Source organism: Ruegeria sp. BE10, from assembly GCF_056538905.1.
Map to the genome: position 1 here is coordinate 55,963 of NZ_JBQFTX010000001.1, position 56,200 is coordinate 112,162.

Here is a 56,200-nt window from a genome sequence, read left to right on the forward strand (position 1 = left end):
CTTGATGAGGATGTCTCCCTCAAAAAGCCCAAACCCCGCCTGCGGGTTTGAATGGCGCGCGTATACGGCAGGTTTTCAGCTAGTGCAAGGGCTTTTCGCCCTTATTTTTCAAGCCGTGCCAGTGCGTGCGCGTGGCGCACGGCCTCTTCACAATATGCGGCCAGCGCCTTGCGGCTTTCGAAATCGCTAACCTTGGCCGGTGCATGAAAAATCAATTCAACCGCACCCTGCTCGCGCGCACCCAGCGTTTTCAAAAGGTGTGGGGCGAAATCCATATCTCCCCACCAGCCATAAAACCGGTCGGGTTGCCCTTTGGGCGCGTGATACACAACCGAGACTGGCTGCACATACATGAAATCTCGCAATTCATCTGCGAAGAACGCGGCGAAAAGAGTTGTTTTAAAGGGTAAAACGCGCTGCCCGTCGGTCGAGGTCCCTTCGGGGAAAAACAGCAGCTTATGACCAGCTTTCAAGCGAGTTTCGAATATTCTTGTCTGTTCTCTTGCTTTCTTGCGGTCCCGCTCGATGAACACGGTTCCTGTTGCACGGGCAAGCCAGCCGATACCGGGCCATTTGGCCACCTCGGCCTTGGACACGAAATAGACGCGCTTGCGCGCATTCAAGGCGAAAATGTCCAGCCATGACGTGTGATTTGCAACCACAGCGCCGCGCTGTTGCATCAATTCGCCCGAGGTTCGAAACCGTATCCCGAGGATCCGAAACGCATTGCGGCAGACAAATTGCGAAATAAACGGCGTTACGGGGCGGCGCACGCCGTACAACGGACGCTCGATCAAGCGCACGACCAATAGAACTAGCAAACCTCCAAACACCAATACGGCCAGTGGTAATCCGCGGAGAAAAACCAACATCCACCCCACCAACCCCAGTTTGATGGGGTCTGGTTCATCCTCGCTGTTCCAAAGCGGTTCGTTCACCAATTTATGCCCCGCCATAGATGCGTTTCTGCCGCTCGTTCATGCGGGCCGTATCGAGGATCAGGCAAACATCAGTGGTGTTGAATGAATGGTCGATGAACGCGCCTTCTCCCACGAAACCTCCTAGGCGAAGATAGGCCTTGATCAATGCCGGAACCTGAACCATTGCAGCTCGGCGATCCAGATCGGCGGGCGCAACAAGATCCATGGATTCAAATACTTCTGGTTGTGCCCTCACCCTCAAATCAGGCGGCGCGAGATGGTTGTGATGCAGCATCGACAAGGGCTGCGCCAATTCCTGAACATCCGTTCCGTGAAAGCTGGCGACACCGAACAGAACTTCGATATCACGCTCGTTTACATAGGCCGCCAATCCGTTCCACAGGTGATACATGGCAGTGCCCCCGCGATAGTCACGGTGGACGCATGAACGGCCGAGTTCCAACAGCTTGCGACCGCTTTGCTTCAAAACAGTCAGATCGTATTCATCTTCGGAATAAAACTGCCCCAGTTCCGCAGCACGTTCGCCCGGTAATAGCCTGTAAACGCCAACAACTTCGCCTGTCAGGTCGTCTATCGCCAGCATGTGATCAAAATACGGATCGAACTTGTCGCGCTCCAGTCCGGCGTCATGATCTACCATCTCTCCGCCACCGCCCAGTTCGCGAACAAACACGTCATAGCGCAGCCGTTGGGCAGCGCGCAGTTCGTCCTCGGTCTGTGCAAGTTTGACGGTAAAGGAAGGGCCTGCGTCCGGCATTGATGGTTCCGTTCTTGTTTGCGCGCTGATACCGCAGTTTCCGTAGGGATGGCAACAAGAGCGGATACGCGGGGCCGTTAACCTTTCCTAAACCAGTTTCACAGATCAAAGACCGGCATCAGGGCGATGCGCGTTCCGTCAATCACCACTTTCCCCTGCTCGCGAAAGTTCACGGTGATCTTGCCCCCAATGTTGGACTGCACCTGTCCAACGCCCCAATCGGGATAATCGGGGTGGCGGACGTACATGCCCGGTGCAAGAATAGCATTAAGGTCTGTCATGCGAGGGCTCCGGTCCGGCGGCAGATGCAGCAGGAGGTACGCATGAGCGACACCACAGTCAACCTAGCCGAGTTGATCGGATCCCGGATCTGTCACGATTTGATCAGCCCCATCGGGGCGATCACCAACGGTCTGGAGCTGCTTGAGATGGTTGGCGCAGCCCAGGGGCCTGAGATGGAACTTATCTCGGGCAGTGTTGGCAGTGCCGGGGCGCGGATTCGGTTTTTCCGCGTGGCGTTTGGTTCAGCCAGCGATCAGCCCTTGGGCCGAACCGAGGTCTCGGAACTGTTAAAGGATGTCGAACGCGCAGGCCGCGTGCGCGTCAACTGGCACCTGACCGAGGCGGTGCCGCGTAATCAGGTCAAACTGGCATTTCTGGCGTTGATGTGCTGCGAAAACGCCATGCCTTTTGGGGGCGAAGTGACCATCGATCAAAATGTTGAAAGCTGGACGGTCACAGGATCAGCCGACAAGCTGAATGTGGATAATGACCTTTGGAAGAATCTGCCGACAGGGCGATACCCCAATAAAGTCACGCCCGCACAGGTGCAGTTTGCTCTTTTGCCAAAGACTGCCACGTCGGTGGGGCGGCGGGTTGCGGCGGAAACCACCTCAACCCGCGTTGTGATCCGGTTTTAAGACCGGGTCGTTCCATTCCCGCGCACAAGATACTGAAAGCTGGTCAGCTGCGCCGCACCCACCGGGCCACGCGCATGCATCTTACCGGTCGCAATGCCGATCTCGGCGCCCATACCAAACTCACCCCCATCGGCAAATTGGGTTGAGGCATTGTGCATCAGGATCGCACTGTCGAGCCGTTCAAAGAACCGTGCAGCGGCGGTCTCGTCCTCGGTCATGATGCAGTCGGTATGGTCCGAGCCATTGAGGCGGATATGTGCGATGGCTTCATCAATATCAGCGACCGGTCTCGCCGCGATGATACTGTCGAGGAATTCCTTTCCCCAATCATCGGCCGTCGCAGCCACGGTGCCATTCTGGGCCAGCGCGCCTTCGGCGTGAACCTCAACACCTGCGGCCATTAGCGCAGCGATGACGTCGCGTCCCAGTGTTTCCACCACATCCTGATGGATCAACAGGCATTCGGCTGCGCCGCAGATTCCGGTCCGCCGGGTTTTGGCGTTCATCACCACGTTTAGCGTTTTCTGCGGATCGGCGGCTTTGTCGATGTAGATATGCACGATGCCTTCAAGATGCGCGAAAACAGGCACGCGCGCCTCGCGCTGCACCAGCCCCACCAGGCCTTTACCCCCGCGCGGGACGATAACATCGACATAATCCGTCAGGGTAAGCAATTCCTGAACCGCAGCGCGGTCTCGCGTCGGCACCAGTTGGATGGAATCCTCGGGCAGGTTTGCGGCCTTTAGCCCTTGGACCAGGCAAGCGTGGATGGCTCCCGAAGAATGAAAGCTCTCGGACCCGCCACGAAGGATCACCGCGTTGCCCGATTTCAGGCACAGCGCGCCGGCATCTGCTGTCACATTGGGGCGGCTTTCATAGATAACACCGATCACACCCAAAGGCGTACGCACACGCTGGATATGCAAACCCGAGGGCATGTCCCATTCGGTCAGCACCTCGCCCACAGGATCAGCCTGATCCGCGACCGTGCGCAGCCCGTCAACCATGCCCTGAATGCGCGCCTCGTCCAGCATCAGGCGATCCATCATTGCCGGGCTCAGCCCTTTTTCACGACCGAATTCCAGGTCTTTCTTGTTGGCCTCGATGATTCTGGCACGGTTGGCCCAAACCGCATCAGCGGCGGCGATCAGGGCTGCATGTTTCCGTTCGGCGCTGGCAAAAGCCAATTCGGCCGAGGCTTTCTTGGCGCGTTTTCCAAGATCGGCCATCAGTGTGGGGATGCTGTCGAAATCCTTCATCTCAGATGCCTTTCAGTCGGTCTTTTGGTGTTCTAACATCGCTCGGCTACCGCGCCAAATCGTCTCGGTGGATCAGCACGGCCCTGCCCGGATAACCCAGAGTCGCCTCGATTTCCGAGGATTTTCGCCCCTTGATCGCGTCTGCTTCTTGCGCGGTATAGCGGCTGAGGCCCTGTGCCAAGCGTCGCGCTTCCGGGTCCAGAATGGCCACAGGATCGCCACGGCCAAAGTCTCCGGTCACCTCAACGATTCCTGCTGGCAACAGGCTTTTGCCATTGCCAAGCGCCTGTGCTGCGCCCGCGTCCACCACGATTTCACCACGTGGTTTCATCGCCGAAATCCACCGTTTCCGGGCCGCATGTGGGTCCAGGGTCGCGGTGAACCAAGTGCAATTCGCACCGTTTTCAAGTGATTTCAGAGGGTTCAGCGGCGATCCTTCAGTAATCGCCATATCACACCCGGCGGCTGTCGCCATCTTTGCAGCTAGCAGCTTTGTCTTCATTCCGCCTTTGGACAGGCCTGACCCAGCGTCACCCGCCATCTGTTCGATCTTAGGCGTAATTTCTTCGATCACGTCGTAACGCGTGGCCGAGGCGTCCTCATTCGGGTTGCCGGTATAGAAACCGTCCACGTCGGATAGCAGGATCAACTGATCCGCGCCCACCGTGACAGCGATCTGTGCGGCCAAGCGATCATTGTCGCCATAGCGGATTTCATCCGTTGCGACCGTATCGTTTTCGTTGACGATAGGCACGACACCCAAACCCAGCAAAGTTTCAAGTGTCGCGCGTGAGTTCAGATAGCGGCGGCGGTCGGCGCTGTCCTCCAACGTCACCAAGACCTGCGCGGTAGTGATCTTATGCGGCGTTAACGCCTCCTCGTACGCGCGAGCCAGCCGGATCTGACCTACAGCAGCGGCAGCCTGAGATTTCTCCAGCGGCAAAGCCTCCATCGGCAAGCCCAAGACCCCGCGACCCAACGCGATAGACCCGGATGACACCAAAATGACGTCCGTTCCCTGCCCCTTTAGCCAAGCTACGTCCTGCGCCAAGGAGTGCAGCCAGTCCGAGCGCAAAAGGCCCGTGTCCCGATCCACCAGCAAGGCGGACCCGATCTTGACCACCAGACGCTTGGCTGAGGTCAGGGTTGCCACGTCTTCGCCTCCTCAACGGGCTTTTGCCGCAGGCGGTTTTCGTCAATCTGGGTACGCAATGCGCGCAGAACCTCGGTCACGCCCAGATGCGCCACACCGGACATTGTCATGACGGGGCCGCCGACGGCCTCTTCCAGCTCGGCCTTAGCCGCTTCGCGTTCTTCGTCATCCAGTGCGTCGACCTTGTTCAGCACAGTAATACGAGGTTTCTCAGCCAGTTCGCCGCCATAAGCCTCAAGCTCGTGAATAATGGTCCGATAGTCATCAGCCACGGTCTCAGACGTTCCATCAACCAGATGCAGCAGAACGGCGCAGCGTTCCACGTGACCCAGAAAACGATCTCCGATCCCACGGCCTTCGTGGGCGCCTTCGATCAGGCCGGGAATGTCAGCCACGACAAACTCGACGTTATCAACGCCGACCACACCCAGGTTCGGGTGCAGCGTGGTAAAGGGATAATCCGCAATTTTCGGACGGGCGTTGGATGTTGCGGCCAGAAAGGTCGACTTTCCAGCATTGGGCATGCCCAGCAAGCCCACATCGGCGATCAGTTTCAGCCGCAGCCAGATGGTGCGGTCGATCCCCGCCTGCCCCGGATTGGCCCGGCGCGGGGCCTGGTTGGTGGCAGATTTGAAGTGCAGGTTGCCGAAGCCGCCATTGCCGCCTTTGGCCAGCAAAACCCGCTGACCGACCTCAGTCAGATCGCAGATGACGGTTTCTTCGTCTTCGTCCAGAATCTCGGTACCAACCGGCACCCGCAAGACAATGTCGTCGCCGTCCTTGCCGGTGCGCTGCTGACCCCGACCGGGTTGACCGTTCTTGGCAAAGAAATGCTGCTGATAGCGGAAGTCGATGAGGGTGTTCAATCCGTCAACGACCTCGGCCCAGACAGATCCGCCTTTACCGCCATCACCGCCATCGGGACCGCCGTATTCGATGTACTTTTCGCGCCGAAAGCTGACGCACCCGCCACCTCCGGCACCGGACCGGATGTAGACCTTTGCAAGATCGAGAAATTTCATGACTGTCCCCTACTGCAAAGGCCCCATCGGCCACAAGTCAGAGTTTCTTAGTATACGTCCAGGTGGGCACATTCGCATCACGCGCCACCGAATAGGTTTCGGCATCACCCAGATATTCAAACCCGCAATGGGTCAACACCCGCGCCGAGGCCGGATTGTCCTGAAAAACGCTGGCAAACATAGTGGCGTTTTCCAACGGGTTGGCATTGACCAGCGCTTCGACCGCCATCGAGGCAACGCCCGTGTTCCAATAGACCGGCGCGACCCAATAGCCCACCTCGGACTGGTTGCGATCCAGGCGCGTCAGCGAGATCAGGCCGATCAGCTCGGGACCGCCATCTTTGGTGGCATCCATTGCCCAGACGTCTTCATCGCGTTCTTCGGACATCGCGCGCGTCACAAAAGCTTCGGTCGAACCCGGTGGCAGCGGATGTGGAATTGCTGTGGTCATGCGCGCCACGCGCTCATCACCTGCATAATGTTCAATGAGACCCAAATCCGACCGGCGCAATGGTCGCAGATCGAACCGCTCGGTTTCAATGACCGGCTGGTTTATTATTGCCTCAAGCTTCATGAGTGCGTTCCTCCTCCGAACAACACGAATAATACGGACGCAACGGTGAGACTGGCTAACGTCCACATCAGATATTTTTCAATTGGCCGTCCTTCAACCGCGTGGGCAATTCTATCGCCCGCAAATGTCCAAATTGGATGAAGAATGACCTGACAAAACAACAAACAGAGAGCAATCGTTACTGTGGCCTCAATACTGGGCGTCCCTGCCGCTACAAACCCGGTAAACCCTGCAATGATCATCGCCCAAGCCTTTGGATTTAAGGGATGAACGATCAAACCAGCCAAGAACCCGGGTGCTTTGCCATCAGCCTGCTGACGCGACAGGCGCGTATTGGCGATCTTCCAGGCCAGCCACATGATATAGGCTGCTGACGCGTATTTCAGCGCCGTAAATACCCCGGGCGCCTGATCGGCCAGTTGCAGCAGGCCAAAGCCCACAGGCCAGATGATCAATTGCTTCCCTACAATGACGCCCCCGACAAACGGAAGTGCCGCCCGAAAACCATAGCGCGCACCAGTTCCCAACAGGACCATATTGGCGGGTCCTGGGGTGCCGACCTGACTGGCGGCGAAAATCAGGAAACTTGTGGTTGCGACGGGCATAGGTGCGTTCAATCAAAACTACGTTAAAACGAGAAAGGGGACCGGCATTTTCTGCCGGTCCCCCAAGAATTTTCAAACCTTATGGGTTTCGGCTTACTCTGCGGCCTCCGCCACTGGCAGGACCGAAATAAAGGTGCGGTTTTTGAGGCCTTTGTGGAACTTCACAGCGCCGTCGACAGTTGCAAAGATTGTATGATCTTTGCCCATGCCTACGCCTTCGCCCGGCCAGAACTTGGTGCCGCGCTGACGCACGATGATGTTACCTGCGATGGCGGCCTGGCCACCATACAGTTTCACGCCAAGGCGGCGACCAGCTGAGTCGCGACCGTTACGGGAGGAACCGCCAGCTTTTTTATGTGCCATTCTCTCTCTCCTTAGCCTTTAGCCAGTTCTTTGGCCTGCTCAACCCATTCGGGTTTCACTTTGATGGTGTCGATAGCAGCAATCTGCTCGTCCGACAAGGCGGCCAGAGCGGCAAAGCTCTCGATACCGGCGTCGGCCAGCTTTTTGGCGGCGGCGGGACCGACACCGTTCAGGGCTGTCAGATCATCAGCGGCAGCAGCAGCAGCGGCAGGTGCCTCTGCTTTGGCTTCAGCTTTCTTGGCAGGCTTTTTCGCCGCCGGAGCAGCTTCGCCAGCAGGTGCCGAACCAGTTGCAGCTTTGATGCCCGATTTGTCAGCGCCCGATGCCAGGATGTCAGTGATTTTGACCAGAGTCAGTTTCTGACGGTGGCCAACGGTACGCTTCGAGCTGTGCTTACGACGACGCTTGACGAAGTTGATGACCTTGTCACCTTTGATCTGTTCGATCACTTCGGCCTGAACGCCTGCGCCTTCAACGAAGGGTGCGCCAACAACCGGTGCGTCACCGCCCAGCATCAGAACATCGTTGAATTGAACTTTTTCACCTGCGTCGGCAGCCAGCTTTTCAACACGGAGCACATCGCCCGCCTGAACCTTGTACTGCTTGCCGCCAGTCTTGAGGACCGCAAACATGCGTCTTTCCTTTTCCAAACCGCGTTCTGTGGTCCCCGTTTGGGTGTTTTGGCTTTCGCCACCTCGAACAGCGCGCCCTTTTTCCGGGCTGTGTGACGACCCGTGGGAAAAGCCCTTTGGGTCAATAATAACGAGACCCGGCGCGGAAGAACCGGCCGGGATGCGCGCTTATCCAAAGATTGCAGGGGAAAGTCAACATCAAATGCGACGCTAAAGGTCCGATCCTTTCAGCACCTGAGCGACCGCCTGACCCAGCTGATAATAGATCGTGTCGAACATCCGGTTAAAGCTTTCAAACAGGGCCGTATTGATCGCTTTGCCCGTTTCAGTGCGTGAAAAGGCGATGTTCTCGCGCATTTGACTGTCGGTCAGTGGCTTGTATGCCAGCAGAAAAAAGGAATACAGCCACATTCGTGTGTCTTCGGTCATACTGTCTTTTTCCTCAAGCAGCTGTGCCAGAAGTTCCCCGTCGTCCCCACCAACCCCTAGGCTCATCCCACGGAAAAAATTGTAATCTGCACTGATGGAGTTATGCACATTCTCGTCAATCAGGTTGTTGACCTGAATATACTCGTCGACCAGACGATATAGTTCCGTGCTGCGATCACCGTTTTTGTAGGCGTCCTGTGCCATTTCTTCGATGGCTTCATCTGCCAAGGCGACACGGGCGGATAATTCCAGCGAGGTGATAGCCTGCCCTAAATCGCTTTCGAAAAACAGGATGGCGCGGTCCATCTGGCTTTCGGACAGGGTTTCCGCGAATACACTTTCGACCTGATCACGCATTCTGTCCGCGTCGTATATCCGGTCTACCTGATCCAGAAAGACCGGGCCGCCATTGTTGTTCAGAAAGGTTTGCTGAAGGTCCTGCCCAAGTGAACTGCCTTCGTCCCGCAGGATGTCGATGACCGCGTCCACTTGCAGGGCCTGCATAAGTTGTTCGACCTTTTCCTCGGCCTGCAAAGGCGTGGTCCAAACGAACAACGCCAGGAACGTCGCGATAAAACGCATCAGATATCCTGTGCCGGGTGCAAGTCCGCCATCCGAGTGGCAAGAATTTCGAATTTCATGGCCATGATTTCATATTGAACGGCATTCAGCAGTTCATAGACCTCTTGCATTAGCGGCTGCTCTAGCGCATCGGCATAAGCATTCACGTCAGCATCGGAAAAATTCTGATACGTATAGGCAGCCCCGGCCAAGGCCGATAACTGCAACGCCTGTCGCATGCTTGTTTCGTTCTGGCGCATCATGAGGCGCAGTTGATCAGCATCCAACTGAAGATCAATTACCCCCGAAGCACTGGCGGCCAGCAGAAACCGCAGTTGAATCTCTTGCAGGGCTCGCAATGCGGTCCCGCTTGAATCAATGGCCCTATTCATGCGTTTGAGGCTTTCAACACGGTGCGAGCCGTCTTTGATCAACTCAGCCACGATCTCTTGCCCCTGCTGCTGCTTGGCCTCGTCATCATCCAGCATATGCGAGGCGTTTTCCGCCTCGACCAGACGCTGCCCCAGGTCCGAGGCGTAAAATTCCACTGCATGAAGCAGCGCCTCGTCTCTGAGTGTCTGCTCCAGAATCGACACGGCGGTTTCATGCATGTCTTCAGTGTCGAATACTTCTTCGGTCAGTCGGGCCCAATCGGAGCCGAAACCATCCGGGTCTATGCCCAGCATCTGCGGCGCCGACGCAGAAGAGAGCGCGATACTTTCCAGCGCCACGTCAAAACCAGTTGTAGTCAGAAACGCTTCGATCCTGTCTCGCCCGGCGGCAAAGGACGACACAGGCGCCATGGCCAGTGTCAGAAGCAATAAGAATAGGGTCAGAGCGGAGCGGCGAAGAGAATAAGTCATACTTCAAAGCCTAGGCGTTTTGTGCCGTCTGGCAATGGAAAATCCCGTCATAGTGAATTTCGGGAATTTTCTGCTTGCACCCCCGCGCGTTCCTCACTAAATCCCCCCCTCACAGACCCCCGCGGAGAGGTGCCGGAGTGGTCGAACGGGGCGGTCTCGAAAACCGTTGTGGGTGCAAGCCCACCCAGGGTTCGAATCCCTGTCTCTCCGCCACTATCTTCTTGAAATTGAAAGCTAGTAATAGGAATTCAGGGTGTAGTGTGCTTTCTGCCCTAGTCGACAGGTACGGCCATTGGTGTCCTACTGCGCCCCATTTTAGGACTTCCGGCTATGCCAATTACGGCCCTTTGGCGCAGACTATGATACATTGACACCCTTCCAGACTGCAATCAGGCAAACGAAATAGGGATCCTGCGTCTGCGGGATCCCTTTTAAATGTTGCGGGGTTAAAGGCTTCAGCGAAAGCCGTTGTCGCTGTTCTGCCTTAACCTGAGCGACTTTTTCCTGTGTCAGGTATCTCAGGTAGTAACGGCTTGTGGTAATTTGTTTGTGACCGCTGCAGTAAGACATGCCTCGCGTAGAGCGGTCTGAGTTGTCTCTCTTTACGAAGGATCCGATATAGACACCAAAATCCTGTCAATCTCGCTGTGAACTGGCTCCCATCCCGTGGCTAGTTTAAGAGCGCTGACATCCGCACAGATCTTTGCGATGTCACCAATACGTCTGGGCGCGTAGACCGGTGTGATCGAAGGCGCATGGCGGGCGTTACTTATTGAACTCCCCTTCCCGACCAATATTAGTTAAGGGAACCTTGGCAACCACCTGAAATGTTCTGAAAGCTATTTTGCCAGACAGTTCATAAAACTACGTTTAGGTGCGTGAAACGCTCTGCCCCAAGCCGCAGGATACGCACCAATCAGACAAACTTCTTTCAGCCATCAGACGCGAAATTGAAGGTGGAGAACAAAAGTTCTGAAATTTAGGACACTGAAAATCTCTCGCGTTAAATAGCGGTTGCTCCCATTGTTGACGAGATCACCGCAGGGAAAAATGCGACACTTCACATATGTTCACTGGGCTTTTCTTTTTGCTGAAAAATCTGCTGAACCACGATAGCGCATTGATTTATAATCGATAATAGAAATGATTAGGCAAATCCTAATGTTTAGTGAGGAAGTCAATTCTTAGGACGGCAACGCAGCCCGTATATACCTGAATGGAATTTCGCGATGCTCAGGGGAGGCGCAATTGTCTGACAAGGAAAATATCGCGATTGACGTGCGGGACGCGGTAAAACGTTATGGCGATTTTACGGCGCTCAAGAAGATCTCGCTGTCGATCATGGACAATGAGTTCTTTACCCTTCTGGGTCCGTCTGGCTGCGGCAAGACAACTCTCCTTAGAATGATCGCCGGGTTCGAGGCCGTAACCGAAGGTGCGATCTACCTATACGGAGATGAAATCGAGAACCTGCCGCCCAACAAACGCCCGGTGAACACAGTTTTCCAAAACTATGCTTTGTTTCCGCATATGACCATTTTGGACAATGTTGCATTCGGGCTGGAAATGCGCGGGGCCTCGAAATCCGAAGCGCGTAAGAAAGCGGGTGAGATGCTGGAATTGGTACAGCTCTCTCAGTTCTCGGCCCGTAAGCCCAGCCAGTTGTCAGGTGGCCAGCAACAGCGTGTTGCGCTGGCACGTGCCCTGGCGCCTCAGCCCAAGGTTTTGTTGTTGGACGAACCCCTGTCTGCACTGGATTTGAAGCTCCGCAAAGCAATGCAGCTTGAGCTGAAGCATCTGCAACGTGAAACCGGGATCACCTTTATCTTCGTGACCCACGACCAAGAAGAAGCGTTGACCATGTCCGATCGCATCGCGGTTATGTCCGCTGGCGAGCTGCAGCAACTGGGGTCCCCGACGGACATTTACGAGCGTCCGCACAACATGTTTGTGGCTGATTTTATTGGCGAGACCAACCTATTGGAGGTTTCCGTTGACGATATCTCGAATGGCCGTGCGACCTGCCACCTTGGCGGTGGGCATGAGTTGACCTGCAACTCGGTTGAGGAGGTCGGCGTCGGCTCCAAGGTTCACATGTCAATCCGGCCAGAGCGGTTGTTTATGTCGGACAGCCCTGCCGAAACCGAAAGCCTGAAAGGGCGGATCAAGGAAAACATCTTTGTCGGCACAGATATCACAACCATCGTGGATTTGCAGGATGGCCCAGATTTTGTCGTACGCACCTCAAACTCAGACCGCGGCAACAAGCGGATTTTTGAGCCGGGCACCGAAATGTATGTCAACATGGAGCTGGGGGCTGGTCGCCTCCTGGTCGACTAATGGCGGCGGGTGCGGCAAGCGGCGGTAGTGCAACGACAGATACCTATAAAGAGGCGCGAACATGGCTTCTGCTGCCCGCATGGGTGACACTGGCCATTCTGGTTCTGGCGCCGGTCATCATGATGCTGATCTACTCTTTCCTGACAAAAGAGTTCCGGGGCGGCGTCATTTGGGAATTCTCGCTGGCGGCTTATGATCAGTTCTTCTTTGATCGAGGATTGTTCGGTGACGACCCCCCTAAGATAGAATGGACCTATATCACGATTTTCTGGCGCTCGATCTGGCAGGCAGGTGCTGCTACATTGCTCAGCCTCGTTATTGGCTTTCCAACGGCCTATTTCATCGCCACCCGATCCGAAAGCATGCGTCCGGTTTGGGTGTTCCTGATTACCATCCCCTATTGGGTGAACCTGTTGATCAGGACCGTGTCGATGAAATTCCTTCTGCGCGATCAGGGGCCGTTGAACGACTTTCTGATGAATATCGGCCTGATCGACAGCCCCCTACATATCGTTAACACCAATTTTGCGGTGCAGCTCGGCCTGTTCTATTCATACCTGCCCTTCATGGTGTTGCCGATCTATGCTGCAGTCGAGCGGTACAACTTTGCCCTATCCGAAGCCGCGGCCGACCTCTACGCGTCGAAATGGACCACACTGCGCCGCGTGCTGCTTCCCGCGGTCAAACCCGGAGTATTTGCGGGTTGTATTTTGGTGTTTGTTCCGTCGATGGGGTCGTTTCTTGCACCCGACCTTCTGGGTGGCGCTAAAAACTTTATGATCGGCTCGCTGATTGAGGAGCAGTTCAAAGGCAACGCCGGCAACTGGCCGTTTGGCGCGGCCGCGTCGATGATCCTGCTGACAATGGTTTTGATCATCCTGATGTTCTCGGCCCGCCAGCAGGCCAAAGCCGACAAGGCGGGGGGCTGATCCATGGCAAGCAAGCAATTCGACATCAAGTCTTACACTGGCTTCAAGGGGATCACCCTGCTGTGTCTAGTCATTCTCTATGCGCCGCTGGTTGTGGTCACGATCTACAGCTTCAACGCGTCCCAATCACTGACCAACTGGGAAGGCGTTTCGCTCCGTTGGTATGCGGATGTTTTCACCGGGCCTGAAAGCGGTAAGTTCAAGACGGCTGCCAGGAACAGCTTTATCATTGCGATCATTGCCTCAACCACTGCAACCGCAATTGCAACGTTGGCCGCAACTGGCATGGTTCGAGGTGGCAAGTTCCGCTTTCGCACATTGTCCTTTGGGTTGATCAGCCTGCCGCTGATGGTGCCCGAGATCGTTCTGGCCGTCGCGACCCTGATCTTCTTCAATTCGATCGGATTCGAACGCGGGCTACTTACCATCCTACTTGCCCATATCGCCTTTTGTATTCCGTTTGCCTATCTGCCGATCTCGGCCCGTATGCAGGGGATCGAGGACAGTTATGAGCAGGCCGCACTGGATCTCTATGCTACTAAACGGCAAGCATTCACTAAGATCCTCCTCCCGCTGATGATGCCCGGCATCATATCAGGTTTTCTGCTGGCCTTCATCGTCAGCCTGGATGACTTCATCATCACCAACTTTGTGAAAGGTGCCGGGGTCGAGACTTTGCCAACAGCGATCTTTGGCTCGGTCAAACAAGGGATCAAACCGAATATCATGGCGATTTCGACCATGTTGCTGAGTGTGTCCATCCTCATGGTCACGATCAGCTATTTCGTCAGCAAGTCTGACAACACAAAATAACCAACAGATGGAGAGACACATGAAACATATGATGAGAAGCGGCGTTGCTGCCATTGCTTTGGCTATTGGCGCGAACGCTGCCGCCGCCGATGGTGAACTGGTTCTGTACCATTGGTTTGAGTACATCCCGCAAGAGCTGCTGGACAAGTTCACCGAAGAAACCGGCATCAATGTCACCATGGACACCTACGACTCGAACGAGGCGATGCTGGCCTCGCTCAAGGCCGGTGGTATCGGGACCTATGACGTATCGGTTCCGGGCGATTACATGGTGTCGATCATGGCCGGCGAAGGCATGTTGGACACAATCGCTGACGGTGAATTGAAGAACAAGGGCAACATCGCCGAGGAATGGGCCGATCCCGGTTTTGATCCCGGTCGGCAGTCCTCGATCCCGTATCAGTGGGGCTCGACCAGTTTTGCAGTCAGCCGTGATGCGTTTGACGGCGATATTCAAACCACCGATATTCTGTTCAATCCGCCAGCTGAACTGCAAGGTCGTATCAACATGTTGGACAGCCAGGGCGAAGTGATGGCCATGGCCGCGTTGCATATGGGTATCCCGCAATGTTCCACTGACCGCGAGCAGTTGAAGGCGCTGAATGCCATGCTGCAAGAAGCTAAACAGCATTGGGCGTCGTTCAATTCGGACACCGCGAAAGAGGTTCTGGTTTCCGGTGACGCAGCCGTAGGCCAGATCTATGACGGGTTCTCTGCCAAGGCGCGCGAGGAAGGCGCCAATGTGGAATACGCCTTTCCGACACAAGGTTACATCGCCTGGATGGACAATGTCGTTCTGCTAAAAGACGCCCCCAACCGCGAGAACGCGCTGATATTCATGGATTTTCTGCTGGAGCCCGAGAATATCGCAGCTGTGTCCAACTTTGCGCAGTACAACGCCGGTGTGAACGGTGTGGGTGAATTCCTAGACCCGAAGCTGGCTGAACAACCCGAAAAGAACCCTCATGCCAATGCAGGCTCGGGCGTGTTCATCGAAGTATGTGATGAGGAAACCCAGGCGGTCTATGACCAGATCTGGACCAACTTGAAGAAATAATTCAGGCCTTATTCCTGACGCCAAAGCCCCCGGTTTTTCCGGGGGCATTTTCGGTTTCAATAAGTGTCTGTTTTTTAGCGGCTGATGTCTTCGAGGATGCGATCCATCATCGCGTCGCACGCGTTCAGCTGTTCGATTTCAAGGTATTCATCCGGCTTGTGTCCCTGACGTTCCATGGAACCCGGCCCGCAGACAACAGTTGGAATCCCCAACTCGCTGAAAAACCCGGCCTCGGTGCCAAAGGCGACTTTGGTGGTGGCGTTACTTTGCGCAAGTTTCTGGGCGTAAGCGATGACACCCTCGGTCTCGACAACATCCAGTCCGGGATAGGCGTTATACTGTTCGACCTCAATGCGCGCCTCCGAGCATAGGGCCTGATACCGGGCCCCTACCCTGACCGCTGCGTCTTGTATCTGTGACAGAATATCCTTGCCATGATCCAAAGCAAGATGACGGTATTCAAAGGTCAACTCAGCGCGGTCGGGCACAATATTCAGGGCTCTGCCGCCCGACAGTATACCCACGTGGAAGGTCGTATAGGGCACCGAGTAAGCCGGGTCGCTGTTACCACTCTTGGCGTAAACGTCCTGTAGCGCACGCAACTCGGCCACAAAATCGGTTGCAAGATGCAGTGCATTGACAAATTTAGGGGCCAGCGCGGAATGCCCGCTTTGACCGTGGCAAACAGCGCGCAGCGCAGCTTTGCCTTTGTGCCCGATAGCGACCTGCATTTCTGTCGGTTCGCCGACGAAACACGCGCGGGGCTGACCCAGCATTGGGGCGAGCCGATCCAGCATGTGTTGAATACCGACGCATCCCACCTCTTCGTCATAGGACAACGCGATCTTAAGGGGTTCTCGCAGGTCAACCCCAGCAGTCCGGTCTGCCAAAGCCATAACCGACGCCACATAACCCTTCATATCTGTGGTGCCACGACCGTAGACACGGTTACCTTCTTGCGTCAGGCAAAACGGGTCTTTGGTCCAGCTTTGGCCTTCGACTGGGACAACATCCGTATGCGCAGACAGCAGAACTCCGTCACCGTCAGGGCCTTTTTCCGCGTAGAGCCCAGTTTTGTCGCCGCCGGGATCGGTGATGCGATGAACCGCAAAGCCGCGCGCCTCTAGAAACTCTTCTACATAAGCGGCAAGTTCGAGGTTCGAGTTCTTGCTGACCGTATCGAAGCCAACCAGTTTATCGAGAATACCCAGTGTAGACGTCATGCGACTTGAACCTGCTTTTCGGATTGCCGACCGGTTTGACCCCCTCTGCGTTGGGGATTTTAGATTAGCCTATACGACAGGCAGAATACTTAAATCTGGGAATGACGAAGCAGAGGTTAGGAGATTTCTAAGGACCTGCGGTCACTCTTTCTCTGGAATGCACAAACCCGGGAGGGTTCCCGATTTTACGGCGTGCGCACAATGATCGACAAAGGTTTTCAGAGTGTTTGTTTCATTCTCGGCCCGGGCGCGCAGCAGACCAAGGCGCATGGGGCGCACCTCTCCAGCCAAAGGCACAAAAATCAGTTTCTTTCCGTCCGGTGACAAGCTGTTCAAGGGGCGAATATTTGCAATGGAAAAGCCGAATCCGTTGGCAACCAGTGAACGCATCACCGACATATCTGCGGTGCGTTCCGCGATATTGGGCTTTATATTGGCCTCGCGGAAAAACGACAAGAAGTACTCACCGCTGAATGGAAGGTCCAACAGAACCATCGGGCTGTCCTGCAGGTCTGGAATCGTTAATTCGACCTGCTTCGCCAAGGGATGGTCTTCTCCCAAAACCACATAGGGCGGGAGCGCGTGCAGAGGTTGGAATTCAAGATCAGTGGGAATGTCCAGGTCGTATGTCAGTGCAATGTCCAGCTCGGCCCGGCGCAATTGGCTAAAGATGTCAGCCTGATTCAATTCACGTTGTTCAATTTGTACATTAGGGTAGCTGTCCTCGAATTCGCGCCGCAAGCCCGGCAAGACGATCTGAGCGAAAGTCACAAGACACCCTACGGACAGAATGCCCTGAACCTTACCCGTGATTTCCCCAGCAAGCGTGGCCAGCAGTTCGGCTTCACGCAGAACGAATTCGGTTCGTTCCATGATCTTGTGTCCCGCCTTCGTCAGCGACAGACCGCGCGCATGTTCGCGCACAAACAACGTAACGCCGAATTCGACCTCAAGTTGAGTTATCGCCGCCGAAATCGACGGCGACGACACGTTCAGCTTGTCGCTGGCCGCAGCGATACTGCCTGCCTTCCCGACCGCAACAAAATACTCAAGCTGTCGCAGCGTGTATCTGAAAGGCAATGGTACATCTCCGCTTGGCCGTGGATTAAGCTTTGTACTTGATCCACGTGGTCTTCAAAGCAGTATACTTTTCAAGTGAGTGCAATGACAAATCGCGTCCAAAACCTGACTGTTTCATGCCTCCGAATGGTGTCATGGCTGACAATGCATCCACCGTGTTGACCGAGACGGTTCCCGCCATCAGCTTGTCAGACACCCGGCAAGCGCGAGACAGGTTGTCAGTCCAGACTGACGCGGCCAACCCATAGATCGAGTCATTTGCCATCGTGACCGCCTGCTCTTCTGTGTCAAACGGGATCACCGACAAGACGGGGCCGAAAATCTCATCCCGAGCCAATGGGTTGTCATGGGTCACGTCGTCAAAGATGGTCGGTTGAACAAAACAACCTTTACCGTCCACGGTGACACGTTCACCCCCTGTCACCAGATTGGCCGTGTTCTTACCTTCGTCCACAAAGCGCATGATGCCTTGTGTTTGCTTCTCATCGACGATCGCTCCCATCTTCGATGCCGGGTCTAGCGGGTCGCCAGGCTGCATTGCTTGCGCGCGGGCAATCAGCTTTTCAACAAACGCATCCTTGATCGAGCGCTCTACATAAAGCCGAGAGTTGGCCGAACACACTTCGCCCTGATTGAAAAAGATGCCAAAGGCCGCCATGTCCGCGGCGGCGTCCAGATCCTCGCAATCGGCGAAGACCAGATTGGGGCTTTTGCCGCCCGTTTCCGGCCAGACCTGTTTCAGGTTCGACTGGCCCGAATATTGCATGAACATTTTACCAATCGCGGTAGAACCAGTGAAGGCCAGGCAGTCGACATCCATATGCAGGCCAAGTGCCCTGCCCGCCGTCACCCCAAAACCGGGAACAACGTTGAAGACGCCATCCGGAACACCGGCTTCAGCCGCCAGCTCTGCCAGGCGAAGTGCTGACAGGGGCGATTGTTCTGCGGGTTTAAGCACAACCGAGTTTCCCGCAGCCAGTGCTGCAGCGGCTTTCCAAGTCGCCATGTCCAGCGGAAAGTTCCAAGGGGTCACGGCACCAACAACGCCCAGCGGCACGCGGCTGACCAACGCCAGATCGCCAGGGCCGGTTGGGGCCACTTCATCATAGACCTTGTCGATGGCCTCGGCGTACCACTGAAAGAAATGTGCCGAGCCCGGCGCGTCGATAGTCGCCGCATCAGTCACCAGCTTGCCCATATCAAGGCTGTCCAGCAGCGCCATCTCCTCCAGATTATCCCGGATCAAGTCAGCCAGTTTCAGCATCACTGCCTTACGGTCACCCGGAGCCATACGCGACCAGCGGCCATCCTCAAAGGCAACACGACCTGCGGCAACTGCGCGATTGACGTCTTCTTCGTCACATTCGGCGACCGGTGTCAGAACCGCACCTGTGGCCGGGTTTATACTGTCAAAGGTCTTGCCTGACGCAGCATCGGTGAATTTACCGTCGATAAAGGCTTGCCCCCGAAATGACAGACCGGCGGCACGGCTTTTCCAATCCGCGTGGGTATTGTCCAACATTTTGTTTCTCCCTGATTATTCGTCGCCGGGGACGCCATAAGACGGTGCCTCGCGCGGGTCGAGCGCACGCTGGATATAGGCGTCAAGTTGCGGCTTATAGATGTCCCAGGCGGTCGCGATGGCCTCAATGGGGCAATCCTCGGTCCAGTCACAGCGAAGATCGGCGACGGGCCAACTGACTTTGTCGACAATCTTCATGCCTGCGGAATGCACCGGGCCAGCCTCGCCCCCTGCGGCCAATCCGGCGCGCATGGCGGCGATCAGACGGTCGCCGATATGGCCCGAGGCCGACAGAAAGCCATCGACGATGGCCTGCGGGACCCCGTCATTGGCCAAAAGGTTGCCGCCCGAGGCGGCATTTTCAACCTGTGCTTGCGTCCAGATACCAAGGCTGTTGGGACCGGAATGGATCGCCGTACGCCCGGCGATATCCACCGCCAGAACCTGCCGGTATTCGATGAATTTTGCCTTTGCGGTCATGGCCTCGATTGCTTGAGGTGCTGTCTTGCCCTGCTCCATCAGGTCCAGCGTCAACGGACCGAGGCTCGGGTCTGTAACGTTCTGCGATGCAACCGCGCCAACACCTGCCCGCGCAAAAGAACAGCGCGCAGCCACGGCGGGTGACGATGACGAAATCGCCAGACCGAACATACCGGTTTCAGCGCAGCGGGCGACCAGTGAAAAAGTCATTCGGATCTCCTGAAAATAGAAAGTCCGGACCGCGCCTGTTTGGAGGAGAACAAGTGGCGCGGTCCGGCTAAGGTGGTTGATCTGGTGGATCAATCGGGAATAACGGCGGTTCCGTCGATTTCAACCAACCAGTCGGGACGCGCCAGTGCCTGAACGACCAGCCCTGTCGAAACAGGATGAACACCTTTGATGTACTCGCCCATAGTGCGGTAAACAGCCTCACGGTGGCGCACATCGGTAATGTAGACGACCACCTTGACCAGATGCTCCATCGAGCCGCCGGCTTCTTCGATCAACTGTTTGATGTTCTGCATCACTTTGTGGGTCTGTTCGACCGGATCATGACTGTCGATATTTACCGCATCATCCAGATTTTGCGGGCACTGACCGCGCAAGTATACCGTTTTGCCGCCCTGTGTCACAACGGCCTGACACAGATCGTTGTCCAGGTTTTGCTCAGGATAGGTTACTTTGGTGTTGAATTTGCGAATGCGTGTATGGGCCATTTCGAAGTCCTGACTACTTATTCCGCCGCGGCGGGGGCGATGATCGCAGCTTCGCCGTCGTATTCAGCATAAGCGCGTTGAATAGCGATCTGATCGGCGATGTATTTCGCGTCGTGCCAGACACCCCAAATGAAGGTTGAACCGCGTCGCGATTGCCAAGGCAGGCCCAGAAAATAGATGTCGGGCTCGACAGACACGCCTCGCTGATGGATCGGTGCGCCTTTGGCGTCAAAGGCGTCGGCCTTGATCCAACTGAAATCCTGACGGAAGCCTGTCGCCCAGATAATTGTCGTGATGCCTTCCTTAGCAAAATCGACTGAAGTCAGGGGATTGGTTAGGCTATCGGGATCAGCAAACCGCTCTCGTGCCTCTGGCTCTTCGGGCAAATCAATACCAGTACGAGCGATATAGGCGTCCGCCATGTCCAGCATTTCAAGGTAGTTGGCATCGCCCGCAGCGACGTTGCCTTGGAGATCATCGGCAAAGCTGAGAATACCGTTCTCGAAGCTTTTGGTCATCCCGGTAAGGGTCACCCCTTCATTTCCCAAGCGGCGGAAATCCATCGTGTGGCCGCCATGCGCGCCGCTGACCGAGATCGTGACGTGTTCAGTACCTGGTTTCTGTGCAGCCATATCCCAGAGTCCCAGAACGCCCAGCCACCAAACGTTATCGCGGCTACGATAGCGACGCGGGGGGCGGTCATGCGGACCAACAGACAGGAACACCTTGCGACCGGCGCGATTTAACTCATCCGCAATCTGAGCACCGGACGAGCCGGCGCCCACAACCATCACCGCCCCTTCGGGCAGTTGCTCGGGGTTTTTGTAGTAAAAGGAATGAAGTTGCTCGACGCCGGCCGTTTCCGGCACAATGGGCGGAATAACCGGGTGCTGGAAAGCGCCTGTTGCGGCGACAATGCGCTTGGCATGGATTTCACCGGCGGTCGTCTTAACACGGAACCCACCTTCGCCGGGCAACCGTTCGGCGTTCAGTGCCTCAACACCCTCGCGGATTGGGGCGTTCACCATTTCTGCGTATTCAACCAGGTATTCGGCGACACGGTCCTTTGGCACAAACGCATCCGGGTCATCCCCGTTAAACTGGAGGCTGGGAAAACGGTCATGCCAGCATGGTCCATTCGCAACCAATGCATCCCAACGGCCGGTGCGCCACGCCTCGGCAGTTCGGTTCTTTTCCAGAATGATATGGGGCACATCGTTGTTTCCAAGGTGCTCGCTTAGCGCGATACCCGCCTGCCCGCCGCCAACAACCAGCGTATCCGTTTTCTCAATGGACATGTGTCGGTTCCCTATTACTGCGTCTCGAATTGACCTGAAATGGTCGTTGTACGCGTGCATCTTGCGCTGCCTGGACGGACGAACGACCACAACGGGCCGAAGACCTTGCACTTTCAAAACAGAAGACATCAGAGCGGAGCCATCGCATCGACCAACACCGAACAAGGGTCGCTTTGGCGTTCCGTTTCCTGTGCCACTCCAGCACGTTTTGCACGTTTCCGGGTAAAGGTTTCACAAGTTGGGAACAGACGAAATTACTGTCTAACTTACTCTTAATTAGGCTTTGACTAACCCGCCGGGAATTGCCCTTGTTTCCCAGCCGGTTGTCCGCTTTCCGACAGATACGGCGCGATCAGATAGTATAGTTCACCCTGCGAAGAGATATGACATTTCCGGTAGAGTTGCTTACGCAAAACCTTGACGGTCTGAGGGCTGATACCCAGTGTCAGTCCAATAGAAATCGATGAATGACCCTGCAGGATTAACAACGCCACCTGCGCCTGCCTTGGACTTAATCCGATATCTTGTTCAACAGACAAACGCTGACGCAGTTGCGCGACGATATCTTCCGGCTTTTTTTCATTCGAGGGCTTCAGATCAGGCCAATTCCTTCTCACCAGCGCATTGACGATCGGCGCGACATTTTTTGCGATGGCAAAATCCCTGCTGGAAAAACGCGATGCGGTGGTTGCGTCCCTGCCGAGACAAACGGTGATCGAACTCATGGGGTTGAGACCGGCGTAAAAGGCCAGCTCGTCCGTCAACGTCGTGTTTGTGTAATAGGATTTAAAGTACTCGTTCCGTTGAAACTGATCCGGGGCAACATCGGTCAATCTGTAAAGACCGTCCGCCGCGCGGCTTTGATGCAGGCCATAAAACGGATCCAACAGATAAGCGCCTTTGACATAGTGGCTGTCGATCCGTTCAAAAACGCGGCTGTCGCGGGCATGGGTCATTAGTACCATCGGGCTGCTGCGCCAAAAAAATGCGATGATTGCGAAGTTGTCGAAGGAACAGGTTGCATCCAGCCACCTGTAGAGCGCATCGCCGAACCCTTCTGATCCTATTGCCATTATAGCGGCTGATAGAGCGTCTGGTGCTTCAACAGTTGACATTTCGAATACCCCCCTGGGGGTATATACCCCTCAAATCAGCCTAAGTAACCTTTGATATGAATATAGGTGGTATGCTGTCGCCAACACGTTGGTGGTTCCTAACAAGCCTCACCGGATCAGCGGAATTGCATCGCGAAAACAAAGGGGTTGATCATGGCCAAAGATACACTCGAAATTCTTGCACAGGACGAACACCTGATTCAGTCCTTCGCTGATCTAAACGCACTTAAGCAACAAGGCGCGCGCACCGTGATCTCGCGCGCAAAGGGCGCATATGTTTACGACAGCGATGGCAATGAACTGATCGACGGCATCGGCGGGTTGTGGTGTGTCAATATCGGCCACGGCAATGATGAAATGATTGAGGCGATTTCCAATCAGCTGAAAACGCTGGACTATTATTCCACCTTTTACAACTTCACGCACCCGGCAGCGGCAGCACTGGCTGATAAGATTGCGCAACTTGCACCGGGTCATTTGAACGCCGTGTATTTTGGCAATTCCGGTTCCGTCGCCAATGACAGTGCCGTTCGGATGCTGCATCACTACAATATCCGCAAAGGGAAGCCGGAAAAGAAACTGGTTCTGTCAAGACACGGGGCCTATCACGGCTCGACCCATCTGGCGATGGCGATGACCACGCCCGGTTATTCCGAAGGCTGGCACGCGGCCAGTGAATTGGTGCATCATCTGCGCTCGCCCCATTACTGGCGCGAAGGCGGTGATATAACCGAGGCCGAGTTCCTCGACGCGCTGATCGACGATATGACGCAAAGCATTGAGCGTATTGGTGCCGAGAACATCTGTGCCTTCATCGCCGAACCGATCCAGGGCGCGGGTGGTGTCGTGACCGCGCCAGCTGGTTACCACAAGCGCGCGTGGCAGGTCTGTCAAGCTAACGACATCAAATACGTTGCTGATGAGGTCGTTACCGCCTTTGGTCGCCTTGGGCATTTCTTTGCATCAGAAGACGTGTTTGACATGGTGCCCGACGTCATCACCACGGCCAAAGGTCTGACCTCAGGCTATCAGCCGCTGTCTGCTACGATCGTTTCCGAAGATATTCACGAGGTCATCTCAGGCCCCAACAGTATGTTCCTGCACGGCATGACCTATTCGGGCCACCCAGCAGCTGCGGCAGCGGGTCTGACCAATATCGCAATTATGGAGCGTGAAGAAATTCCTAAGCGTGTGCAGACAACCGGGAAGCAGTTTGAAAACAACCTGCGTGGCCTGACCGATATCGAAATGGTCGGCGAAGTGCGTGGCAGCCATTTCATGATGGGGGTCGAATTCGTCAAGGATCGCGACACAAAGGAAGGCCATCCGGCAGAGGCGCAAGTTGGTCTGAAAGTCGCACGCGCTTGTCAGAAACGCGGTCTGATTGCTCGTCAGCTCGGCAACGTTCTCATCTTGTCTCCGACGCTGATCATGGACGAGCCGATGATTGACCGTATCGAAGCCATCCTGCGCGACGCCATCACCGAAGTCGCCGCTGGTCTGTAATCCCGCTTTTGGGGCGACACGGCCCCTTTATCATCTTAGCCATCCATAAGGAGCCAGCTATGCGCGATCCACGCTATGACATCCTGTTTGAACCGACGAAAATCGGTCCCCTAACAGCCAAGAACCGGTTCTATCAGGTGCCTCACTGCAACGGTGGTGGATATCGCGACCCATCGGCGGCGGCTGCGATGCGAGGCATCAAGGCTGAGGGTGGCTGGGGCGTGATCTTCACCGAACAGTGCGAAATGCACCATACATCTGAAATCACCCCATTTATCGAGCTGCGCCTTTGGGAAGACAAAGACATCCCCCAATTGCGTAAGATGTCCGAGCGCATGAAAACCCATGGTGCTCTGGCTGGCATTCAGCTTGCCTATTCAGGCATCAACGGTCCCAACCTTTATACCAAAGAAGTGCCACTGGCCCCTTCTGCCATGCCGATCCGGACCTTTACCAATGATCCGGTGCAGGCGCGCGCCTTGGACAAGCAGGACATCAAGGATTTGCGCCGGTGGTTCGTGAATGCCGCAAAACGCTCGAAAGAAGCAGGTTTCGACCTGATCTGCCTGTATGGCGCGCATGGGTTTGGTATCTTCCAACACTTCCTCAGCAGGGCAACCAACCAGCGCAGCGACGAATATGGTGGCTCACTGGAAAACCGCGCCCGATTCAGCCAGGAGGTTATCGCCGATATGCGCGACGCCGTGGGCGATACGATGGCGATCACGCTTCGGGTGTCGTTGGACGAGACCATTGGCGATCTGGGCTTCTCGAATGCCGAAGTGCGTGACTACATCGAAATGAACAAAGATCTGCCCGACCTCTGGGATCTTGCGCAGGGTACTTGGGAGGATTGCTCCGGCCCTTCGCGGTTCAAAGAAGAGGCTGCCCAGGAACAACTGGTGCGTGGCATTCATGAATTGACCGAAAAACCGATCGTTGGGGTCGGACGGTTCACTTCGCCCGATGTTATGGCCAAGATGATCAAGTCTGGCACACTGGATTTCATCGGCTGCGCCCGACCGTCGATCGCTGACCCGTTTCTGCCGAAAAAGATCGAAGAGGGCCGGATCGAGGACATCCGAGAGTGTATCGGGTGTAACATCTGCATCACTGGCGATATGACCATGTCAATCAGCCGCTGCACCCAAAACCCGACCTTCATGGAAGAATGGCGCAAAGGCTGGCACCCAGAGAAGATGAACGACAAGGGGGATAGCTCGAACGTGCTGGTCGTAGGTTCTGGCCCCGCCGGGCTTGAGGCTGCCTGGGCTCTTTGTCGCCGGGGGTATGACGTCGCCGTCGCCGAGGCGCGTGATGTGATCGGCGGTCGCGTGGCCCGCGAACGTCTGCTTCCGGGGCTGTCGGCCTGGGGCCGTGTCGTGGACTATCGCGACTATCAACTTAGCCAACGTCCGAACGTGGAAATCTATCGCGAAAGCGAGTTGGATGCCGAGAGCATTCTGGAGTTCGGTTTTGAAAATGTCTGCATCGCCACGGGATCTACATGGCGCAACGACGGGGTCTCGCGTCAGCACGTCGTGCCAATGCCGATTGCCGAAGACGCCAAGGTCTATACACCGGACGATCTGATGGATGGCACAATCCCATCGGGCCGCGTGGTGGTGTATGACGATGACCACTATTACATGGGTGGCGTTCTTGCCGAACTTCTGGCCAAAAACGGTGCGCAGGTGACACTGATCACTCCGTCGGCTTATGTCAGTGACTGGACGAACAACACGCTCGAGCAAATCGCAATCCACCCGCGGCTGGTGGATGCAGGTGTCGAAATCGTCCTCAACCAGGGTGTCACCGAAATCCACCCAGATCACGTGGTCTCGAACTGCGTCTACACCGACCGAACCTGGAAGATCGAGGCGGATGCGGTTGTGGTGGTGGCGTCACGTCTTGAAAACAACACCGTTTTCAATGACCTGAAAGCCCGCGAGGTCGAATGGGCGGACGCAGGTATCAAGTCGGTCAAGTTGATTGGGGATGCCAACGCACCGGGCCCAATCGCTTGGGCAACCTATGCCGGCCACCGCTATGCGCGTGAGCTTGACGGTAAAGATATTGGTGACGACTTGCCATTCCGCCGCGAAATCACAGAGCTTGCGGTGGACTAAAGTCGTGACCGCGTAACGGGTGGTAGAGTGCTTACTCCGCCGCCCGTCACATTTGAACGCCAACTGCTATCTGCGATGCTTCAACGGATACAACCGTATTCTGTGCGCCCCAATGTTCGCCTTCACCGGTCAGCGGCAAATTACTCGCTGTTTTTCTCAAATTCGCAATAGCCTGTTTACCTGCTTTATCTTTAAAATTGAGAGCCGTTTGCAATGGCCGCGAATGACTGCCCTCAGCGCCGTGCTTGACTATTTTTGCCGTCACAAAGCCCTTGTTGTATTGATCCAAGGACTTCCGTTTGTTGTCTAAATCGGAACCGCAAACTGTTGTGAGTGCAAGCCCAACCAGGGTTCGAATCCCTGTCTCTCCGGCATTATGTCCCTTGGCTACGATACTTTCGGACCAATGATGCGAAACGGCCCTCCCTGCGCCCGGAAGAGACTGGTTTTTAACCGGCTGACATCAAATCTCTTTTCCTTTGCGCATCCCTGATAAGAGCTGCAAGCCGATAGAAACCGTGCGCCATCTTGGTATACGGCATCAAAACAAAGAACGTCAGGACCGATCCAAGATGGATGGCAAGCAGCACTGGCATCATGGCTGTTGAACCGAGGGCGTAAAGACCAAGTCCACTCAACCCAACAAATCCAAGCAAAAAGATAAAGGCGATATCCCCTCCCCACGCCATAGGGTCACCGAGATCGCGGTCGGATTTTTGTTTGAGATACACCATAGCGCCACACCCCACTGTCAGCAAAACACCACCGGAAATCCCAAACAGTTTAGGCAATGACCAGAACCCATAGGGCGCATGCATGCCAAAGCCGTAGTGCATCACTGTTGCGATTGAAGTTGACGCAAAGCACAACAGGAAGCCGTACATTATAGCTTGGTGAAGGTGTCGCCGCGCTTGGCTGAAGCGGTCTTCGTCCTCAAAATTGCAGCCCTCTGCGTGCCCAGCAGCAAGATCCTGCATCTTTCCTGCGCGCTTGAAAGAAGCTGTCACGTCCGCAATTTGAACAGGTTTGCCGCCGACTTCGACCCAATAGCGCCTTAGGCTTATGGCTAAACTAAAGAGCGGCAGCAGGAAGGCAGGTGCAAAGATCGCGACCATCGCATTATGCGACAAGACAGCATAGAACCCCTCGCCTCCGCTCGATCCAATGGCGCGAATGGCCAAGAACAGCATGGCAAATCCAATTACAAGCGCCAGGGCTATGGTGCCACCATGGGTGTGGAACCAACGCGCCAGAGGTTGCGGCCAGGCGAAGCATTCCCAGCTGTTCCGCCGCACCTCGGCCAAAGCTTTGGGGAGGTTCAGGTCGAACTCATGCGGAGCTGTGTACTGACAAGCGTAATAGCAACCCCGGCAGTTGTGGCACAGGTTAGCCAGCTGCGTGATATCCCCGTCGGAAAACGCGCGTTCAGCATGCAAAGACGGAAAAACCGAGCAATAGCCTTCGCAATACCGGCAGGCGTTGCAAATTTCGGCCTGACGACGGGCCTCATGAATCAGTTCAGTTTGCATAAGCGGCGGCCTCACGTCCTGCGATGCGTCCAAAAACGGTGCCTATGGTCATGCCAAAGCCCGCCAGATAACCCTGTCCAAGGATCGACCCGGCCATGGTTTCTCCGGCGGCCCAAAGGTTTTTGATCTTTCCGTCAGGGGTCGAACACTGAGCGGTATCGTCTACCTTGAACCCCAAATAGGTGAAGGTCACGCCGGTGCGTAGCGAATAACCATAGAACGGTGGCTCGGTGATCGGGCGGGCCCAGTTGGTCTTGGGCGGTGTCAGGCCAGAGGTTGTAACACCGTCCAATTCAGTTGGGTGAAAGCCAGTTGTGTCACCACAAGCTGCGTTAAATTTGCTGACAGTCCGGGTCAGCTTGTCGGCTGGCAGGTCCATCATCCCGGCCAATTCTTCCAACGTATCCGCCTTATACGGCGGGAACACTGACGGCATAAACAAATTCAGCGATTTGGCATCGATAATCACATAGCCCACCTGATCCGGTTGGGCTGCCACAAGTCGTCCCCAGATCGCATAGCGCTTTGGCCAGACGTCCTCACCCTCGTCATAAAACCGTTCGGCATCTTTGTTCACAACGATGGAAAACGGAACGCAATCAAGACGAGTGACAATCCCGCCATCGAATTTCGCCGCGCGTCCGTCGATGGCAACGGCGTGACATTGAGTCGGATCTCCAACGCTCTCGACGCCTTGATCCAGAAGGTCTGCCAACACCACACCCCGGTTATAGGGCGTTCCCCGGATCAAAAAGTTCTTTGCTGGCTCACCCCAGGCACGCGTAAGCCAATCGGTATCGGCCTGAAACCCGCCCGAGGCGACAATCACTGCTTTGGGTGTGATGCGATGCGACTGGCCTTCAAAGGTGTAATCGACCCACTCGATTTGGTCACCGCTCAGTTCCAGATGCGTAACCGCAGCCTCATAAAGCACATCAACGCCCAGACCAGCCGCCGTGCGGTAATAGGCATTCACCAACGACTTGCCACCCCCCATGAAGAATGCGTTGGTCCGTGCCAAAGACAGCGTTCCTGACAATGATGGCTGAAAGCGAACCCCATGTTCCTGCATCCACGTTAGGCACTCTTCTGAAGAACGGATTGCCAGCCGGGCCAGATGCTCATCGGTCTTTCCGCCGGTGACTTTCATCAAATCCGAGAGATATTCGTCTTCGCTGTATTCTTCTATAAGTGGACCAAGAGGAGATCTGTGCATGCAGCGGAAATTACGCGTGTGGCGAGAGTTTCCTCCGCGATACGGTTTTGGCGCCGTTTCAAGGATCAGAACTCGGGCGCCTGCCTCGGCAGCGGTCATCGCGGCACAGAGGGCAGCATTGCCGCCGCCAATCACAGCGATATCGTAAGCTTCACTTTTGGGGACCATGTCCTGACTACCTACTGGCTTTCGTCGATTGTGCGGTCGCGCTCCTGCAACGCACGTATCCGCATCCGTTGCGCGGCCTGAATATGCGCACGCATTTCCGTCTCGGCCGCAGCACCATCACGGGCTTTCAACGCGATCATGATGCGCCGATGTTCGGCCACTGCCGCCTCAGCCCTGTCACCATCCAACAGTTGCGATGGCCCAAGGATCAGCAGCGCCTTTTGAAGCGACAGCATGGATTTCGTCAAAAACCGGTTCTTGGCCGCGTCAAGCAAAGTGGCGTGAAAAACTCTGTTAATCCGTGCCGTATCTGTACCGGTGCCCGCTTCGGCCAGCCGGTCTGTCAGCACGTCCAACTCATCCAGTTCGACTTCTGACGCCGCGCGTGCTGCCAGCCGGGCTGCGGTACCTTCCAACACCGCGCGCATTTCATAGAGCTCCATGATCTCGGCGTAATCCAGACTTCGAACGGTTGCGCCCTGCCGGGGAACATGGGTGACAAGGCCATCGGCCTCAAGCTGCCGGATAGCCTCACGCACGGGGGTACGGCTGACGCCTAATCGTTCGGACAACTCGACCTCGCGCAGGCGTTCGCCGGGCAAAAGCGAGCCTTCGCGAATTTCTTCCAGCAAACGCTTATACGCGGAATTTCCTTGCGGACCGGGCTGGAAAGGGTCGTCCTGAATTGTCATTGCGGGCTCTCTTGTCATTGTGTGTCCTGATGTATACAAATGGATACATAGTGAGTCAACAACGCCGGAATTCTTCCCTTGTCCGACCAGTTAAAGACATCTTCTCTGTTGTTAAGACGGGCCGTAACACTCGGCCTTGCAGTATTGGGAACGGGAGTATTCTGGGCATTGAGCTTGCCGTTGCCCTTTCTATTCGGCCCAATGAGCGCTTGTCTGGTTGCGGCCTTGGCTCATGCCCCCATGGCGGGTTTCGATCAGGTCTCAGTCGCGGCTCGCACAATATTGGGTGTGGCGGTTGGGGCGTCTATTACACCGGCCCTGTTTGTTGAATTGCCAAAGATGGCAGCATCGATCGCGCTGATCCCGTTCTTCATCCTTTTGATCGCGCTGGTTGGGGTGCCATTCTTTCGAAAAGTCTGGGGCTTTGACACCACAACCGCTTTCTACGCGGCTATGCCCGGTGGATTGCAGGACATGATCATCTTCGGTTCCGAGGCCGGGGCAAACCCGCGCACCCTATCCCTGATCCATGGTACGCGTGTGCTGATCATCGTGACGCTGGCCCCTTTGTTTTTAACCGTGTTTTACGACGCACAACTCACCAACCCAATCGGAGAGCCCGCCCGCGACCTGCCCTTGCGTGAACTGGCGCTTATGGTGCTGGCGGCCTTTGTCGGCTGGAAAGGCGGCGAACGGATCGGCCTGTTCGGCGCGTCCATACTGGGACCAATGATACTGACTGCGGCGTTGTCTCTGGGGGACTTCATTCATACCCGCCCGCCGCGCGAGGCCATCCTTGCGGCGCAGTTCTTTATCGGCTGCGGGATCGGTGTAAAATTTATTGGCGTCACATGGGGTGAATTGCGCAGGGTTGTTGCAGCGGGCTTTGCCTATGTCGTCGTGCTAGCCATACTTGCGGCCGCCTTTACTGCTGTCGTCACTACACTGGGCTTCGGTCAGCCGGTTGAGGCATTTCTTGCTTTCGCACCCGGCGGACAGGCTGAAATGACGGTTCTAGCCATCGTTTCGGGGGCAGATCTTGGCTTTGTGATCACCCACCACCTGACGCGGATCGTTCTGGTGATCATCGGCGCGCCCATCGCGGCCAATCTTATCTTGCGTTGGTCCAAATCTCGGGATTGATCATGTGAATCGGAGCATTCTCGGCATAGGCGTTAACCTGATCGAAGATGTCGGCAAATTGCAGGTCGAACTCATCTTCGGTGACGAAACCGATATGCGGGGTTGCGATCAGGTTGGGATGCGACAGCAACGGATCATTCGGATCTGTAAGGGGCTCTGTATCAAAGACATCAATTGCGGCCTTACCAGGACGACCCGCGTTTAACGCGTCAAGCAACGCACCGGGAACAATTAGCCCTGCACGGGATGTATTCACAAACAGCGCGTCTGATTGCATCTGCGCGAAATCTGACGCCGTGACTATCCCATGCGTGTCTGGTTTCAGGCGCACATGGATCGAGACGACGTCACTGTTGGCAAAGAACGCGTCGCGGTCGGGCGCGACCTGTACTCCATCTGCTTGCGCCCGTGCCCGGCCTTCGTCCGAAGACCACCAGACGACATTCATACCGAACGCCTCGGCATAACCAGCGACGGCGCGGGCAATACGGCCATAGCCATAAAGGCCCAGCTGCCGCCCCCTCAGTGTTTTGCCTACTCCGGCCTGCCAATGCCCCGCCTTGGCAGAGGCTATCTGTGCAGGTAAATCGCGCATCCCAGCCATGATCAGAGCCCAGGTGAGTTCGGCAGCGGCATATGAGGGCGTCCCGCCATGCATGTTCGAACACAGCAGTACGCCGTGGTCCGAGCATGCCTGCACATCGACATGGGGGTACACGCTGCGCTGGCTGATAAGTTTCAGGTTGGGCAGTTTTTCAATCAAGGCGCGACTGATTTTGGTGCGTTCGCGAAACAGAACCAGCGCCTGAGCCTGATGCAAGCGCGCGGCCAGTTCGTCGGTGTCTTCGACATGATCGGTCCAGACCTTCACGTCATGTTTGGAAAGCTTCCCAAAACAGGGCAGACCCTTCAGCGTATCAAACCAATCATCCAGAATGTGAACCTTCATCGGCTTTCTATACCCTGCCCTGTTGTCAGCTTTCTTGGTGTCGGCACAAAATGCTGTGCGTCGAGTGCGGCAAGCGCATTTCGAACGCGTTCGCTTTGATCAAGTAAATGGTTGAACTGCTCATCGCATCCGGCGATCGGTGTTGGGTATTCCGACATGTCCCGCCTTAGGGCCGCCTGCGCCAACCTGAGTTCCTGACGCGCAATATCAAGGCATTCAGAATAGTCGTCCATCGTGGCACCCTTAAATTGTATACCAACGTATACCAAATTATGATCCCTTTTTCAACTCCCGTTCCATACAGATTCCGGCACATAGACATGTCCATCCGCCAACTTCCGCGCGGTCCGCACCAGACCTGCTGAGTTGACTTTGAACTCCCGGCCATTTGAAAAGTCCACCATCACGTCGATGTTGCCTGATGCATGTTCCAGCACAACATCAGCCGGGCTTACCTCGGGTCGATCCAACAGACTGTCGGCGACTGTTCCGGGTGTCAAAGCGCAAGACGCCATACATTGTGCGCCGGTAACGGCCATGGTCGGATGAGTCTTCCACGGCATGAAATACCGAATTGCTAGGGTTCCACCATTCTTTGCGGGCGCGACAAGGCCGAATTTGGGTGTCACTGATTTTGACACGTCCCCCATGCCCATCAATTTTCCAGCTTCGATCCGAACCGCCTCCATCCGGTCAAAGAAACCGCGGTTGGCATCCAACTCATCAACGCTTTCATACCCTGTCAGGCCGAAATCTGAGGCCCGCGCGATGGCCATCGGCATGGCGACATCCATACAGGTCACCTCGATCCCCTGCACTGTATCGCGCAGGTTTCCGGTGGGCAAAAATGCACCAGTGGCTGATCCTACAACCCCCATGAAACTAAGTTGTACCGGCGCTGATTGCCCGGGTACCCCGGCGATTTCTGCATCGCCTTCATAGACCAGCTCACCCCCCGGCGTCTGCACTTTGGCTACAACACGGGCACCCGTGTTGACTGCGCGAATGCGAACCTCCGTCACATCACCTTGTGGCTGGAACAAACCCATTTCGATCGCAGCCGGAGCGACGCCGGACAGGATGTTGCCGCAGGTGGGTTTGAAATCGACCAACTTCTCTTCAACTGAAACCTGCGCGAAGAAATAGTCGATGTCGGCCCAGTCATCGTCGCTGACAGACAGCATTGCAACCTTTGTGGTCACCGCTGTGCCACCACCGATCCCGTCGATGTTGATTGATTGCCCTGCCCCAAGGGCCGCGACCAGAACGTCAGCCAACCTGTCCCGATCTTCGGGCAGATCAGAGCGGCGGAAATAAGGCCCCCGCGAAGTGCCTCCACGCATGAAAATATACGGGATTGCTGTCTGGGTCATAGCGAGCCGTCCTTTACAAACCGTGTGAGATTTTTTGTGAATTCAGCCCCGTGCTGCGTGTTGTTCATCAGGTCGGGCATCATTGGACCGCTTACTTCAGTGGCCATGGCAAGCTGACCATGTCTTGCAGTAGACCCGGCGGGAAATCCCGGTTCAGAGCACCTGCCATGAAGCACATGAAGCCAATGCCGCAGGCGGTCAGGATCAGAGTTAACCGCCAGTCCGCCCTGGAACGAATGCGAAAGAAGGCGATCAGAAACCCAAGCAAGGCGAGGATGAAACCCACAACCCACGTGGCCGCGATCAGACTGGCGAACCATGCCAACGTAGACCAGAGGCCGTGAGGCGCGCTCGCGTCCTCGCCGGCGATCTCTTTGTCGGCAAAGATTGGATCACCCTCGGGCCGCCGCATCATCTGGATCAGCAATACAACGCAACAGAACAAAGACACGCTGCCGATCACCAGCGGGATGATCTTGTCGGTCATGTTGTAGTCGGGGATCATATTGGCGTTCACCAAAGCGATGATCAGATAGGCCATGATCACCAGCAGGAAGATAAGCGGCGCACGTTTGGTGCCTGCATGAACCTCACCCTCGGCCATGATCATCTTGGCTTGTCGAATACCTAGAATGATCGAAACAACCGTAACCACGATCAGCACGATGACGATTGGGCTGAACACGTACTCCATCCCCTCACCAAAGCTTTTGCGGAACCGGAAAGAGGCGATCTGGAACGCCTGATTGGTGAACTTCTCAACCGGGTTTGACAGAACAAAACCGATCAGGAAAGCCGGGCGCGACCAGTCGAAACGGCGCAGGAAGATGCCAATCAGACCGATGACAAACAAGGCCAGAAGATCTTCGAAATTCTGACCAGACTGAAAGGCCGCAAAGCTGATCAGCATGAACAGGAACGGCGCCAGATAGGTGAAGCGGATGGTTGTCAGTTTGGCGATACCGCCCGAAGCGGCGATACACAGAATGGTTCCAACGACGTTGGCCAACGCCAACAGCCAGACGATGGAATAGGTAATGTTGAGATTGTCCTTGAGCATGCTCGGGCCAACCTCAATGTCGCCAGACCCCAACAATGCAACTGCACCGATGAAAATCGCCATCGATCCCGAACCGGGAATACCAAACAGCAGTGTAGGAACAAGCCCACCACCCTCTTTCGCGTTGTTCGAGCTTTCCGGACCAATGACCCCGCGCACTTCGCCCTTGCCAAAGTTGCTCTTGTCCTTGGTGGTTTGCACCGAGTGGCCATAGGCGATCCAGTCAACGACCGAACCTCCGAGGCCGGGGATGACACCCACAACCACACCGATGATCGAACACCGGACCGACAGCCAGATATTCGCAGCCCAATCCTTTACACCATCCAGCCATCCAGCCCCCAGCGAGGCCCCCTTGGCGATAGATCGATCCTGTCGCAGCAAAGAGACGATTTCGGGGACGGCAAAAATACCCAAGCCCACGATGACCAGTTTCAGACCGTCTGTCAGATAAGGAATGTCGTAAGTCGCCATCCGCAGCGACCCGCCCGCATCGGCCTCACCGATGGTGCCGACCATCAGGCCCAAACCCGCGGCAGCGATACCTTTCAGTGGAATGCGCCCCGCCAAAATAGCGACCATCGACAGGCCGAGAATGGTGATCATCAGCATCTCGGGCAGGCCAAAGGCCAGCACAATTGGTCGCGCGATCAGAATGAACATGGTCAGGAAGGTCGCGCCAACGAGCCCGCCAAACAACGAAGACGAAAAGGCTGCTGACAAGGCCCGCGCAGCCTCGCCCTTTTTCGCCATGGGGAACCCGTCCAGCACCGTGGCCTGCGAAGCAGAGCTGCCGGGAATGCCCATCAAAACAGATGCAAACGTGTCCGAAGTGGGCACAACAGCGACCATTCCGATCATCAGCGCCAGCCCCAGGATCGGGTCCATGCCGAACATGAATGGCAGCAACAGGGAAAGACCGGCTATGCCACCGAGGCCAGGAAAAACCCCTACGGCCAGCCCCATGACAACACCCAATATTAGGTATCCCAGAACGATGGGTTGCAGGATCAGACCCCACGCCTCTCCAAGCGCAGGAAGAGCGGTGGCGAAAACCTCCATAGCGGCCGCCTTTCATAAATTGTCTTGTGTATGGAAAAGCGCGCGCCCTTCGTTACAGGCGCGCGCTGCGGCTTATCGGCCTAGTTCAGCTCGACGCCATAGGCCTCTTTCAGCCAATTCAGGACATATTCCTTGGCATTGTCGTCGACATTGGTTGCCGTCTGCAGCGCCGACTTAGAACCGTCACCGACGAAAACCGGGTATTTCCCAACGCGCTTGGAGGAGATATCAGCAAAATCCCCGCGCTCAGTCACAGCCTGAAATGCGGCGGTATAAGCATCGACCACTTCCTGCGGTGTGTCGCCCGGCAGAAAGGCCAGTTTCTGTACCGGGAAACCAGCAACGAAGAAGGCTTTCCATGCGTCCCAGGCCTCGCCGCTGGTTTCACAACCATCAGTGGCCTCGCAAACCTCTTTAAAGGTCGGAATGTCCGGGAAAGTCGGGTCGCGGACGATGTTACCGTCAGCATCCAGTGCGCCCCATGTCATCATTGGCACGGCCTGACCGGCCTCAACCAGCGGTGCCGAACCGCCCAGATACCCGGACGACGTCTGGTAGTCGATATTGGCTTCACCGCGCTCAAACATCAGTCGACCATCGCCGCGACCCTTGATGCCAAATACCGGCTCAACATTCATACCCAACATTTGCCATGCCAAAAGCGGCACGAGGTCCAGCCGGGTCGCACCCTGCGAACCGTAAATGAAGTTGGTGTCTTTCAACGCATTTGCAGAGCCATCAAACTTGGCGCCATCTTCAGTGTTCAGATAAGCCACACCGCCGGTGCCGGACGCCATCACCGGAATCCAGTCATTGTATTCATAGCGGACGCGCGGATCGCTCAGCAGATACGGGAACTGTGTCGAACCCGAGGTGCCGAACAGTAAAGTTCCATCATCGTGCGCCTGTTCCTGGAACCAGTTGGCACCTTTGGTCGAACCTGCGCCGGGCATGAACTTAACAACCACGGTTGGCTGTCCTGGCAGAGCCTCGGACAGAAGTGGTGCAAAGAAATTGGCCCATTTGGCCGAACCGCCCGTTTCCGAGAACGGGATGACCCATTCGATAGTCTTGCCTGAGAAGTCGACCTCGGCTGCGGCGGGTGCCGTGAGACCGGCGGCGGCAATCAGCCCCACGACGGCGCGACGGGTGAATTTGGTAATGGCCATTGGTTCCTCCCTGTTGACCAGACAACCATGCCAGCGACTGTCGCGCCACCATGATCGTAAATAGAACTGTGGGGTTGATTCCCCCTCCCATCTGGCAATCATGGAGTGCCAACCTTGCGCGAAACTTGCAGGAGACCCGATGCGGATCGTCATCGTCGAGGATAATGAACCCCTTGCCAACGCAATTGCCTATCGTCTGCGAGACCGAGGACATGCAGCAGATGTACTGACCGACGGCGACGCAGCGAACCTGTATCTTGAACAGGAAAGCGCGGACTTGATCGTTCTGGACATCAACCTGCCAGGTCGGTCCGGGTTGGAAATCCTGAAATCGCTTCGCAACCGTGGAGACAGTGCGCCCGTAATTCTGCTGACAGCACGCACTGAGACAAGCGACCGGGTGTCTGGTTTGGACATGGGGGCCGATGACTATCTGGTCAAACCCTTTGAAATGGACGAGTTGGAGGCACGCATCCGGGCGCTTTCACGCCGCAAACAGCTTGATTACGGAGCGCGGGAAAGCATCGGCAGCCTAGAGTTCGACCGCACTGCTCGTCAGGTCAGCGTTAAGGGTGAGGTGATGGATATTCCGCGACGGGAAATAGCGGTGCTGGAATGCCTGTTGGAGCGTCGGGGCAGGATCGTTCCCAAAAGCCAACTAACTGATTACGTCTATGGTGTAGGGGCGGATGTCGAGGTTTCGGCTGTTGAACCTCATGTGTCGCGACTGCGAAAGCGCCTTCAAAACTTGGGTATAAAGATTAAGACAGCCCGCGGTCTGGGGTATCTGCTTGAGGTGCAGAAGTGATCAACCACGGCTCGCTCAGGCTAAGGCTGTTCATTCTTATCCTGACACCTTTGGTGTTGCTTGCAGTGCTGCTTGGGTTTTGGCGTTTTATGGTTGCCCAGAAGACCGCTCAGGAGCTTTTTGACGACAGTCTACTCTCAGCTGGCCTGGCAATTTCGCGGGATGTGGCGATTTCGGGCGGTGATGCGTTGTCGCCCACCACACGCAGTCTGATCCGCGACGCATCGGGCGGTGAGATCTTCTATCATGTGACTGGCCCCGGCGGCATTTACGTGACGGGTTATGCCTACCCTCCGGCATCCGCGAACTCGTCGGTGCAAGAGGCGTACAAGCCACAGTTTTTCGAAGCGATCTACCGCGATGAACCGGTGCGCGTTCTAAAGATGACAGAACGTGTGACCTTGGAAAATCTTGTAGGTGATGCGACGGTCACGGTTTGGCAACGGATGGCGGATCGCAACGCATTTGCCAATGAACTGTCCATTCGCGCCGGAATTGTCATGGGCATCCTGCTGGCCACCTTGGCTGTTGTGGTATGGTTCGGTGTGGCGCGTGGCCTGAGACCATTGCTGGATTTGCAGGACGCAATCGACCTTCGTTCGCCAGATGACTTAAGTGAGATTAAACGCCCTGTCCCGGACGAAGTGCAAGGTGTTGTAAAGACCTTGAACCGGCTCTTTGGGCAGGTCGAACACAGCATCAACGCCCATCAAGTTTTCATATCCGAAGCAGCTCATCAGTTGCGGAATCCGGCGGCCGCAGTCCAGTCGATGGCCGAGGCGCTTCGGGATGCGAAAACGGATGATGACCGAGAAAAACGCATCCACGAGCTTGTGGCGGCCGCAAAGAACTCGGCAACGGTGGCCGAACAACTGTTGTCACTTGAAAGGCTCAGGCAACCGACGCACCAGGATCAAATGGATGAGATTGATTTCCGCTTGGTTGTGGAAGAAGCATGTGCCGAGTTGGGTGTTCACATCTTGGCGAAGGGTATCGAGTTTGACGTTACGATGCCCGAGGCGGCGATCATGGTGTCCGGTGATCGGGTGTTTTTAACTGAGGCCCTGAAGAACCTTTTGGACAACGCAGTAAAGCACGGCGGCACCAAGTTGAGCCGAATTTCTGTTGTGCTGCAGCGTGACGAAGGCGCGGTCAGTGTAACCGTAGCGGATGACGGAGCGGGCCTTTCGCCCGATCAAAGCGAAGCGGCCTTCAGTCGGTTTTCGCAACTGGACTATTCCGAAGGCAGCGGGTTGGGGTTGTCAATCGTGTCAGCCGTGGCTCAACGGCATGGGGGATCGGTGTCGATCAACCAAGTCGAAAAAGGAGCAAGCATCACGCTTGAGCTTCCAATCGCCCTTTAAAACGGACGAATCCGTATGCTGAGCCGTGAAACCGCGCATCTAAATGTATGGCGGCGTGTTATTGCCGCTCGCTCTTCGCGGATAGGCATAGCATGGCTCAATCCACGGATTTGAAAAGAATTTCCGGGATTTCCCCTTTGAACTCGGGTAATTTTGACCCATCTCGGCGACACATTTTCCAAAGGAGAGACACATGTCGCGTACTATCATATTGGCCGTGGTCATCATTGCCGCTGGCGCAGGAATTTATTTTTACACGACCCAACCAGACCCCACACCCGCCGAACAATTGCAATCGGCGGCAGAGGACGCTTCTGAGGCTGTTAGCGAAGCGGCAAGCTCTGTGACCGAGCAAGCCAGTGAGGCCGCGTCCTCCATCTCGGAACAGGCCTCAGACGCTGCTGAACAAGCAGGGCAAACAGCCACGGATCTGGCTGATCAGGCCAGTGATCAAGTTGCCGCCTTGGCAACTCAGGGCCAGGATCTGCTAAATTCATGGATTGAAGACGGCACACTGACCCTTGATAATTTTGACTATGACACGTTGGTCGCCTCGGTTCAGGAAAGCGATCTGGCGCAGAACCTTAAAACACAAGCCATCCAAATTCTGGACGATATCAAAGCATCGCCTGAAACGATCGCGACAAAGATCCAAGAACTCAGCAATCTGCTGTCAGGACAGTGAAACTTGGCGGGCTGCCATTCGGGGCAGCCCGTCCTCTTTTGGCGTAATCATTATTCCAATCACGTCATCTTGCGTGTCGATTGGTCTTCCACATTGCATTTGATTGGTTGCGAACCAGCGGAACGCACACCAAGTCCATTGCCGCTGTGCCGCTCAATCGGAAAGAGCGACTATGACCACCCTGCCCCCGACCATGTTCGGAACCGATCTGACACAAGACGGACCTTCCGGTGAGGCCACCGGCACGAAAATCAGGCGCGGGTTGCGGCCAAGGCCCAAACCCGTTTCACCGATGTACGCCGGCAAACCGACATTTAATAACGGTTTGCTTTGAAAGATGTGGTCTCAAGCTTGACCAGTGCTTCGAAAAAGAGCGATGGAAAGGTGATCATCTCGCCTTAGCAAAAAGACGCTCTGGTTGAGGGGGTATGCTCGGCGCGTTTAGAGTGTTGTTCTCGCTGTGCCAGAGGGTTTGACCGGTCAGCGCGTTGCTGCTGATCGGCGGGACGAAGCTCGTATTCCAACTTCACCTACAATCATAAAAATTACTGATAATGATTATTTAACAACGTATTATGTAACTTATTTTAACTACGGAAATTCACCCGATCACCTGTGTTTTTCGGGGGGATGTTCTGAGGCACGACCTCGGCTTGCACCTTCACGAAACTGTTATAATTTGGCGGCATGGCAACCGCTCGAATCGAAAACTTGGTAAGGCTCAAAAACTCTGAGGTGATAGCTCAGGGTAATCGGCAGTTTGTTTACCAACACCCTGATGCATCTGACGCGCTTCTAAAAGTCCCGCAACCGGACACGACGGATGGCCAGGACGGTCTTTTGGGCGACACTTGGTTTGATCGAACGTTTCGGCGATCTACTGTATTCAAAGGTTTCCTGCGCGAGTTTCACGAATCCTTTGACCTTATGGTGCGTTACCAGCACAGGGATGAGGCTATTCCTGTTTGTGAGGTCCGGGGTGTTGTGCAAACCGATATCGGCCTTGCCCTCGTCTATGAACGAATTTCCGAACCCGATGGGAAGTTGTCGCCCAGCCTGAAGGAGTTGGCGAAAAGCGGGGGCTTGACGCAAGAACATTTGGCTTCCCTGCACAAACACTTCGATATGTTGATCGAAGAACAGGTCCTTATCAGCAACAAGAATACCGGCAATATTGTCTATCAAACGTTTTCTGACGGGTCTGGCCGCTGGGTGTGGATAGACAGTTTTGGTAGCAAGCAGATCATCCCCGTTCGCCGCTGGTTTCGGTCTTTGAACCGGCGCAAGATCAATCAGATCAGAGAGAAATTTACGACGGTTGCCGAGAACGCTTTGCTCACCAAGTCAGAGCGTTAGTCAACAAACCTCTCTTTGGCCAAAGAAAATACTCACTGGGTATCGGTCAAATATTGATTGCCCAAAAGAAAACGGCCGCAATTTCTTGCGACCGTTTGAAATTTGTATTTTGCAGCGATTAACGCTTGGAGAACTGGAACGAACGACGCGCTTTGCGCTTACCGTATTTCTTACGTTCCACAACGCGGCTATCGCGGGTCAGGAAGCCAGCGGCTTTCAGTGCGCCACGCAGCGACGGATCGTACAGTTGCAGCGCTTTCGAGATGCCGTGCTTGACCGCACCGGCCTGACCTGTCAGGCCACCGCCTTTGACGGTTGCGACAACGTCGAACTCACCTTCTACACCAGCAACCTGGAACGGCTGGCGCAGGATCAGCTGCAGAACGGGACGAGCAAAGTACTTGTCCTGATCCTTGCCGTTTACGGTGACCTTGCCGGAACCCGGCTTGATCCAAACGCGGGCAACAGCGTCTTTACGCTTGCCGGTGGCGTAGGAACGGCCCAGCTCGTCACGCACGGGTTCACGCACGATGACTTCTTCGGCCACGGTTTCAACGCCTGCGACGGCGCTCAGCTCTTCGAGAGTATTGATCTGATCAGCCATCGGTCATTAGCTCCGGGTGTTTTTCTTGTTCATGGACTTAACGTCCAGAACTTCGGGCGCTTGCGCCTCGTGGGGATGCTCGGCACCGGCGTAAACGCGCAGGTTGGTCATAACCTGACGCGACAGGCGGTTGCCCGGCAGCATACGCTTGACCGCTTGGGTCACGACGCGCTCGGGGTGTGCACCCTCGAGGATCTGCTGCTTGGTGCGAGACTTGATGCCGCCCGGGTGGCCAGTGTGCCAGTAGAAGTTTTCTTCGCGCTTCTTGCCGGTCATCTGGATTTTGTCAGCGTTGATCACGATGACGTTGTCGCCCATGTCCATATTCGGGGTGAACGACGCTTTGTGCTTGCCACGCAGGCGCATGGCGACGATCGAGGCAAGACGGCCCAGAACAACGCCCTCGGCGTCGATCAGGATCCATTTCTTGTCGATGTCTGCAGGTGTTGCAGAAAAGGTTTTCATGGCAGGATAGTCCTGTTTGATGTGAAAGACCGCCCCAAATCAGAGCGGCCCGAATTCGATGGAGCGTATTTAGAGGCCCCCGCAGCGCAGGTCAACAACACTAATTTCTTTTAAATATAGTAATATCAATGGGTTATAAAATAGGTATTATTTTACCCCATAATTAAGCCCATTTACCCCCGCCCCGCCTCGCCCGCTATACTGAATAAGCAAATCGATTCAAGGAGCGTGACTACTATGGAGTGGCAACAAACCATCGCTGACTATGGCGCATCCTGGCAAGAGACGGACCCGGATAAGCGCCTTGTGCTTTTGACAAAGTGCTTTGCTGAAAACGGCCGCTATGTCGACCCGACTGCCGAAGTGAACGGCCGCGTGAATCTGTGCGATCATATCGGGGAAGTTCTACAGAGTTCTGGTGGACGTGTTGAACTGACAAGCGAACCGTCCAACCATCACGATGTTGTCCATTTTACTTGGCACATGATCGGTCCGGATAGCGGTATCGTTGTGTCAGGCCACGATTTTGTTCGTTTGGATGCCGAGGGTAAAATATCCGATTTGGCGGGTTTCTTTGGTGATCCGGCCTCACTGAATTGAACGATCAAACACTGATCTGTTCCGGCGGATTGTCCAGCAGACGCCGCAACCTGTGCATCGCATCTTCAAACCGTTCCAGGGACACATGCCCGTTCATGGCGATACGAACCGCATTCGGGGCTCGTCCGTCCCGCAAAGCGAACTCATCGGCAGACCGGAGCTGTATCCCCTCTCGTTCAGCCGCACGGCTGAAGGCTGCGGCGCGCCAGCCCGAAGGCAGGTTCAGCCATACAAAAGGCACATCCGGCGCCCAGTTCAAATCGAACCCGCCCAAGGCGTTGACCGCAACGCGAACATATTCACCCATTCGAACCCGCACGTCCCTTGCAATCTGCAGCGTACGAGGATCAGACAGCAGCAACCTGGTCAATTCCGCCAACGGCTGCGCCAAACCAAAGTACCCGTATTCCGCCGAACGCCGCAGGTCGACGCTGCGCTCGCGCGGGGCAATGGCAAACCCAACACGCAGCGCAGGTGTCAGAGTTTTCGAGATTGAAGATACATGCCACCCCCGTTCCGGTGCCAAAGCACGAAAGCTGGGTTCACGAGCGTCGCCCATGCGATAACAATCATCCTCGATGATCTGAAGGTCAAAGCGCCGGGCCACATCGACAATTTCTTTCCGACGTTCAAGCGGTGTATGAGCGCCGGTCGGATTCTGTACCTCTGGTGAAACGCAGATGGCTTGTGCTGATGTCTGGCGCAGGACATGTTCCATCGCGGACGGATCGACGCCCCACTTATCCATTTTCACGCCAACCACATCAGCGCGCATCAATTCCCCGGCCCGGCGGAACCCGGCGTAGGAAAGGTCTTCGACCAGAACGACCGGTTTTGGCCCTCGCAGGATTGTTTGAAACACAAGGCACAGCCCGTTTTGCCCCCCATGCGTCAGCACAATATCGTCATGCGACAATGCACCCAAAGGTAGGTCAGACAGCCACTCCACCACCGCCTGCCGCATGGGTTGATAGGCGTCGCGGGTCGGGTAGTTCAAAAATAGACCCGGATCAGCCTGGGCCACTTTTTGCAGGCACTCCCGGATTAGCGAGACCTGCCCAACATCCGCCAATCGTGGGCTGAAAAGACTGACATTGGCATTGTACTTGTTGTCTTGCAAATGCAGTTGGCGGGCCCAGACATCATCCAGGATTGGCGATTTGGGCGGGGCGACAAATGTACCACGTCCGACCTCGGCGTGTAACAATCCCTCATCCGTCAGAATCGTATATGCCCGCGCAACTGTGCCCGGTGTGATTTGTAACCGATACGCCAATTCACGCACTGGGGGCAGCTTTGTCCCTACCTCCAGCAACTTGTTATCAATCGCTTTTCTGATTGTATCAGCGACCAGAGTATATTTCGGCCCCTTGGATTTTGGCAGCGATTCCGGCCAAATTGTATCCATTACAATTCTTCCTTTGATTTTGGCACAATCCTGAATGTATCAAGCACATATACCGAACACTTTAACTTTGTGTCAATACAATTTGAAAGGATACCCTGATGACACGCTCGATGCACAACCCCGCCCTCTTGCTGCTGAACGACAGCCCCCGGCTGCCGCTGATCGCCGCGCTGGCCGTGCGGTTTGCGGCGACGGTCACGAAATGGGAACGTCAACGCCGTAGCCGGCTCAACCTGTCCAAGCTGGATGACAGGCTTCTTAAGGATGTCGGTCTGACAAGATATCAGGCTCGTCAGGAATTCACCCGCCCATTCTGGCAGGGTTGAGTTTTCCCCAGTCCCTTGATGGGACCTCTTCCTGGCCGGGCTTCGCCCGGCCTTTTTTATCCGAAGGCCGCCGCGGCCGATCCTTCGGGAGGTAATGAATAGGTCATCGTGGCGCGCGCGACGGGTCTGTCCGACCCTTCTGAAAACATCAGCACATCCCCAACAGCCAGACTGCGGCCCAGCTTTAGCAGTCGACATCGGGCAATAATATCTTTGCCGCCCTCGGGTTTTCTTAAAAAATCTAAGGAGCTGTTCGTGGTAACGGCTAAGGATTGGCGTCCCTTGCGCGCCAGGATCATCGCATAGACACTAACATCCGCCAACCCGAACATGGATGGCCCTGAAACTGTACCGCCAGGGCGCAGATGGCGATCTTCGACAACCAATCGCATCTCGATCGAGTCCTCATCCAGCTTTTCCACGACGAAATCCCGATGTACCTGTGGGAAGATTTGCCGCAGGTATTCCATCAGGTCTTCCCGGCTCATGACCAATGACATGCTTCCCCTCCTCGACTTGCCGACCTAGAGTTGGCCCAACATCGCTACGGAGGGCAAGATGGCAATTTTGGAACGTAACGACACAGGCGCAGTCGCCACACTGACAATGAACGCGCCCGATCGTCTGAACGCCCTGAGCGACGAAATGCTGGCTGCCCTTCAATCCGAGTTCGACAGCCTGCGCGACGACAGCGCGATTCGGGCGGTTATCCTGCGCGGTAAAGGCAAAGCGTTCTGTGCAGGTCATGATCTGAAACAGATGACAGCCGGACGTCAGGCCGAGGACGGCGGCAAAGCCTATTTCCAGGGCTTGTTCGCCAGATGCACCCAGATGATGCTGTCAATCCGGGCCCTGCCCCAACCGGTCATCGCACAGGTCCACGGTATCGCCACCGCTGCGGGATGCCAGTTGGTCGCCACCTGCGATCTGGCCGTCGCGGCTGAAGGTACGCGGTTTGGCGTGAACGGTGTGAATATCGGTTTGTTCTGCTCGACACCGATGGTTGCCCTCAGCCGGAACATCTCGCGCAAGCGCGCGTTCGAGATGCTGACGACTGGCGACTTTATCTCGGCCGAAACTGCAGCCGAGCTGGGTCTGATCAATCGCGTCGTGCCCGAAATGTTGTTGGAGCATGAAACCGTGTCGCTTGCCGATCAGCTTGCGGCCAAATTGGGTTCGGCTGTGAAAATCGGCAAACAGGCCTTCTACAAGCAGCTGGAAATGCCTCTGGAGCAGGCCTATGACTATACCGGAGACGTAATGGCGCAGAATATGCTGCATCGCGATACCGAAGAAGGCATATCTGCATTTATCGAAAAAAGGCCGCCGAACTGGCACCAATAAAGCGATTATTGTCAACAATTTTTACGATTGTTCGTAATTTTGCACTTCCCAAAAGGGCGACACTGTGGCAATGCTGGGACAGGGCTATGGCTCTAGATACACTTTTTGGGTCGCCGTGGGCGGAAGGTCCCTCCAAGCTGGTTTCTCTCACCGGCGTCGACATTCCCGCAGCGGCGACCCCAAAATTCCCATAAATTCTTAAACTAAGCGGCCTGTGTTGCGTTGCACGGTTCACTGTCCTATGTGGCAGCGCATGACACAAAAACTGCATATCGTGGGCGGCGGCATGGCCGGGTCCGAGGCCGCCTGGCAGGCGGCGGAAATGGGCGTAGATGTGGTGATCCACGAAATGCGACCCAAAGTAGGCACCTTTGCGCACCAAACTGGCAATCTGGCCGAGATGGTGTGTTCGAACTCATTCCGCTCAGACGATGATGAACAGAATGCCGTTGGCTTGCTGCATTGGGAAATGCGCGCCGCGAACGGCCTGATCATGACAACGGCGGACGCGCACCGGCTGCCCGCGGGTGGTGCGCTTGCTGTAGACCGCGATCCTTTTGCCGAGGCGGTTACCGCCAAACTGCAGGCCCATCCGCGTATCGAGGTTACAGGGGAAGAAGTCACTGCCCTGCCCGATGACGGCCACTGGATCTTTGCCACCGGTCCTTTGACATCGGCAACATTGGGTGACTCCATCCGAACCGAAACGGGTGCAGAGTCCCTGGCATTTTTCGACGCCATTGCCCCGATTGTCTATGCCGACAGCATCGATATGAGCAAAGCCTGGATGCAATCGCGCTATGACAAAGGCGAGACCGAGGAAGAACGCACCGCCTATCTGAACTGCCCAATGGACCGCGAACAGTATGAGGCATTTATCGACGCTCTGCTGGCCGCTGACAAAACTGAGTTTCACGAAGGCGAAACGGCGGGGTATTTCGACGGCTGCCTGCCGATCGAGGTGATGTCAGAGCGTGGTCGCGAAACGCTGCGCCACGGCCCGATGAAGCCGGTCGGCCTGACTAATCCTCATCAGCCTGACGTCAAACCGCATGCGGTGGTGCAACTGCGCCGCGACAATGCCCTTGGTACGCTGTTCAATATCGTCGGCTTTCAAACCAAGATGAAATATGGCGCGCAGACCGAAGTGTTCCGTATGATCCCCGGTCTGGAAAACGCCAGCTTTGCGCGGTTGGGCGGTATTCACCGCAATACGTTTATCAACTCTCCGACGCTTTTGGATGCGCAGATGCGGTTGAAATCGAAACCAAATATCCGTTTTGCGGGGCAGATCACCGGGGTCGAGGGTTATGTCGAAAGCGCGGCGATGGGCCTGTTGGCCGGTCGTCTGGCCGCGGCCGAGATTCTGGGCCGGACCCTGCCCGAGGTTCCGCAGGACAGCGCCATGGGCGCCCTGATCCACCACATCACCGGCGGGGCCGAGGCCAAGACTTTTCAGCCCATGAACGTCAATTTCGGCCTATTCCGACCTGTCGAAGGGCTAAAAGGCGGTCGGCGCGGTCGCAAGGACCGCTACAAGGCTTATACGGATCGCGCCAAGGCCGAGTGGACCAACTGGCTGGAGCAGTGTTGACTGGACGCTGTTGGCTCATGCAGCGTAGTATCTGTGTATGAGCGATAAGTACCTCAAAGACGTCTATAGTCTGGACACCCCGCAAGAGACGCATGCGCACTATCAAAAATGGGCGTCCTCCTATGATGCCGAGGTTGGCGCGCATGGCTATGCGACCCCCGGGCGGGTGGCCGAGGCGTTATGGTCAAAGCTGCCCGAGCCGCAAACTCCGATCCTGGATTATGGCTGTGGCACCGGATTGTCCGGTGTAGCCTTGCATGCGGCGGGTTTCGAAGTGATTGACGGCGTTGATCCAACTCCGAAGATGCTAGAAGGCGCTCTGGCCAAGGGGGTCTATCGAAGTCTTTCAACCTTTGAGATCACCAATCCCGATCCGTTGGATCAAGGAGCCTACAAGGCGATCACCGCAATCGGTGTCATTGGGGTTGGCGCAGCACCGCCCGAGGTTTTCGATATGCTGATGCGCGCGCTTCCCGAAGGCGGCCTGCTTGGCTTTTCCTTTAATGATCATGCGCTTGAGGACGTCTCTTACACTTCACGCTTGAATGATTGGCTTGATATGGGAGCAGCTCGGTTGCTGTTTCGGGAATACGGTCCTCACCTACCAGGAATGGACCTTAAGTCGGACGTATATATCGTTGAAAAAGCGTGATTTTTAAAACCCGATTTGCGCCGTCTCCCACAGGTCCGCTGCATCTGGGACATGCGTATTCAGCGATGCTCGCCCATGATCTGGCCGGGTCTGAAGACGGTCAATTCCTGTTGCGGATCGAGGATATCGACCAATCTCGATCGCGCCCCCACTGGGAAGAACAAATTTATGATGACCTGCGGTGGCTTGAGCTGTGGTGGCCTGAACCCATCATGCGTCAGTCCGACCGGTTGGCAGTATATGACAGAGCATTGGATGACTTGTGGTCGCGGGGCCTGCTTTATCCCTGCACCTGCAACCGCAAAGATATCGCCGCTGCGGCCAGTGCCCCACAAGAAGGTGCACCGCTGCACGGTCCAGACGGGATCATTTACCCTGGGACGTGCCATGGCAAACGTCGAGACACACAACGTCCCACGGACATTCCTTTGAGATTGGATATGGTCGCTGCAGGCCGCGTGCTTACGGGTTCAGCCCAACCCGGTGCAAAAGTCGGCGCATTTCACGAATCCGGCGCGGGACCAAATGGAGAGACGGGCACCATCCCGTTTTCTTTAGGCGAGCTGACAGACACAATCGGCGACGTTATCCTGTCGCGACGCGATATGGGAACGTCTTATCACTTGTCAGTGGTCTTGGACGACGCCGCACAGGGTATTACCCACGTTGTACGCGGACAGGACCTGTTCGAAGCGACCCGTATTCATGTTGTGCTGCAAGCCTTGCTGGGTTTACCGACACCGCAGTACCTTCATCACCGGTTGATCCGCGACGACGTAGGAAAACGTCTAGCCAAGCGTGACGATGCGCGGGCGATCTCGAAATACCGGGCCGAGGGGGCGTCGCCAGCAGATATCCGGGCGATGGTTGGACTGTGAACCGGTCACTCCATGGATGACATCAGCTCGACCTCGTCGCCGTCTCGTACCGCGGTATAGAAGCAGGTACGGCGATTTGTATGGCACGCAGCACCGGTTTGACGCACTAGAACTAGCAAACAATCGCGGTCGCAATCAAAGCGGAAATCCACCAATTCCTGCACATGGCCCGAGGTTTCGCCCTTGATCCAAAACGATTGACGCGACCGCGACCAATATGTGACGCGCCCGGTTTCCAACGTCTTCTCAACGGCTTGAACATTCATCCAGGCCATCATCAACACTTCGCCCGAGCTTGCATCCTGAGCGATGGCAGGGATCAGCCCGGCCTCATTAAACTTCAGCGAGGACGGATCAAACGTGACGGTGGCAGACATGAGAAAAACCTTTTGCATCCCGGTAGATGCTCACTATGTATGGGGAACAGACAACGAGGGAAAGTCATGTCCGGCGAGAACGACCTGATAAAGCTCTATTCCGGCCGCATTCTGGCGCTGGCTGCGGATATTCCGCATCTGGACCGGCTTGAGAATCCTGATGCTACGGTGAAAAAACGCTCACCCCTGTGCGGGTCGACGGTGACCGTGGATGTGAAGATACAGGACGGCAAGATCTCGGAGTTCGGGCAGGACGTCAAAGCCTGTGCCTTGGGCCAGGCTTCGGCCTCAGTCGTGGGCAGTGCCATCATCGGGGCGACTCGGGCGCAGGTGGAAACTGCACGCGATCAATTGGCCGCCATGTTGAAGAAAGACGGACCCGTACCTGATGCACCATTTGATGGGCTCGAAGTTCTGATCCCTGCGCGGGACTACAAAAACCGCCACGCATCGATACTGCTGGCCCTTGAGGCCACCGCCGAAGCGATGCGGCAAGCTGAACAGGCAAATTGCGCATAACATTGGAATTTTTGCGGGCAATCCGGTTTAATCACCCCGCATGATGTCGGGGGGATTGGATGGAAAAATTGCTTGAACACTTTGTTACACTCTGGGTCGTAATTGACCCGATTGGCACAATCCCTGTTTTCATAGCCGTCACGGCGGGCCTGACTGCAGCGGCCCGTCGCAAAACCGCCCTGCTCGCCGCGTTGGTCAGCGCTGGTGTCCTTCTGTTCTTTTTGATTTTCGGCCAATTGCTGATCGAGGCGCTGGATATCGGACTGAATTCGTTTCAGGTCGCTGGTGGTATCATCCTGTTCCTTTTTGCGCTGACAATGATCTTTGGCGAAAGCAAACAAGTCGTCGAACAGCATGAAGCTGAAGAGGAAATGGAGATTTCCGCCAACAAACCCAATCCGGCGATTTTCCCGTTGGCAGTACCGTCCTTGGCGTCACCCGGTGCAATGCTGGCGATTGTCATTCTCACCGACAATAACCGTTACAGCGCCGCGGATCAGGGTATTACGGCGCTGGTCATGCTGTCCGTTATTCTGATTTCGTTTGTTCTGATGCTGCTGGCGGACCCGATAATCCGTGTCATCCGTTCTTCGGGTGCTGCGATTATCAGCCGGGTCATGGGAATGATCTTGGCTTCGGTCGCAGTGAATTCCGTTCTGTCCGCGCTTCTTGAGATCATGAAAACCGGGCAGTTATAAGAAAAAACCGCCGCACCTTCCGGGCGGAAAGGGCGGCGGCAGGTTGTGCGTGTCTCGCGTGGGGTCCGGATAGCCGCACGGGGCCGAGGCAGGCCCCTCAAGGGAATTGGGACAGGCAGGTCACCCTTGACTGAAATGGGGATGACAGCGCGGTATGGTCGGCACGAGATCGCAGGCAGAAAGGCTTAGAACGCTCCGGGCAGGTGCAGTGCAACCATCAACATGACCACCAAAGACACGGCCCCCACAGCATCTTGCAAAATCGTCGATTGCGAGCGGCTCAGGGCGGTCTTGATCTGGGTCAGCATGGTCTCACCTCCGGTCGAGATTTAATCCTTTGTTGACCTTTTGTTCTCATATTTTGATGAGTCGGTAAAGAACTTTTTGAGAACATTTGTGAACTTAGTGGAACAAAATTTCTAACCTACTGAAATCAAACGGATTGCCTGATCCTGTTTCATAAGCCACAGCAGAACACGTGCCGCCTGCCCCCGGTCCGATTTCAAACGGGGATCAGCAGACAGAAACGCACGGGCATCAGTCTGCGCCGTTGCCATCAACCCTGCCTGACGTTCCAGGTCTGCGATCCGAAATTTCGGCAACCCGGATTGCGCTGTCCCGATCAAATCACCCGCGCCACGCATTTGCAGATCAGTTTCTGAAATACGAAACCCGTCTTCGGTTTCGCGTAGCACTTCTAATCGTTTCCGCCCGCTTTCACTGAGCGGAGGCTGATACATCAGCAGGCAGGTTGAATCCGCCTCACCACGCCCAACGCGTCCGCGCAACTGGTGCAGTTGCGCAAGCCCAAAAATCTCAGCGCGCTCTATGACCATGATCGAGGCGTTTGGGACATTTACCCCAACCTCGATCACGGTTGTGGCGACAAGTATCTTGGTTTGCCCGTCCTGAAAGGCCTTCATGGCAGCATCTTTATCGACCGATGGCATCTGGCCATGCACCAACCCGACCACTCCTTCGCCCAGAATGGCGCGCAAGCGCTTGAAACGCTCTTCGGCTGCCGTAAGGTCCGAAACTTCGGATTCGTCGACCAACGGACAGACCCAGTAACACTGACGTCCTTCATCAATCGCTCGACGTAGGTGCGAAACGACATCGTCCATGCGATCTGTGCTGATGATGGCAGTCTTGATGGGTTTTCGTCCCGGCGGTTTTTCGTCCAGCACCGAAACATCCATATCGCCATATTGCGCCAAGGCCAGACTGCGAGGGATCGGAGTGGCGGTCATCACCAGCACATCCGCGCCCTGCCCTTTTTCCGACAACTCCATTCGTTGCCGAACACCGAACCGGTGTTGTTCATCGACAATCGCCAGCCGGAGCGCCCTGAATTCAACATCGCTTTGAAATACCGCGTGAGTTCCGACCAGGATTTGAATATCGCCATTCTTCAGCGCCGCCAGCTTTGCACGTCGTTCCGCGCCCTTGTCCCGGCCAGTGAGGATTTCCAGCACGACCCCAGCCTCTTCGGCCAACGGGCGCAATCCCTCCAGATGTTGCCGGGCCAGAATTTCGGTAGGCGCCATCATGACGCCCTGGCCTTTGGCCTCGACCGCGATGAGCAAGGCCATGAAGGCCACCAGCGTCTTGCCCGCACCCACGTCGCCCTGCAATAACCGGTTCATACGCGCGTCCGAGGCCATATCGCCACCGATGTCGTCAATGGCCCGCAGCTGCGCTTTGGTAGGTTGATATGGCAGGCTGGCAAGAACCTTGGCCTGCAAAGCCCCCGTTCCGACACTGACCAGACCCCGCGCTTTCCGCTCTCGCTGACGGGCCAAGGCCAACGTCAATTGATGCGCAAACAACTCATCATAGGCCAGACGTTCCCGTGCGGGAGCATGAGGCGCCACATCATCTGCCCCCTGCGGGTTATGCGCAGCTGCAATTGCAGTGGCCCAGGCTGACCACCCTTGCTTAGCCACCAGGGTGGGATCGATCCATTCAGCCAATTCCGGGACCCGCGCCAACGCGCTGCGGGCAGCTTTATAGGCCGTTTTCTGTGTGATCCCCTGTGTCAGATGATACACCGGTTCAAAATCCGGAATTTCCTGGGCCTCTTCCACAGGCACCATATGATCCGGGTGGACCATCTGCGCCATGCCATCGAACAGTTCGAGCTTGCCCGAAATCACCCGCCGTGAACCTTCCGGCAAAATACGCTTCAGGTAGTCACCGCGCGCGTGAAAGAACACCAACTGGAAATCTGCCTGGCTATCCTCGACATGCACCCGGTAAGCACCGCCCTTATTGCGGGCGGGCCGGTGCGTACCAACAGTCACTTCAACTGTCAGTGTGGTCGGCAGGTCAACACCCTGAATCGTATCGCGCCGACGGCGGTCAATGACGGCATATGGCAGGCTGAACAGCACATCGCGCGGCGACTCCGTCCCCGCTTGGGTCAAGACCTGAGCTGTCTTCGGCCCAACCCCATCCAATGTTTCCAACCCCGCGAACAGCGGAAACAGGCTTTCCGGGCGCCCGCTCATGCGGTTCCGATCAGCTGCAACCAGCCATCCTCATCCAATGTTTCAATACCCAGTTCAGCAGCTTTCTTTGCCTTGGAGCCAGCACCGGGGCCGGCAACCAGAATGTCGGTTTTCTTGCTGACCGAACCCGAGACTTTAGCCCCTAATGCCTCGGCGCGGGCCTTGGCCTCGGCGCGAGTCATCTTTTCCAGCGTGCCCGTGAAGACGACCGTTTTGCCTGCGACCGGACTGCCGGCTGTGTCGGGGCGTTTCGCCTCTTGTATGTCCAGCTGGGCGACCAGCGCATCAATGCTGGCGCGCTCGGCCTTTTGCGCGAAGGCTGATATGAGGGCGCGGGCCATAACCTCGCCGACGCCATCCACGCCCAACAAGTCGTCCCATTCGGGGCCTTCGAACCCCGCCGCAGAGGTAATGGCGCGTTCAAAGTCACCCCAGTTTCCATAATGTGTCGCGATCAGGTTCGACGCGGCCTCACCCAAATGGCGGATGCCCAGTGCAAACAGTAGCCGACCAAAGGGAATTTTGCGTTTCTCGTCGATGGCCTCCCACAGATTACCCGCACTTTGCGCCCCCCAGCCTTTTCGATTGGCTAGTTTGTTCAGGTTTGCCGCGTCGCGTGTCTGCAGGGTGAAAATATCGACCGGCGTTCTGACTGGCAGATCCGGGTCATCGTAGAACATCTCGATCTGCTTGGCGCCCAAACCTTCGATGTCGAAGGCCTTGCGAGAAACGAAGTGCTTCAGCTTTTCAACCGCCTGTGCCGGACAAATTACACCCCCGGTACAGCGGCGCACTGCGTCGCCCTCTTCGCGGACCGCGTCGCTGTTGCATTGGGGGCAGGTCTTGGGGAACTGAAACGGCTCTGCCCCTTCGGGTCGTTTCGAGATATCGACATCGGCCAGTTTCGGGATCACATCACCGGCTCGGTATACCTGCACCCAATCACCGACCCGAATATCCTTGCCGTCGCGGATAGTACCACCTTTGGCGTCACGACCCGCAATATAATCTTCGTTGTGCAAGGTGGCATTCGACACGACCACACCACCCACTGTGACCGGGTGCAACCTGGCAACCGGGCTGAGCGCCCCAGTGCGGCCAACCTGAATGTCGATCGCTTCAAGTCGGGTCCAGGCCAGTTCCGCAGGAAACTTGTGCGCAATCGCCCAGCGGGGGGTTGTGGAGCGGAACCCCAGACGCCCCTGCAAGGACAGATCGTTCACTTTGTAGACGACGCCGTCGATATCATAACCCAAGGTGGATCGTTGGGCCTCGATTTCACGGTAATGCGCCAGCATCTGATCCGTCGTTTCACACAGCTGGGTCAGGGAATTGGTGGCGAAACCAAGACCGCGCAACCGATCAATTGCCTTCATTTGGGTTTCTGCCAAGGGTTCGGACAGCTCACCCCAGGCATAGGCAAAGAACCGCAATGGCCGGGATCGCGTGACGGACGAATCCAATTGCCGCAAGGAACCCGCTGCTGCGTTTCGTGGATTGGCGAAAGGCTTTTCACCTGCCTCTTCCTGCCGCGCATTTAGCTTTTCAAAGTCTTCATGAGACATGTAGACCTCGCCCCGAACTTCCAAAATGTCCGGCGCATTTTCCAAGGTTTGGGGAATATCTGAAATCGTCCGGGCATTTGCCGTGACATTTTCACCAACTTCGCCGTCTCCGCGGGTGGCCGCCTGAACCAATTTGCCCTTCTCATACCGCAAGGAAAGCGACAGACCGTCAATTTTAGGTTCAGCCGTGTAAGACAAAGGTTTAGATGCTTCTAACCCGAGGTACTTTCGGATTGAGCGGTCAAAATCCTGCACGTCTTCGTCGTCGAACGCATTGCCGAGCGACATCATGCGAACAGCATGGGTAACTTTCGAAAAACCATCAGACGGGCGAGCGCCGACTTGATCCGAGGGGCTGTCGGCGCGCTTTAGTTGCGGAAACCGCGTTTCGATTTCAGCATTTCGACGCTTGAGCGCATCATATTCGGCGTCCGAAATCTCGGGGGCGTCTTCGCCGTAATACAGCGTGTTTGCCCGCGCCAACTGTTCGGCCAATTGCGCCAACTCAGCGCGCGCGGCCTGTTCAGTCAGGTCAGATACCGGAATCAACTTGCTCATGGCCTCGCCCTGTCACTTAGTCTTGGACCTCAGTGATAGGGCGAGGTCATGTTCAGGTCCAGACGTACTGTTCAGTGAGTGAAAGCGGTCGCCCCGGACCACGGGCGACCATGTTCAAATCAGGCCCCAACCGCCATCCGCGTTTCGTCAACACTGTTGCTTTGCGGATCACGCAGGACATAGCCCCTGCCCCAAACTGTCTCGATGTAATTTTCACCACTGGTGGCGTTGCTGAGTTTCTTACGCAGCTTGCAGATGAAAACGTCGATGATTTTCAACTCGGGCTCGTCCATGCCGCCATAGAGGTGGTTCAGGAACATCTCTTTAGTCAACGTGGTGCCCTTGCGTAGGCTGAGCAGCTCAAGCATCTGATATTCCTTACCGGTCAGATGAACCGCCTTGCCTTCCACTTCGACCGTTTTGGCATCGAGGTTAACCGCAACGCGACCGGTCTGGATGATGGATTGCGAATGCCCTTTTGAGCGGCGGATGATGGCATGGATTCGGGCCACCAACTCCTCTCGATGGAAGGGCTTGGTCATATAATCGTCGGCACCGAACCCAAAACCTTTGATTTTGCTTTCCGTGTCGTCTGCGCCTGACAGGATCAGGATTGGTGTTTCCACCCGAGCGATGCGCAGTTGCCGCAGGACTTCATGCCCATTCATGTCCGGCAAATTCAAGTCCAGCAGGATCAGATCGTAGTCATAAAGCTTTGCAAGATCGATACCTTCCTCACCCAAATCCGTTGCATAGACGTTGAGGTTTGCGTGTGTCAGCATTAATTCAATGCTTTTGGACGTAGTCGGATCATCCTCGACAAGAAGTATACGCATTTACTGCTCCAATTCGGGTCAATTTACCAATTCAAATTGAGCCTGCTCAAAAATGGTTAATCTGACGTTACCGTTGAATCATTTATTCCCTTTCACCCTTAGGTTGTCGATATTTTTTTATCGCGGTCACCTTTAAAGCGTTCGTGCCGTGTTCTGCGACGGCCGCAACCCACGCGTTAAATTCCTCATCACTGAGGCCGTATCGCTTCTTGGCGTCTGACAGTGTGATCAGCCCATAAACCACCCCCCGCACGACGATTGCCTTGCGCGATGCGACCCAGCGTGTCGTATCCTTTGGCGGCAGATCGGCGCGCGATAAAACCGTTCCATCTGGTAAGGTTATGGATCTTGGACCTTCAACTTTGTGCAAAAACATTTTATGACCCTCTTCGTGCTGCGACAAAG

General features: G+C 55.7%; 58 protein-coding genes and 1 tRNA gene. 21 read left to right on the forward strand and 38 right to left on the reverse strand.

Annotation, left to right across the window (positions count from 1 at the left end; translation table 11 throughout):
• Positions 1-101: 101 nt before the first annotated feature.
• From olsA to ACR0M2_RS00310, 3 genes are all read right to left on the reverse strand, one after another.
• Positions 102-956: a lyso-ornithine lipid O-acyltransferase gene (gene olsA / locus ACR0M2_RS00300; RefSeq protein ID WP_480703741.1), complete on the reverse strand. Its 855-nt coding sequence runs from the start codon at positions 954-956 to the stop codon at positions 102-104.
• Positions 943-1,698, reverse strand: coding sequence for an L-ornithine N(alpha)-acyltransferase (olsB, locus tag ACR0M2_RS00305; protein ID WP_170375332.1), 756 nt, complete (start codon positions 1,696-1,698; stop codon positions 943-945). Before olsB ends, olsA begins: the two co-directional genes overlap by 14 nt.
• Positions 1,699-1,796: 98 nt before the next feature.
• A complete protein-coding gene (locus ACR0M2_RS00310; RefSeq protein ID WP_170348700.1) occupies positions 1,797-1,979 on the reverse strand; it encodes a DUF3553 domain-containing protein in 183 nt (60 codons plus the stop codon).
• A 42-nt stretch (positions 1,980-2,021) separates the two neighbouring features.
• Here ACR0M2_RS00310 and ACR0M2_RS00315 point away from each other — a divergent pair, with 42 nt between their 5' ends.
• Positions 2,022-2,618 carry a histidine phosphotransferase family protein gene (locus tag ACR0M2_RS00315; protein WP_480703742.1) on the forward strand — a complete coding sequence of 199 codons (597 nt, stop codon included), beginning with the start codon at positions 2,022-2,024 and terminating at the stop codon, positions 2,616-2,618.
• Here ACR0M2_RS00315 and ACR0M2_RS00320 read toward each other — a convergent pair.
• From ACR0M2_RS00320 to ACR0M2_RS00360, 9 genes are all read right to left on the reverse strand, one after another.
• Entirely contained in the window at positions 2,615-3,877 is a 1,263-nt protein-coding gene (locus tag ACR0M2_RS00320) for a glutamate-5-semialdehyde dehydrogenase (protein ID WP_170358456.1), read from the reverse strand. The genes ACR0M2_RS00315 and ACR0M2_RS00320 overlap by 4 nt on opposite strands.
• Positions 3,878-3,923: 46 nt before the next feature.
• On the reverse strand, positions 3,924-5,030 hold the full coding sequence (gene proB / locus ACR0M2_RS00325) for a glutamate 5-kinase (protein ID WP_480703743.1): 1,107 nt from the start codon (positions 5,028-5,030) through the stop codon (positions 3,924-3,926).
• Positions 5,018-6,052: a GTPase ObgE gene (gene obgE / locus ACR0M2_RS00330; protein ID WP_170348696.1), complete on the reverse strand. Its 1,035-nt coding sequence runs from the start codon at positions 6,050-6,052 to the stop codon at positions 5,018-5,020. Before obgE ends, proB begins: the two co-directional genes overlap by 13 nt.
• Before the next feature lie 37 nt (positions 6,053-6,089).
• On the reverse strand, positions 6,090-6,626 hold the full coding sequence (locus tag ACR0M2_RS00335) for a GNAT family N-acetyltransferase (RefSeq protein ID WP_170358452.1): 537 nt from the start codon (positions 6,624-6,626) through the stop codon (positions 6,090-6,092).
• Positions 6,623-7,231, reverse strand: coding sequence for a LysE family translocator (locus tag ACR0M2_RS00340; protein WP_170375322.1), 609 nt, complete (start codon positions 7,229-7,231; stop codon positions 6,623-6,625). The genes ACR0M2_RS00335 and ACR0M2_RS00340 overlap by 4 nt, the downstream gene beginning before the upstream one ends.
• 93 nt (positions 7,232-7,324) lie before the next feature.
• A complete protein-coding gene (rpmA, locus tag ACR0M2_RS00345) occupies positions 7,325-7,594 on the reverse strand; it encodes a 50S ribosomal protein L27 (RefSeq protein WP_010440093.1) in 270 nt (89 codons plus the stop codon).
• A gap of 11 nt (positions 7,595-7,605) precedes the next feature.
• Positions 7,606-8,226, reverse strand: coding sequence for a 50S ribosomal protein L21 (locus ACR0M2_RS00350; protein ID WP_170375320.1), 621 nt, complete (start codon positions 8,224-8,226; stop codon positions 7,606-7,608).
• Positions 8,227-8,436: 210 nt separating this feature from the next.
• Entirely contained in the window at positions 8,437-9,237 is an 801-nt protein-coding gene (locus ACR0M2_RS00355) for a DUF2059 domain-containing protein (RefSeq protein WP_480703744.1), read from the reverse strand.
• The gene (locus ACR0M2_RS00360; RefSeq protein WP_480703745.1) at positions 9,237-10,079 is read right to left on the reverse strand and encodes a DUF2059 domain-containing protein; all 843 of its coding nucleotides are present in this window, start codon (positions 10,077-10,079) and stop codon (positions 9,237-9,239) included. The genes ACR0M2_RS00355 and ACR0M2_RS00360 overlap by 1 nt, the downstream gene beginning before the upstream one ends.
• 123 nt (positions 10,080-10,202) lie before the next feature.
• Here ACR0M2_RS00360 and ACR0M2_RS00365 point away from each other — a divergent pair.
• The 5 genes from ACR0M2_RS00365 to ACR0M2_RS00385 all read left to right on the forward strand — a co-directional run bounded on the left by ACR0M2_RS00365 (position 10,203) and on the right by ACR0M2_RS00385 (position 15,218).
• Positions 10,203-10,292 (forward strand) — tRNA-Ser (locus ACR0M2_RS00365).
• 1,035 nt (positions 10,293-11,327) lie between these two features.
• A complete protein-coding gene (locus ACR0M2_RS00370; protein ID WP_480703746.1) occupies positions 11,328-12,419 on the forward strand; it encodes an ABC transporter ATP-binding protein in 1,092 nt (363 codons plus the stop codon).
• Positions 12,419-13,348 carry an ABC transporter permease gene (locus tag ACR0M2_RS00375; protein WP_170348689.1) on the forward strand — a complete coding sequence of 310 codons (930 nt, stop codon included), beginning with the start codon at positions 12,419-12,421 and terminating at the stop codon, positions 13,346-13,348. Before ACR0M2_RS00370 ends, ACR0M2_RS00375 begins: the two co-directional genes overlap by 1 nt.
• Before the next feature lie 3 nt (positions 13,349-13,351).
• Positions 13,352-14,161, forward strand: coding sequence for an ABC transporter permease (locus ACR0M2_RS00380; protein WP_170348688.1), 810 nt, complete (start codon positions 13,352-13,354; stop codon positions 14,159-14,161).
• 19 nt (positions 14,162-14,180) lie between these two features.
• Positions 14,181-15,218, forward strand: a complete 1,038-nt coding sequence (locus ACR0M2_RS00385; RefSeq protein WP_170348687.1) for an extracellular solute-binding protein — start codon at positions 14,181-14,183, stop codon at positions 15,216-15,218.
• A gap of 74 nt (positions 15,219-15,292) precedes the next feature.
• On the opposite strand, the gene argE is transcribed toward ACR0M2_RS00385, so the two are convergent.
• From argE to ACR0M2_RS00420, 7 genes are all read right to left on the reverse strand, one after another.
• Positions 15,293-16,441, reverse strand: coding sequence for an acetylornithine deacetylase (gene argE, locus ACR0M2_RS00390; RefSeq protein WP_170348686.1), 1,149 nt, complete (start codon positions 16,439-16,441; stop codon positions 15,293-15,295).
• Between the two features lie 141 nt (positions 16,442-16,582).
• The gene (locus tag ACR0M2_RS00395; RefSeq protein WP_170348685.1) at positions 16,583-17,521 is read right to left on the reverse strand and encodes a LysR substrate-binding domain-containing protein; all 939 of its coding nucleotides are present in this window, start codon (positions 17,519-17,521) and stop codon (positions 16,583-16,585) included.
• 25 nt (positions 17,522-17,546) lie between these two features.
• Positions 17,547-19,043 carry an aldehyde dehydrogenase gene (locus ACR0M2_RS00400; RefSeq protein WP_480643768.1) on the reverse strand — a complete coding sequence of 499 codons (1,497 nt, stop codon included), beginning with the start codon at positions 19,041-19,043 and terminating at the stop codon, positions 17,547-17,549.
• A 15-nt stretch (positions 19,044-19,058) separates the two neighbouring features.
• Positions 19,059-19,733, reverse strand: coding sequence for a DUF1028 domain-containing protein (locus ACR0M2_RS00405; protein WP_480703747.1), 675 nt, complete (start codon positions 19,731-19,733; stop codon positions 19,059-19,061).
• A gap of 89 nt (positions 19,734-19,822) precedes the next feature.
• Positions 19,823-20,239 carry a RidA family protein gene (locus ACR0M2_RS00410; protein WP_480703749.1) on the reverse strand — a complete coding sequence of 139 codons (417 nt, stop codon included), beginning with the start codon at positions 20,237-20,239 and terminating at the stop codon, positions 19,823-19,825.
• A 17-nt stretch (positions 20,240-20,256) separates the two neighbouring features.
• Positions 20,257-21,537 carry a flavin-containing monooxygenase gene (locus ACR0M2_RS00415; RefSeq protein ID WP_480646637.1) on the reverse strand — a complete coding sequence of 427 codons (1,281 nt, stop codon included), beginning with the start codon at positions 21,535-21,537 and terminating at the stop codon, positions 20,257-20,259.
• 287 nt (positions 21,538-21,824) lie between these two features.
• Positions 21,825-22,610: a helix-turn-helix transcriptional regulator gene (locus ACR0M2_RS00420; RefSeq protein ID WP_480567089.1), complete on the reverse strand. Its 786-nt coding sequence runs from the start codon at positions 22,608-22,610 to the stop codon at positions 21,825-21,827.
• A 195-nt stretch (positions 22,611-22,805) separates the two neighbouring features.
• Between ACR0M2_RS00420 and ACR0M2_RS00425 the strand changes: the two genes are divergently transcribed.
• Together ACR0M2_RS00425 and ACR0M2_RS00430 are read left to right on the forward strand one after the other, a co-directional pair.
• A complete protein-coding gene (locus ACR0M2_RS00425; protein ID WP_480703751.1) occupies positions 22,806-24,158 on the forward strand; it encodes an aminotransferase class III-fold pyridoxal phosphate-dependent enzyme in 1,353 nt (450 codons plus the stop codon).
• A 59-nt stretch (positions 24,159-24,217) separates the two neighbouring features.
• Positions 24,218-26,287 (forward strand): oxidoreductase, encoded by a 2,070-nt coding sequence (locus ACR0M2_RS00430; RefSeq protein WP_480703752.1) that lies wholly within the window; start codon positions 24,218-24,220, stop codon positions 26,285-26,287.
• A gap of 46 nt (positions 26,288-26,333) precedes the next feature.
• Here the strand turns inward: ACR0M2_RS00430 and ACR0M2_RS00435 are convergent, their stop codons facing one another.
• The 4 genes from ACR0M2_RS00435 to ACR0M2_RS00450 form a co-directional block, all read right to left on the reverse strand.
• Positions 26,334-26,576 carry a hypothetical protein gene (locus tag ACR0M2_RS00435; protein WP_480703753.1) on the reverse strand — a complete coding sequence of 81 codons (243 nt, stop codon included), beginning with the start codon at positions 26,574-26,576 and terminating at the stop codon, positions 26,334-26,336.
• Between the two features lie 160 nt (positions 26,577-26,736).
• On the reverse strand, positions 26,737-27,816 hold the full coding sequence (tcuB, locus tag ACR0M2_RS00440; protein WP_480704208.1) for a tricarballylate utilization 4Fe-4S protein TcuB: 1,080 nt from the start codon (positions 27,814-27,816) through the stop codon (positions 26,737-26,739).
• Entirely contained in the window at positions 27,806-29,200 is a 1,395-nt protein-coding gene (tcuA, locus tag ACR0M2_RS00445) for an FAD-dependent tricarballylate dehydrogenase TcuA (protein WP_170548841.1), read from the reverse strand. Before tcuA ends, tcuB begins: the two co-directional genes overlap by 11 nt.
• 11 nt (positions 29,201-29,211) lie before the next feature.
• Positions 29,212-29,892 carry a GntR family transcriptional regulator gene (locus ACR0M2_RS00450; protein ID WP_480703754.1) on the reverse strand — a complete coding sequence of 227 codons (681 nt, stop codon included), beginning with the start codon at positions 29,890-29,892 and terminating at the stop codon, positions 29,212-29,214.
• A 168-nt stretch (positions 29,893-30,060) separates the two neighbouring features.
• Here ACR0M2_RS00450 and ACR0M2_RS00455 point away from each other — a divergent pair, with 168 nt between their 5' ends.
• Positions 30,061-31,035 (forward strand): AbrB family transcriptional regulator, encoded by a 975-nt coding sequence (locus ACR0M2_RS00455; RefSeq protein WP_480703755.1) that lies wholly within the window; start codon positions 30,061-30,063, stop codon positions 31,033-31,035.
• Here ACR0M2_RS00455 and ACR0M2_RS00460 read toward each other — a convergent pair.
• From ACR0M2_RS00460 to ACR0M2_RS00480, 5 genes are all read right to left on the reverse strand, one after another.
• Positions 31,004-31,984: a D-2-hydroxyacid dehydrogenase family protein gene (locus ACR0M2_RS00460; RefSeq protein ID WP_480703756.1), complete on the reverse strand. Its 981-nt coding sequence runs from the start codon at positions 31,982-31,984 to the stop codon at positions 31,004-31,006. The two genes, ACR0M2_RS00455 and ACR0M2_RS00460, sit on opposite strands and share 32 nt — an antisense overlap.
• Positions 31,981-32,217: a hypothetical protein gene (locus ACR0M2_RS00465; protein WP_170394013.1), complete on the reverse strand. Its 237-nt coding sequence runs from the start codon at positions 32,215-32,217 to the stop codon at positions 31,981-31,983. Before ACR0M2_RS00465 ends, ACR0M2_RS00460 begins: the two co-directional genes overlap by 4 nt.
• 51 nt (positions 32,218-32,268) lie before the next feature.
• The gene (locus ACR0M2_RS00470) at positions 32,269-33,357 is read right to left on the reverse strand and encodes a 4-oxalomesaconate tautomerase (RefSeq protein WP_480703757.1); all 1,089 of its coding nucleotides are present in this window, start codon (positions 33,355-33,357) and stop codon (positions 32,269-32,271) included.
• Positions 33,358-33,448: 91 nt separating this feature from the next.
• On the reverse strand, positions 33,449-35,479 hold the full coding sequence (locus ACR0M2_RS00475) for a tripartite tricarboxylate transporter permease (RefSeq protein ID WP_170548825.1): 2,031 nt from the start codon (positions 35,477-35,479) through the stop codon (positions 33,449-33,451).
• Between the two features lie 80 nt (positions 35,480-35,559).
• On the reverse strand, positions 35,560-36,648 hold the full coding sequence (locus ACR0M2_RS00480; protein WP_170548822.1) for a type 2 periplasmic-binding domain-containing protein: 1,089 nt from the start codon (positions 36,646-36,648) through the stop codon (positions 35,560-35,562).
• Positions 36,649-36,787: 139 nt separating this feature from the next.
• Here ACR0M2_RS00480 and ACR0M2_RS00485 point away from each other — a divergent pair, with 139 nt between their 5' ends.
• From ACR0M2_RS00485 to ACR0M2_RS00500, 4 genes are all read left to right on the forward strand, one after another.
• Entirely contained in the window at positions 36,788-37,456 is a 669-nt protein-coding gene (locus ACR0M2_RS00485) for a response regulator transcription factor (protein WP_170409815.1), read from the forward strand.
• Positions 37,453-38,820 carry a sensor histidine kinase gene (locus ACR0M2_RS00490; protein ID WP_480703758.1) on the forward strand — a complete coding sequence of 456 codons (1,368 nt, stop codon included), beginning with the start codon at positions 37,453-37,455 and terminating at the stop codon, positions 38,818-38,820. Before ACR0M2_RS00485 ends, ACR0M2_RS00490 begins: the two co-directional genes overlap by 4 nt.
• A 193-nt stretch (positions 38,821-39,013) precedes the next feature.
• Positions 39,014-39,505 (forward strand): hypothetical protein, encoded by a 492-nt coding sequence (locus ACR0M2_RS00495; RefSeq protein ID WP_170348668.1) that lies wholly within the window; start codon positions 39,014-39,016, stop codon positions 39,503-39,505.
• Positions 39,506-40,192: 687 nt separating this feature from the next.
• Positions 40,193-40,861: a YrbL family protein gene (locus ACR0M2_RS00500; protein ID WP_480703760.1), complete on the forward strand. Its 669-nt coding sequence runs from the start codon at positions 40,193-40,195 to the stop codon at positions 40,859-40,861.
• A 118-nt stretch (positions 40,862-40,979) separates the two neighbouring features.
• Here ACR0M2_RS00500 and rpsI read toward each other — a convergent pair whose 3' ends face one another.
• Entirely contained in the window at positions 40,980-41,465 is a 486-nt protein-coding gene (gene rpsI / locus ACR0M2_RS00505) for a 30S ribosomal protein S9 (protein WP_039535473.1), read from the reverse strand.
• A gap of 6 nt (positions 41,466-41,471) precedes the next feature.
• Complete coding sequence (rplM, locus tag ACR0M2_RS00510; protein ID WP_170348665.1) at positions 41,472-41,930, reverse strand: 50S ribosomal protein L13; 459 nt, start codon at positions 41,928-41,930, stop codon at positions 41,472-41,474.
• A gap of 237 nt (positions 41,931-42,167) precedes the next feature.
• On the opposite strand from rplM, the gene ACR0M2_RS00515 reads away from it, so the two are divergent.
• Positions 42,168-42,530 (forward strand): nuclear transport factor 2 family protein, encoded by a 363-nt coding sequence (locus ACR0M2_RS00515; RefSeq protein ID WP_480703761.1) that lies wholly within the window; start codon positions 42,168-42,170, stop codon positions 42,528-42,530.
• A 4-nt stretch (positions 42,531-42,534) separates the two neighbouring features.
• On the opposite strand, the gene ACR0M2_RS00520 is transcribed toward ACR0M2_RS00515, so the two are convergent.
• On the reverse strand, positions 42,535-43,938 hold the full coding sequence (locus tag ACR0M2_RS00520) for an aminotransferase-like domain-containing protein (RefSeq protein ID WP_170358409.1): 1,404 nt from the start codon (positions 43,936-43,938) through the stop codon (positions 42,535-42,537).
• A 98-nt stretch (positions 43,939-44,036) separates the two neighbouring features.
• Between ACR0M2_RS00520 and ACR0M2_RS00525 the strand changes: the two genes are divergently transcribed.
• The gene (locus ACR0M2_RS00525) at positions 44,037-44,264 is read left to right on the forward strand and encodes a DUF1127 domain-containing protein (protein ID WP_170348662.1); all 228 of its coding nucleotides are present in this window, start codon (positions 44,037-44,039) and stop codon (positions 44,262-44,264) included.
• 56 nt (positions 44,265-44,320) lie between these two features.
• Here the strand turns inward: ACR0M2_RS00525 and ACR0M2_RS00530 are convergent, their stop codons facing one another.
• A complete protein-coding gene (locus tag ACR0M2_RS00530; RefSeq protein WP_480643761.1) occupies positions 44,321-44,764 on the reverse strand; it encodes a PaaI family thioesterase in 444 nt (147 codons plus the stop codon).
• A gap of 58 nt (positions 44,765-44,822) precedes the next feature.
• Between ACR0M2_RS00530 and ACR0M2_RS00535 the strand changes: the two genes are divergently transcribed.
• The 4 genes from ACR0M2_RS00535 to gluQRS all read left to right on the forward strand — a co-directional run bounded on the left by ACR0M2_RS00535 (position 44,823) and on the right by gluQRS (position 48,732).
• Positions 44,823-45,608 carry an enoyl-CoA hydratase gene (locus tag ACR0M2_RS00535; protein ID WP_170548809.1) on the forward strand — a complete coding sequence of 262 codons (786 nt, stop codon included), beginning with the start codon at positions 44,823-44,825 and terminating at the stop codon, positions 45,606-45,608.
• A gap of 253 nt (positions 45,609-45,861) precedes the next feature.
• Positions 45,862-47,202, forward strand: a complete 1,341-nt coding sequence (gene trmFO / locus ACR0M2_RS00540; protein WP_480703762.1) for a methylenetetrahydrofolate--tRNA-(uracil(54)-C(5))-methyltransferase (FADH(2)-oxidizing) TrmFO — start codon at positions 45,862-45,864, stop codon at positions 47,200-47,202.
• Between the two features lie 37 nt (positions 47,203-47,239).
• Positions 47,240-47,854: a class I SAM-dependent DNA methyltransferase gene (locus ACR0M2_RS00545; protein ID WP_480703763.1), complete on the forward strand. Its 615-nt coding sequence runs from the start codon at positions 47,240-47,242 to the stop codon at positions 47,852-47,854.
• Positions 47,851-48,732 (forward strand): tRNA glutamyl-Q(34) synthetase GluQRS, encoded by an 882-nt coding sequence (gene gluQRS / locus ACR0M2_RS00550; protein ID WP_480703764.1) that lies wholly within the window; start codon positions 47,851-47,853, stop codon positions 48,730-48,732. Before ACR0M2_RS00545 ends, gluQRS begins: the two co-directional genes overlap by 4 nt.
• Before the next feature lie 5 nt (positions 48,733-48,737).
• Here gluQRS and hisI read toward each other — a convergent pair whose 3' ends face one another.
• Positions 48,738-49,127, reverse strand: a complete 390-nt coding sequence (hisI, locus tag ACR0M2_RS00555; protein ID WP_480703765.1) for a phosphoribosyl-AMP cyclohydrolase — start codon at positions 49,125-49,127, stop codon at positions 48,738-48,740.
• 48 nt (positions 49,128-49,175) lie between these two features.
• Here hisI and ACR0M2_RS00560 point away from each other — a divergent pair, with 48 nt between their 5' ends.
• Positions 49,176-49,628 (forward strand): iron-sulfur cluster assembly scaffold protein, encoded by a 453-nt coding sequence (locus tag ACR0M2_RS00560; RefSeq protein ID WP_170393997.1) that lies wholly within the window; start codon positions 49,176-49,178, stop codon positions 49,626-49,628.
• A 59-nt stretch (positions 49,629-49,687) separates the two neighbouring features.
• A complete protein-coding gene (locus tag ACR0M2_RS00565) occupies positions 49,688-50,326 on the forward strand; it encodes a MarC family protein (protein ID WP_170348654.1) in 639 nt (212 codons plus the stop codon).
• Positions 50,327-50,511: 185 nt separating this feature from the next.
• On the opposite strand, the gene ACR0M2_RS00570 is transcribed toward ACR0M2_RS00565, so the two are convergent.
• The 5 genes from ACR0M2_RS00570 to sciP form a co-directional block, all read right to left on the reverse strand.
• A complete protein-coding gene (locus ACR0M2_RS00570) occupies positions 50,512-50,634 on the reverse strand; it encodes a hypothetical protein (RefSeq protein ID WP_264187059.1) in 123 nt (40 codons plus the stop codon).
• A gap of 111 nt (positions 50,635-50,745) precedes the next feature.
• On the reverse strand, positions 50,746-52,836 hold the full coding sequence (recG, locus tag ACR0M2_RS00575; RefSeq protein WP_480703766.1) for an ATP-dependent DNA helicase RecG: 2,091 nt from the start codon (positions 52,834-52,836) through the stop codon (positions 50,746-50,748).
• A complete protein-coding gene (gene ligA, locus ACR0M2_RS00580; protein ID WP_170348652.1) occupies positions 52,833-54,959 on the reverse strand; it encodes an NAD-dependent DNA ligase LigA in 2,127 nt (708 codons plus the stop codon). The genes recG and ligA overlap by 4 nt, the downstream gene beginning before the upstream one ends.
• A 119-nt stretch (positions 54,960-55,078) precedes the next feature.
• Positions 55,079-55,795, reverse strand: a complete 717-nt coding sequence (gene ctrA / locus ACR0M2_RS00585) for a response regulator transcription factor CtrA (protein WP_170348651.1) — start codon at positions 55,793-55,795, stop codon at positions 55,079-55,081.
• An 82-nt stretch (positions 55,796-55,877) separates the two neighbouring features.
• Complete coding sequence (gene sciP / locus ACR0M2_RS00590; protein ID WP_480703767.1) at positions 55,878-56,171, reverse strand: CtrA inhibitor SciP; 294 nt, start codon at positions 56,169-56,171, stop codon at positions 55,878-55,880.
• Between the last annotated feature and the right edge of the window lie 29 nt (positions 56,172-56,200).

Bases quoted from the DNA above. Each gene is read 5' to 3' on its own strand.
- ACR0M2_RS00470 (WP_480703757.1), bottom strand. From the start codon at position 33,357: ATGACCCAGACAGCAATCCCGTATATTTTCATGCGTGGAGGCACTTCG.
- ligA (WP_170348652.1), bottom strand. From the start codon at position 54,959: ATGAGCAAGTTGATTCCGGTATCTGACCTGACTGAACAGGCCGCGCGC.
- ACR0M2_RS00315 (WP_480703742.1), top strand. From the start codon at position 2,022: ATGAGCGACACCACAGTCAACCTAGCCGAGTTGATCGGATCCCGGATC.
- tcuB (WP_480704208.1), bottom strand. From the start codon at position 27,816: ATGCAAACTGAACTGATTCATGAGGCCCGTCGTCAGGCCGAAATTTGC.
- ACR0M2_RS00405 (WP_480703747.1), bottom strand. From the start codon at position 19,733: ATGACTTTTTCACTGGTCGCCCGCTGCGCTGAAACCGGTATGTTCGGT.
- ACR0M2_RS00515 (WP_480703761.1), top strand. From the start codon at position 42,168: ATGGAGTGGCAACAAACCATCGCTGACTATGGCGCATCCTGGCAAGAG.
- ACR0M2_RS00530 (WP_480643761.1), bottom strand. From the start codon at position 44,764: ATGTCATTGGTCATGAGCCGGGAAGACCTGATGGAATACCTGCGGCAA.
- ACR0M2_RS00400 (WP_480643768.1), bottom strand. From the start codon at position 19,043: ATGTTGGACAATACCCACGCGGATTGGAAAAGCCGTGCCGCCGGTCTG.
- rpmA (WP_010440093.1), bottom strand. From the start codon at position 7,594: ATGGCACATAAAAAAGCTGGCGGTTCCTCCCGTAACGGTCGCGACTCA.
- ACR0M2_RS00340 (WP_170375322.1), bottom strand. From the start codon at position 7,231: ATGCCCGTCGCAACCACAAGTTTCCTGATTTTCGCCGCCAGTCAGGTC.
- ACR0M2_RS00495 (WP_170348668.1), top strand. From the start codon at position 39,014: ATGTCGCGTACTATCATATTGGCCGTGGTCATCATTGCCGCTGGCGCA.
- ACR0M2_RS00425 (WP_480703751.1), top strand. From the start codon at position 22,806: ATGGCCAAAGATACACTCGAAATTCTTGCACAGGACGAACACCTGATT.
- obgE (WP_170348696.1), bottom strand. From the start codon at position 6,052: ATGAAATTTCTCGATCTTGCAAAGGTCTACATCCGGTCCGGTGCCGGA.
- ACR0M2_RS00410 (WP_480703749.1), bottom strand. From the start codon at position 20,239: ATGGCCCATACACGCATTCGCAAATTCAACACCAAAGTAACCTATCCT.
- ACR0M2_RS00485 (WP_170409815.1), top strand. From the start codon at position 36,788: ATGCGGATCGTCATCGTCGAGGATAATGAACCCCTTGCCAACGCAATT.
- ACR0M2_RS00525 (WP_170348662.1), top strand. From the start codon at position 44,037: ATGACACGCTCGATGCACAACCCCGCCCTCTTGCTGCTGAACGACAGC.
- ACR0M2_RS00350 (WP_170375320.1), bottom strand. From the start codon at position 8,226: ATGTTTGCGGTCCTCAAGACTGGCGGCAAGCAGTACAAGGTTCAGGCG.
- ACR0M2_RS00565 (WP_170348654.1), top strand. From the start codon at position 49,688: ATGGAAAAATTGCTTGAACACTTTGTTACACTCTGGGTCGTAATTGAC.
- ACR0M2_RS00360 (WP_480703745.1), bottom strand. From the start codon at position 10,079: ATGACTTATTCTCTTCGCCGCTCCGCTCTGACCCTATTCTTATTGCTT.
- ACR0M2_RS00480 (WP_170548822.1), bottom strand. From the start codon at position 36,648: ATGGCCATTACCAAATTCACCCGTCGCGCCGTCGTGGGGCTGATTGCC.
- recG (WP_480703766.1), bottom strand. From the start codon at position 52,836: ATGAGCGGGCGCCCGGAAAGCCTGTTTCCGCTGTTCGCGGGGTTGGAA.
- ACR0M2_RS00420 (WP_480567089.1), bottom strand. From the start codon at position 22,610: ATGGCAATAGGATCAGAAGGGTTCGGCGATGCGCTCTACAGGTGGCTG.
- hisI (WP_480703765.1), bottom strand. From the start codon at position 49,127: ATGCAAAAGGTTTTTCTCATGTCTGCCACCGTCACGTTTGATCCGTCC.
- tcuA (WP_170548841.1), bottom strand. From the start codon at position 29,200: ATGGTCCCCAAAAGTGAAGCTTACGATATCGCTGTGATTGGCGGCGGC.
- ACR0M2_RS00415 (WP_480646637.1), bottom strand. From the start codon at position 21,537: ATGTCCATTGAGAAAACGGATACGCTGGTTGTTGGCGGCGGGCAGGCG.
- ACR0M2_RS00380 (WP_170348688.1), top strand. From the start codon at position 13,352: ATGGCAAGCAAGCAATTCGACATCAAGTCTTACACTGGCTTCAAGGGG.
- ACR0M2_RS00450 (WP_480703754.1), bottom strand. From the start codon at position 29,892: ATGACAATTCAGGACGACCCTTTCCAGCCCGGTCCGCAAGGAAATTCC.
- ctrA (WP_170348651.1), bottom strand. From the start codon at position 55,795: ATGCGTATACTTCTTGTCGAGGATGATCCGACTACGTCCAAAAGCATT.
- argE (WP_170348686.1), bottom strand. From the start codon at position 16,441: ATGACGTCTACACTGGGTATTCTCGATAAACTGGTTGGCTTCGATACG.
- ACR0M2_RS00475 (WP_170548825.1), bottom strand. From the start codon at position 35,479: ATGGAGGTTTTCGCCACCGCTCTTCCTGCGCTTGGAGAGGCGTGGGGT.
- ACR0M2_RS00520 (WP_170358409.1), bottom strand. From the start codon at position 43,938: ATGGATACAATTTGGCCGGAATCGCTGCCAAAATCCAAGGGGCCGAAA.
- ACR0M2_RS00560 (WP_170393997.1), top strand. From the start codon at position 49,176: ATGTCCGGCGAGAACGACCTGATAAAGCTCTATTCCGGCCGCATTCTG.
- ACR0M2_RS00355 (WP_480703744.1), bottom strand. From the start codon at position 9,237: ATGCGTTTTATCGCGACGTTCCTGGCGTTGTTCGTTTGGACCACGCCT.
- ACR0M2_RS00545 (WP_480703763.1), top strand. From the start codon at position 47,240: ATGAGCGATAAGTACCTCAAAGACGTCTATAGTCTGGACACCCCGCAA.
- ACR0M2_RS00460 (WP_480703756.1), bottom strand. From the start codon at position 31,984: ATGAAGGTTCACATTCTGGATGATTGGTTTGATACGCTGAAGGGTCTG.
- rplM (WP_170348665.1), bottom strand. From the start codon at position 41,930: ATGAAAACCTTTTCTGCAACACCTGCAGACATCGACAAGAAATGGATC.
- ACR0M2_RS00535 (WP_170548809.1), top strand. From the start codon at position 44,823: ATGGCAATTTTGGAACGTAACGACACAGGCGCAGTCGCCACACTGACA.
- ACR0M2_RS00335 (WP_170358452.1), bottom strand. From the start codon at position 6,626: ATGAAGCTTGAGGCAATAATAAACCAGCCGGTCATTGAAACCGAGCGG.
- trmFO (WP_480703762.1), top strand. From the start codon at position 45,862: ATGACACAAAAACTGCATATCGTGGGCGGCGGCATGGCCGGGTCCGAG.
- ACR0M2_RS00570 (WP_264187059.1), bottom strand. From the start codon at position 50,634: ATGCTGACCCAGATCAAGACCGCCCTGAGCCGCTCGCAATCGACGATT.
- ACR0M2_RS00320 (WP_170358456.1), bottom strand. From the start codon at position 3,877: ATGAAGGATTTCGACAGCATCCCCACACTGATGGCCGATCTTGGAAAA.
- ACR0M2_RS00375 (WP_170348689.1), top strand. From the start codon at position 12,419: ATGGCGGCGGGTGCGGCAAGCGGCGGTAGTGCAACGACAGATACCTAT.
- ACR0M2_RS00500 (WP_480703760.1), top strand. From the start codon at position 40,193: ATGGCAACCGCTCGAATCGAAAACTTGGTAAGGCTCAAAAACTCTGAG.
- ACR0M2_RS00465 (WP_170394013.1), bottom strand. From the start codon at position 32,217: ATGGACGACTATTCTGAATGCCTTGATATTGCGCGTCAGGAACTCAGG.
- rpsI (WP_039535473.1), bottom strand. From the start codon at position 41,465: ATGGCTGATCAGATCAATACTCTCGAAGAGCTGAGCGCCGTCGCAGGC.
- ACR0M2_RS00430 (WP_480703752.1), top strand. From the start codon at position 24,218: ATGCGCGATCCACGCTATGACATCCTGTTTGAACCGACGAAAATCGGT.
- ACR0M2_RS00310 (WP_170348700.1), bottom strand. From the start codon at position 1,979: ATGACAGACCTTAATGCTATTCTTGCACCGGGCATGTACGTCCGCCAC.
- ACR0M2_RS00385 (WP_170348687.1), top strand. From the start codon at position 14,181: ATGAAACATATGATGAGAAGCGGCGTTGCTGCCATTGCTTTGGCTATT.
- olsB (WP_170375332.1), bottom strand. From the start codon at position 1,698: ATGCCGGACGCAGGCCCTTCCTTTACCGTCAAACTTGCACAGACCGAG.
- sciP (WP_480703767.1), bottom strand. From the start codon at position 56,171: ATGTTTTTGCACAAAGTTGAAGGTCCAAGATCCATAACCTTACCAGAT.
- olsA (WP_480703741.1), bottom strand. From the start codon at position 956: ATGGCGGGGCATAAATTGGTGAACGAACCGCTTTGGAACAGCGAGGAT.